Origin of the sequence: Amycolatopsis sp. WAC 01376, assembly GCF_003947415.1 — a bacterium.
Classification (GTDB): Bacteria; Actinomycetota; Actinomycetes; order Mycobacteriales; family Pseudonocardiaceae; genus Amycolatopsis.
Map to the genome: position 1 here is coordinate 115344 of NZ_QHKL01000013.1, position 45254 is coordinate 160597.

Annotated in this window: 40 protein-coding genes and 1 pseudogene (1 of these 41 only partly in view); 24 read left to right on the forward strand and 17 right to left on the reverse strand. The window is 68.9% G+C overall.

Features of this window, described 5'->3' with window-relative positions; translation table 11 throughout:
- A protein-coding gene (locus DMH03_RS40435; RefSeq protein WP_125797285.1) for an alpha/beta fold hydrolase crosses the window boundary here: on the reverse strand, nucleotides 1–667 show its 5' portion. It extends 203 nt beyond the left edge of the window; 667 of the gene's 870 nt are visible here — the first part of the coding sequence; its start codon is at nucleotides 665–667; its stop codon lies off the left edge, out of view.
- Nucleotides 668–787: 120 nt separating this feature from the next.
- Here DMH03_RS40435 and DMH03_RS40440 point away from each other — a divergent pair, with 120 nt between their 5' ends.
- Nucleotides 788–3871: an AfsR/SARP family transcriptional regulator gene (locus DMH03_RS40440; RefSeq protein ID WP_199749212.1), complete on the forward strand. Its 3084-nt coding sequence runs from the start codon at nucleotides 788–790 to the stop codon at nucleotides 3869–3871.
- A 1-nt stretch (nucleotide 3872) separates the two neighbouring features.
- Here DMH03_RS40440 and DMH03_RS40445 read toward each other — a convergent pair whose 3' ends face one another.
- The 3 genes from DMH03_RS40445 to DMH03_RS40455 are packed head-to-tail and all read right to left on the reverse strand — an operon-like array spanning nucleotide 3873 to nucleotide 8323.
- Nucleotides 3873–4169 (reverse strand): hypothetical protein, encoded by a 297-nt coding sequence (locus DMH03_RS40445; RefSeq protein WP_125786352.1) that lies wholly within the window; start codon nucleotides 4167–4169, stop codon nucleotides 3873–3875.
- Nucleotides 4162–7560: a TM0106 family RecB-like putative nuclease gene (locus DMH03_RS40450; protein ID WP_125797287.1), complete on the reverse strand. Its 3399-nt coding sequence runs from the start codon at nucleotides 7558–7560 to the stop codon at nucleotides 4162–4164. Before DMH03_RS40450 ends, DMH03_RS40445 begins: the two co-directional genes overlap by 8 nt.
- Before the next feature lie 52 nt (nucleotides 7561–7612).
- Nucleotides 7613–8323, reverse strand: a complete 711-nt coding sequence (locus tag DMH03_RS40455) for a GntR family transcriptional regulator (protein ID WP_125797288.1) — start codon at nucleotides 8321–8323, stop codon at nucleotides 7613–7615.
- Nucleotides 8324–8444: 121 nt separating this feature from the next.
- On the opposite strand from DMH03_RS40455, the gene DMH03_RS40460 reads away from it, so the two are divergent.
- The 3 genes from DMH03_RS40460 to DMH03_RS40470 all read left to right on the forward strand — a co-directional run bounded on the left by DMH03_RS40460 (nucleotide 8445) and on the right by DMH03_RS40470 (nucleotide 11705).
- The gene (locus tag DMH03_RS40460) at nucleotides 8445–9359 is read left to right on the forward strand and encodes a glycoside hydrolase family 16 protein (protein WP_125797289.1); all 915 of its coding nucleotides are present in this window, start codon (nucleotides 8445–8447) and stop codon (nucleotides 9357–9359) included.
- Between the two features lie 9 nt (nucleotides 9360–9368).
- Complete coding sequence (locus DMH03_RS40465; RefSeq protein WP_125797290.1) at nucleotides 9369–10232, forward strand: sigma-70 family RNA polymerase sigma factor; 864 nt, start codon at nucleotides 9369–9371, stop codon at nucleotides 10230–10232.
- A gap of 123 nt (nucleotides 10233–10355) precedes the next feature.
- Nucleotides 10356–11705, forward strand: a complete 1350-nt coding sequence (locus tag DMH03_RS40470; protein ID WP_125797291.1) for a deoxyguanosinetriphosphate triphosphohydrolase family protein — start codon at nucleotides 10356–10358, stop codon at nucleotides 11703–11705.
- A 55-nt stretch (nucleotides 11706–11760) separates the two neighbouring features.
- Here the strand turns inward: DMH03_RS40470 and DMH03_RS40475 are convergent, their stop codons facing one another.
- Together DMH03_RS40475 and DMH03_RS42765 are read right to left on the reverse strand one after the other, a co-directional pair.
- On the reverse strand, nucleotides 11761–13005 hold the full coding sequence (locus DMH03_RS40475) for an HNH endonuclease signature motif containing protein (protein ID WP_125797292.1): 1245 nt from the start codon (nucleotides 13003–13005) through the stop codon (nucleotides 11761–11763).
- A gap of 309 nt (nucleotides 13006–13314) precedes the next feature.
- The gene (locus DMH03_RS42765; RefSeq protein ID WP_233611875.1) at nucleotides 13315–13506 is read right to left on the reverse strand and encodes a hypothetical protein; all 192 of its coding nucleotides are present in this window, start codon (nucleotides 13504–13506) and stop codon (nucleotides 13315–13317) included.
- A 131-nt stretch (nucleotides 13507–13637) separates the two neighbouring features.
- On the opposite strand from DMH03_RS42765, the gene DMH03_RS40485 reads away from it, so the two are divergent.
- Both DMH03_RS40485 and DMH03_RS40490 read left to right on the forward strand, forming a co-directional pair.
- Entirely contained in the window at nucleotides 13638–14414 is a 777-nt protein-coding gene (locus tag DMH03_RS40485; RefSeq protein ID WP_125797293.1) for a cyclase family protein, read from the forward strand.
- Complete coding sequence (locus tag DMH03_RS40490) at nucleotides 14411–16021, forward strand: thiamine pyrophosphate-binding protein (RefSeq protein WP_125797294.1); 1611 nt, start codon at nucleotides 14411–14413, stop codon at nucleotides 16019–16021. The genes DMH03_RS40485 and DMH03_RS40490 overlap by 4 nt, the downstream gene beginning before the upstream one ends.
- A 6-nt stretch (nucleotides 16022–16027) precedes the next feature.
- Here DMH03_RS40490 and DMH03_RS40495 read toward each other — a convergent pair whose 3' ends face one another.
- From DMH03_RS40495 to DMH03_RS40505, 3 genes are read right to left on the reverse strand one after another with little or no spacing between them, the layout of a single operon-like run.
- Nucleotides 16028–17290 carry a class I SAM-dependent methyltransferase gene (locus tag DMH03_RS40495; protein WP_125797295.1) on the reverse strand — a complete coding sequence of 421 codons (1263 nt, stop codon included), beginning with the start codon at nucleotides 17288–17290 and terminating at the stop codon, nucleotides 16028–16030.
- Between the two features lie 27 nt (nucleotides 17291–17317).
- The gene (locus DMH03_RS40500; protein WP_125797296.1) at nucleotides 17318–18703 is read right to left on the reverse strand and encodes an FAD-binding oxidoreductase; all 1386 of its coding nucleotides are present in this window, start codon (nucleotides 18701–18703) and stop codon (nucleotides 17318–17320) included.
- 57 nt (nucleotides 18704–18760) lie between these two features.
- Nucleotides 18761–19963 (reverse strand): SGNH/GDSL hydrolase family protein, encoded by a 1203-nt coding sequence (locus DMH03_RS40505; protein ID WP_125797297.1) that lies wholly within the window; start codon nucleotides 19961–19963, stop codon nucleotides 18761–18763.
- A gap of 114 nt (nucleotides 19964–20077) precedes the next feature.
- Between DMH03_RS40505 and DMH03_RS40510 the strand changes: the two genes are divergently transcribed.
- The 4 genes from DMH03_RS40510 to DMH03_RS40525 all read left to right on the forward strand — a co-directional run bounded on the left by DMH03_RS40510 (nucleotide 20078) and on the right by DMH03_RS40525 (nucleotide 25297).
- Nucleotides 20078–20449, forward strand: coding sequence for an MmcQ/YjbR family DNA-binding protein (locus DMH03_RS40510; RefSeq protein WP_125797298.1), 372 nt, complete (start codon nucleotides 20078–20080; stop codon nucleotides 20447–20449).
- A gap of 119 nt (nucleotides 20450–20568) precedes the next feature.
- On the forward strand, nucleotides 20569–21735 hold the full coding sequence (locus tag DMH03_RS40515) for a sensor histidine kinase (RefSeq protein WP_125797299.1): 1167 nt from the start codon (nucleotides 20569–20571) through the stop codon (nucleotides 21733–21735).
- Nucleotides 21732–22394 (forward strand): response regulator transcription factor, encoded by a 663-nt coding sequence (locus DMH03_RS40520; protein ID WP_125797300.1) that lies wholly within the window; start codon nucleotides 21732–21734, stop codon nucleotides 22392–22394. The genes DMH03_RS40515 and DMH03_RS40520 overlap by 4 nt, the downstream gene beginning before the upstream one ends.
- A complete protein-coding gene (locus DMH03_RS40525) occupies nucleotides 22394–25297 on the forward strand; it encodes a BTAD domain-containing putative transcriptional regulator (protein ID WP_125797301.1) in 2904 nt (967 codons plus the stop codon). The genes DMH03_RS40520 and DMH03_RS40525 overlap by 1 nt, the downstream gene beginning before the upstream one ends.
- Here the strand turns inward: DMH03_RS40525 and DMH03_RS40530 are convergent.
- The gene (locus tag DMH03_RS40530) at nucleotides 25269–25709 is read right to left on the reverse strand and encodes a hypothetical protein (protein ID WP_125797302.1); all 441 of its coding nucleotides are present in this window, start codon (nucleotides 25707–25709) and stop codon (nucleotides 25269–25271) included. The two genes, DMH03_RS40525 and DMH03_RS40530, sit on opposite strands and share 29 nt — an antisense overlap.
- A gap of 328 nt (nucleotides 25710–26037) precedes the next feature.
- Nucleotides 26038–26775, reverse strand: a complete 738-nt coding sequence (locus DMH03_RS40535; RefSeq protein WP_158633163.1) for a carbonic anhydrase family protein — start codon at nucleotides 26773–26775, stop codon at nucleotides 26038–26040.
- Nucleotides 26776–27018: 243 nt separating this feature from the next.
- Between DMH03_RS40535 and DMH03_RS40540 the strand changes: the two genes are divergently transcribed.
- The 5 genes from DMH03_RS40540 to DMH03_RS40560 all read left to right on the forward strand — a co-directional run bounded on the left by DMH03_RS40540 (nucleotide 27019) and on the right by DMH03_RS40560 (nucleotide 30439).
- A complete protein-coding gene (locus tag DMH03_RS40540; protein ID WP_125797304.1) occupies nucleotides 27019–27546 on the forward strand; it encodes a hypothetical protein in 528 nt (175 codons plus the stop codon).
- A 70-nt stretch (nucleotides 27547–27616) separates the two neighbouring features.
- Nucleotides 27617–28357: a DUF748 domain-containing protein gene (locus tag DMH03_RS40545; protein WP_233611877.1), complete on the forward strand. Its 741-nt coding sequence runs from the start codon at nucleotides 27617–27619 to the stop codon at nucleotides 28355–28357.
- Nucleotides 28358–28429: 72 nt separating this feature from the next.
- Nucleotides 28430–29269 carry a class I SAM-dependent methyltransferase gene (locus DMH03_RS40550; protein WP_125797305.1) on the forward strand — a complete coding sequence of 280 codons (840 nt, stop codon included), beginning with the start codon at nucleotides 28430–28432 and terminating at the stop codon, nucleotides 29267–29269.
- Between the two features lie 6 nt (nucleotides 29270–29275).
- Entirely contained in the window at nucleotides 29276–29887 is a 612-nt protein-coding gene (locus tag DMH03_RS40555) for a TetR/AcrR family transcriptional regulator (RefSeq protein WP_125797306.1), read from the forward strand.
- Between the two features lie 90 nt (nucleotides 29888–29977).
- A complete protein-coding gene (locus DMH03_RS40560; protein WP_125797307.1) occupies nucleotides 29978–30439 on the forward strand; it encodes an ATP-binding protein in 462 nt (153 codons plus the stop codon).
- A 1-nt stretch (nucleotide 30440) separates the two neighbouring features.
- On the opposite strand, the gene DMH03_RS40565 is transcribed toward DMH03_RS40560, so the two are convergent.
- Both DMH03_RS40565 and DMH03_RS40570 read right to left on the reverse strand, forming a co-directional pair.
- Complete coding sequence (locus DMH03_RS40565) at nucleotides 30441–31796, reverse strand: MFS transporter (protein WP_125797308.1); 1356 nt, start codon at nucleotides 31794–31796, stop codon at nucleotides 30441–30443.
- Between the two features lie 89 nt (nucleotides 31797–31885).
- Complete coding sequence (locus DMH03_RS40570; protein WP_125797309.1) at nucleotides 31886–32488, reverse strand: TetR/AcrR family transcriptional regulator; 603 nt, start codon at nucleotides 32486–32488, stop codon at nucleotides 31886–31888.
- A gap of 88 nt (nucleotides 32489–32576) precedes the next feature.
- Here DMH03_RS40570 and DMH03_RS40575 point away from each other — a divergent pair, with 88 nt between their 5' ends.
- Entirely contained in the window at nucleotides 32577–33626 is a 1050-nt protein-coding gene (locus tag DMH03_RS40575; RefSeq protein WP_125797310.1) for an NAD(P)-dependent alcohol dehydrogenase, read from the forward strand.
- A gap of 574 nt (nucleotides 33627–34200) precedes the next feature.
- On the opposite strand, the gene DMH03_RS40580 is transcribed toward DMH03_RS40575, so the two are convergent.
- Both DMH03_RS40580 and DMH03_RS40585 read right to left on the reverse strand, forming a co-directional pair.
- Nucleotides 34201–35088, reverse strand: coding sequence for a CPBP family intramembrane glutamic endopeptidase (locus DMH03_RS40580; protein ID WP_233611881.1), 888 nt, complete (start codon nucleotides 35086–35088; stop codon nucleotides 34201–34203).
- A 56-nt stretch (nucleotides 35089–35144) separates the two neighbouring features.
- Nucleotides 35145–35717 carry a TetR/AcrR family transcriptional regulator gene (locus tag DMH03_RS40585; protein WP_125797312.1) on the reverse strand — a complete coding sequence of 191 codons (573 nt, stop codon included), beginning with the start codon at nucleotides 35715–35717 and terminating at the stop codon, nucleotides 35145–35147.
- A gap of 75 nt (nucleotides 35718–35792) precedes the next feature.
- Here DMH03_RS40585 and DMH03_RS40590 point away from each other — a divergent pair, with 75 nt between their 5' ends.
- The gene (locus DMH03_RS40590; protein ID WP_233611879.1) at nucleotides 35793–37532 is read left to right on the forward strand and encodes an ABC transporter ATP-binding protein; all 1740 of its coding nucleotides are present in this window, start codon (nucleotides 35793–35795) and stop codon (nucleotides 37530–37532) included.
- A gap of 5 nt (nucleotides 37533–37537) precedes the next feature.
- On the opposite strand, the gene DMH03_RS40595 is transcribed toward DMH03_RS40590, so the two are convergent.
- Nucleotides 37538–38296 carry a sigma-70 family RNA polymerase sigma factor gene (locus DMH03_RS40595; RefSeq protein WP_125797313.1) on the reverse strand — a complete coding sequence of 253 codons (759 nt, stop codon included), beginning with the start codon at nucleotides 38294–38296 and terminating at the stop codon, nucleotides 37538–37540.
- A gap of 121 nt (nucleotides 38297–38417) precedes the next feature.
- Here DMH03_RS40595 and DMH03_RS40600 point away from each other — a divergent pair, with 121 nt between their 5' ends.
- The 5 genes from DMH03_RS40600 (at nucleotide 38418) to DMH03_RS40620 (ending at nucleotide 43328) form a co-directional block, all read left to right on the forward strand.
- Nucleotides 38418–39098 carry a GNAT family N-acetyltransferase gene (locus DMH03_RS40600; protein ID WP_125797314.1) on the forward strand — a complete coding sequence of 227 codons (681 nt, stop codon included), beginning with the start codon at nucleotides 38418–38420 and terminating at the stop codon, nucleotides 39096–39098.
- 70 nt (nucleotides 39099–39168) lie between these two features.
- Nucleotides 39169–40200: an L-threonine 3-dehydrogenase gene (gene tdh, locus DMH03_RS40605; protein WP_125786379.1), complete on the forward strand. Its 1032-nt coding sequence runs from the start codon at nucleotides 39169–39171 to the stop codon at nucleotides 40198–40200.
- The gene (locus tag DMH03_RS40610) at nucleotides 40200–41381 is read left to right on the forward strand and encodes a glycine C-acetyltransferase (RefSeq protein WP_125797327.1); all 1182 of its coding nucleotides are present in this window, start codon (nucleotides 40200–40202) and stop codon (nucleotides 41379–41381) included. The genes tdh and DMH03_RS40610 overlap by 1 nt, the downstream gene beginning before the upstream one ends.
- Nucleotides 41378–42292 carry a LysR family transcriptional regulator gene (locus DMH03_RS40615; RefSeq protein ID WP_125797315.1) on the forward strand — a complete coding sequence of 305 codons (915 nt, stop codon included), beginning with the start codon at nucleotides 41378–41380 and terminating at the stop codon, nucleotides 42290–42292. Before DMH03_RS40610 ends, DMH03_RS40615 begins: the two co-directional genes overlap by 4 nt.
- 40 nt (nucleotides 42293–42332) lie before the next feature.
- Nucleotides 42333–43328, forward strand: coding sequence for a TerC/Alx family metal homeostasis membrane protein (locus tag DMH03_RS40620; RefSeq protein ID WP_125797316.1), 996 nt, complete (start codon nucleotides 42333–42335; stop codon nucleotides 43326–43328).
- Here DMH03_RS40620 and DMH03_RS40625 read toward each other — a convergent pair.
- Entirely contained in the window at nucleotides 43325–43888 is a 564-nt protein-coding gene (locus DMH03_RS40625; protein WP_125797317.1) for a TetR/AcrR family transcriptional regulator, read from the reverse strand. The two genes, DMH03_RS40620 and DMH03_RS40625, sit on opposite strands and share 4 nt — an antisense overlap.
- Before the next feature lie 81 nt (nucleotides 43889–43969).
- On the opposite strand from DMH03_RS40625, the gene DMH03_RS40630 reads away from it, so the two are divergent.
- Together DMH03_RS40630 and DMH03_RS40635 are read left to right on the forward strand one after the other, a co-directional pair.
- Nucleotides 43970–45022, forward strand: a complete 1053-nt coding sequence (locus tag DMH03_RS40630; RefSeq protein WP_125797318.1) for an NAD(P)/FAD-dependent oxidoreductase — start codon at nucleotides 43970–43972, stop codon at nucleotides 45020–45022.
- Between the two features lie 47 nt (nucleotides 45023–45069).
- Nucleotides 45070–45254 (forward strand): annotated as a pseudogene (locus DMH03_RS40635) (HNH endonuclease); the annotation flags it as partial.

Below are 45254 nucleotides of genomic sequence, written 5' to 3' on the forward strand. Positions count from 1 at the left end.
CGGCCTTGTCGTGCTCGACGTCGATGCCCGCCGACGCGCGGTAGTCGGCGACGATCGAGGTCACCGCGTTCCGCGAGGCCGTGAGGTACGCGGCCCGGACGTCGGCCGGGATCGCGTCGCCGCGCTGTGTCCACGCGTCGAGGAAGTGACCGAAGAACGCGTCGGGCGCGGCGCCGATCAGCTGTTCGGGCAGGCCCGGAGGCTGCGCCATCAGATAGAGGTGGAAGCCGACCGCGGCGCCGGTGCCGTGCAGGACGTCCCACATGTCCAGCGTGGGCAGCACGTCGAGGATCGCGAGGTGGCTCACCTTGCCGGGGTGGTCGAGGCCCGCCCGCAGGGCCACCAGCGCGCCCCGGTCGTGCCCGGCGAGGGCGAACCGATCATGGCCGAACGCCTTCGCGACGGCGACGACGTCGGCCGCCATCGTGCGCTTCGAGTAGGTCTCGCCGGTGTCTTCGGGTTTGTCGCTTTCGCCGTATCCTCGCAGGTCAGGGCAGAGAACGGTGTGGTCCGCCGCCAGATCGGCCGCCACGTGCCGCCACATGAGGTGGGTCTCGGGGAAGCCGTGCAGGAGCACGATCGGGCTGCCGGTCCCGGCGACGGCGACGTCGAGTGCCACGCCGTCCGCCACGGGCACCCGCTGGTAGTCGAATCCGGTGATGCGCATGGATACCTTCCTGGTCGTTCCGTGATGACCGCCAGCGTCCCCGGCGCGAATCAGCACCCGGTCAGCGACGACCGAGCGGCCGGGGCACGATGATCACCGTCGGTGAAGAGGGAGGTGACGATGCGGTTCGGGGTGCTCGGCCCGCTCGTGGCCGAGGACGCGCGGGGTGCCGTCGGGCTCAAGGGGCCGCGGCACCGGGCGGTGCTGGCCAGGCTGCTGATCGCCCGCGGCCGCGTCGTGCCGGTGGAACGCCTGGTCGACGACCTGTGGGAGCGCCCGCCCGAGGGCGCGGTCGGCGCCGTCCAGACGTTCGTCGGTGCCCTTCGCCGCGCGCTGGAGCCGGATCGCGCGCCCCGGGAGCCCGCTCGGCTGCTCGTCACGGTCGCCCGCGGTTACGCGCTGCGTGCGGAGTCCGTCGACGCCTGGGACTTCGAGGCCGCCGTCGCCGCCGCCCGCGAACTGTTCGACGCACGGCGGGCGGCCGCGGCACTGTCGCAAGTGGACACCGCGCTCGCGTTGTGGCGCGGGACGGCGTATGCCGAGTTCGCCCACGAAGGCTGGGCGCGTGGGGAGGTTTCCCGCTTGACCGAACTCCGGCTGCTGGCCGGGGAATTGCGTGCCGAAGCACTCCTCGCGCTCGGCCGGGCCGCCGAGGCGATCCCCGAGCTGGAACCACGGGTGCGCGAATACCCGTTGCGGGAGAACGGTTCCCGGCTGCTGGCCCTGGCGCTCTACCGCGCCGGGCGGCAGGGTGACGCGCTCACGGTGTTGCGCACCGCGCGCAAGCTGCTCGCCGACGAACTCGGCATCGATCCCGGCGCCGGCCTGCGTGAACTGGAAGCCGACATCCTGGCGCAAGCACCGCGGCTGACGCCGTCCGTGGCCAAGATCGCCGAGCGGCCGCCGGTCGGCCGCGACGCGGAGCTGACCAGGCTCGAGGAAGCCGCGGCCCGGTCGCGGCTGGTGCTCGTATCGGGCGACGCCGGGGTGGGGAAGACCGCGCTCGCCGAGGCGTTCTCCGCCCGGCTCGCCGCACGCGGCTGGGCCACGGCCTGGGGGAGCAACCCGGACGACGAGGGCGTGCCGCCCGCCTACGCGTGGACCCGGATCCTGGCGACACTCGCCGACGCCGGATACGGCCCCGCGCCGACGGCGGAACCGGTGTCCGAAGACCCCGTCGCCGCGCGCTGGCGATGGCATCGGGCGGTCGCGGCCTATCTGGCCGGCGCCAAGCCGCTGCTGCTCGTCCTCGACGACCTGCACTGGGCGGGCGAGGAGACGCTCGCGTTGCTGACCGCGGTCCTGGCCGAGCCGGTGCTGGTCGTCGCGACCCATCGAGGCACCGACCCGCCCGCGCGGCTGACGGATTTCCTCGGCCGGGCCGCACGTCACGAGCCGGTGCGCGTCTACCTCGGCGGCCTGCCCGAGACCGAAATCGCCGACCTGGTCCTGGTCACGACCGGAGAGGAAGTCGACTCGCGGACCGCCGCGGTGATCCACCGGCGCAGCGGCGGCAACGCCTTCTTCGTGCGTGAACTCGCCCGTCTGCTGGCCGCCGAGGGCCCGGCCGCGCTGGACGCGGTGCCGCCGGGAGTCCGCGACGTCGTCCGGCATCGGCTAAAAGCGCTACCGGACGCGGCGTGGAGCGTGGTGCGCCGGGCCGCGGTGATCGGCACGGATGTCGACCTGGACGTACTCGAGGCACTGGCCGGGGAAACCGCGCTCGACGCGGCCGAAAGCGCTGTCCGGCAAGGATTTCTGACCGAGCCGGCGCCGCGTCGATTCCGGTTCGCGCACGCGCTCGTGCGGGACACGCTCTACCACGATCTCTCTCGTTCGCGGCGTGCCCGCGAGCACGGCGAGATCGCCGAGGCGCTGGAAGTTCTGCGCCCTGACGACGTCGATGCCTTGGCGCACCATTTCGTGCTCTCCGAGGAGCACGCGGACCGCGCCGCACACTACGCGCGGGCGGCCGCCGAACGGGCCGAAAGCCGTTTCGCGCAGGCGGAAGCGGCAAGACTTTGGGACGCCGCGCTCACCGCGTTCGATCGGTCCGGCGCCTCCGATCCGGAGAAGCGGCTGGAGCTGATCATGGGCAAGGCGCGTGCTTCGGCCGTCGCGGGCGGCCTCGGCCAGTCCCGGCGGGATCGGGCCGAAGCGCTGGAACTGGCGGAAAAGCTGGACGATTCGCTGCTGACCGCGCGGGTGATCGGCGCGTTCGACGTCCCCGCCAGCTGGACCGAGAGCGACGATCCCGCACTCGCTTCCCGGATCGCGGGCGCCGTCGAGCGGACCCTCGCCGCGTTGCCCGCCGATCGGGAGGCCGAGCGGTGCCGTCTGCTGGCCACGCTCGCCGTCGAACTGCGGAACGCGGGCGGACAGCGGGCTCGCGAGGCGGCGCGGGAAGCCGAGACGCTCGCCCGCCGGATCGGTGACCCGGCGCTGCTGGCCTTCGCGCTCAACGCCCGGTTCCTGCAGTCCTTCGACCGCGCGGGGCTGGCACCCCAGCGGGCCGGAATCGGCGAGGAACTGGTGGACCTCTCCAGGCGGCATGGGCTGGTGACGTTCGAGGTACTCGGGCATCTCGTCCTCGTACAGGCCAAGAGCGCGCTCGCGGAGTTCGCGGCCGCGGACCGGCACGCCGCTTCGGCGGACGAACTGGGGGAGAAGTACGACCTTCCGCTCGTCGGCGTGTTCACCCGGTGGTATCGCGCGATGCGGACCGCGATGACCGGTCCCCGCGGGGAAGCCGCCTACCGCGCCGCCGCGGCGGGCCTCGCCGGAACCGCGATGTCCGGAGTGGACAACGGGATCCTCGCGCTCGCCCTGTTCTGCGACCGGATCCAACGAGGCATGCCATCCGAAGCGCGCGAAGAAAGCTACGGCGCTTACGAAAGCTGGTGCCGTCCGGTGCTCCCGATCCCGGACTCGCCCCGGGACCTGCTGTACGAGGCGCGCACCTGTCTGGCCGCCGTCGTCGCGATCGAACTCGGCGACCGGACGGCGATGGAACGCCTGTACGCCGAGCTTCTCCCGGCCGAGGACGAGATCGCGGGCGCTGGGAGCGGGATGCTCACCCTCCGCCCGGTCGCGCACTACCTCGGCGAGCTGGCCACCGCCCTCGGCCTGCGAGAAGCGGCCGCCGAGCACTATCGGAAGGCGCACACCATCGCGGTGAAGGCCGGGTCACCGCACTGGGGCTGACTCACTGCTCCCGCATCGCGCGGCGGATCTCGGCCAGTTTGTCCTTGGCCGCCTTGTCGCGGTCGGCGATCTTCTTGTCCAGCGAGGCCACGTCTTCCTTGCCGCCGATGCCCGCGAGCTCGGTCGAGCCCAGCGAGGTCGTGTACCGCTGCTCGATGCGGTCGCGCACGTGATCGAACGAGGGCACCCCGGACTCGCTGTAGTCCGGGTCCGGAACCTCGACGGGCGGCACAGGGGTCTCCTCGACGATCTCGGCGTCGAGGATCTCCGGCTTCTTCTCCGGACTGTTCTCACTCATGGTCACTCCGTCCTGCGTGCCAAGGCACGGCTTCGGTCATCAACCCGAGCATGCCTGAAACCAGCCGCATCTGGTCGACCGTGCGGATGTCGGCCTCGACCAGCCGCGGCGAGCAGACCACGATCGCGAGCGCCTGCGCCCGGGACAGCGCGACGTTCAGCCGGTTGCGGGAGAGCAGGAAGTCCAGGCCACGCGGCAGATCGACGGCCGAAGACGAGGTCATCGTGGTGATCACCACCGGCGCCTCCTGCCCCTGGAACCGGTCGACCGTGCCCACCCGGACGCCCGGATACCCGGCCTGGTCGAGCGCACGCGCCACGACGCGGGCCTGCAGGTTGTACGGCGCCACGACCAGGATGTCCTCGTCGCCGAGCGGCCGGGGATCGCCGTGGTCTGTCCAGGCGCGGCCGTGGAGTTCGGAGACGAGGGCGGTGACCGCCTCGGCCTCCTCGACCGACCGTGTCGTGTTCCCGTGGTGATCGACCTCGGCGAGGTACAGGCCCGCCTCGATGCCCTCGATCGCCCGCTCGGCCGCCGAAGGATGCGAGTGCAGGCGGCCCGCGTAGGACAGCTGAGACACCGGAGAGCAGACGGCCGGATGCATCCGGCGGGTCTCGTCGAGGAAGTACCCGAGTTCGGCCGGGATGATGTCGGCCTCGCCGATCAGATGCCCGAGCGCGGACGCCTCGGCGCCCGCCGGATGCGTGCCCTGCACGACCTGCGGCAGCTGCTGCGGATCACCCAGCAGCAGGAGGTTCTTGGCGCACATCGACACCGCGAGCGCGTCGGCGAGGGCGAACTGGCCGGCCTCGTCGATGATCAGCAGGTCGAAGGGCTCTTCCCGGATCGCGGCGTTCGCGAACGTCCAGGCGGTCCCGCCGACCAGATGCCCGGTGTCGTGCTCCTCGCGCCATTTCACCAGCGCGGGATTGGTCTTCGGCTGCTCCCAGGGCGAGGCCGGATCCGGGGTCCGCTTGGCGCGTTTGGCGCACGGCAGATCCGGCGCGTTCTTCAGCGCGGCGGACAGCACGTTCTCCACGGCCTTGTGACTGGTCGAGGTGACCGCGATCGTCTTACCCGCGCGCACCAGTTTCGCGATCAGCCTGCCCGCGAGATACGTCTTGCCCGCGCCGGGCGGGCCCTGGACGGCGAGCGCGGAGCCGTCGAGTGCCTCGACGGCCTCGATCACCGTGTTCACCAGATCCGCCCCGGGCTGGGGCAGGGGCCGGTCGTCACGCAACCGCGGCGACGTGCGCCGGAGCAGATCGACGCCGGGATGAGCGGGCAGCACCGGCAGCGTGTCGACGACGAGCCTGGCGAGGTCCGCGACCGCGTCGTCCTTGGGGGAAGGCCGGACCGGGCTCCCCGGCAGCACCGCCACCGGCCGGTCCGCGGTGGTCTCGTCGGGCGGGCAGCTTTCCTCGAGGGTCAGTTCGACGGCCGTGGCCGAGACGACCTTGGCGTCCCGCGCGGCCGCCCCGTACCGCAGGCGGACGTCGTCGCCGGGCGCGAAGGGATGCGGCCGGTCCGGGTCGCAGCGGAGCATGAGCGAGCGTTTCGCCTTGCGTACCCGGCCCGAAGGCGGCACCCATTCCCCGGCCTCCAGCGAAACCGGGACGGTGCACGCGTTGTCGGTCTCCAGATCGCCGAGCGGGGCGGCCAGCTGGCGGAAGTACTCCCACCACGCGGGGTTCGTCTCGCGGCGGTGGTAGCCGACGGACGCGGCCAGCAGCGCGCGGGCGCGGTCCTCGCCGGTGAACTCGGCCGGGTCGTCGGGCAGGCCCTCCAGCAGCGGATCGACCAGCGCGGCCAGCTGCGCGGCGCGTTCCGCGCGTTTCTGGGCCGCGACGTCCTCTTCTGTCTGCCGGAGTAGAGCGTCCACATCGGACTCTTCCGGCGGCTCGGCGAGCTCGATCCCTTCCTCCACCCGGACCTTGTGGAGGAACTCGAACAACCGCAGCGTGGAAACGCAGTCGTATTCGTTGTAGTCGCTGATCCCGCGCAGCACTTCGTCCGCGTGTTCGGTCTCGCCCGAGGCGGTGAGCGTCAGGTACTCCTCGTAGGCCTCGATACTCGAAACCGCCGTCTTGACGTCGCCGTCGCGGGCTTCCGGCATGTAGAGCGGTTCGAGATACTTGATGGAGTACGACCGCTGCGAGACCCGGAGTGCCTTGCGCACCACGGAATACAGGTCCACCAGCCCGCCGCTGCGCAACAGGTGGTCGACGGCGTCCTCGCGGGTCCCGTGCACGGCGGCGAGCCGTTTGATCGCGGTGACCTCGTACGGCGCGTAGTGGTAGACGTGCGAACCGGGATGTTCCGCGAGCCGCGCGGTGGCGAAGTCGACGAACTCCTCGAAGGCCCGCTTCTCCTGCGCCCGGTTGTGCGCCCAGAACGGCGTGAACTTCGTGTCGTCGTCCGCGGTCACCGCGCCGAAGAGGTATTCGAGCCCTTCGCCGGCCAGGGCGTAGGGATCGCCTTCCATGTCGAAGAAGACGTCACCGGGCGCGGGCGGCGGCAGGGTGGCCAGCGCGTCCGGATCGATGATCTCGTAGGCGATCTGACCGGTGGCGTCCTGCCGGACCTGGATCGCGGCCTGGGCGCGCAGCGTGGTGAACGACGTCGTCGAGATGTCGCGCGGCCGATCCTCCGGGGTGGCGGTCGCGAGCGCGTCGATGGTGCCGAGACCCGCGGCGACGAGTTTCCGCCGCTGGTCACCGCGCATCCCCGCGACCAGCGAAAGGTCTCGATCGGCTTCGCGGGCGCTCGCGCAATGCGCGGCGTAGGAGCAGCCACCGCAGGCGGGCCGTTCGTCGGCCCACAACGGGACCGGCAGAGTCGTCGGCCGGTTCCGCAGCCGGGCGCGGAGCCGGTCCACCAGCGGGAGGAAGTCGTCGACGCGGAACGAGCGGGTGCTGTGATCACCGAGCAGCAGGTGCATCTGCGGACCGGAGGGCCAACCGGCGCGGCGAAGGGCGTCGGCGTACGCGGTCAGCTGGACCACCGCAGCGGGCTTCGCGTGCCTGGCCAGCTTCGTGTCGTAGACCTCGTAGCGACCTTCGTCGTCCCTCATCAGGAAGTCGGCGCGGCCGGAGAACTCGCCGTCGTGGAAGACCGCCTGGTAGATCACCGGCGCGCCCGCCCGAAGCGCCTCTTCGGTGGCTTTCGCGGCGACGACCGGATCGCGTTCGTCGATCTCGACGACGGCGCTGCGCTCGCCGCGCAGCTTGTCCAGCGTCGCGGCCTCGTGCGCGCGCCCGTGCGTGACCGCCAGCTGATCCGGCCCGGAGCCCGGTCGCGGTGCTCCTGGGAGGCCGGCGGCCAGCGCCTGGTTCAGGAGGCTGCGGTGCTCGCATTCGAGCAGGTCGGCGAGATCGGACGGGGTGTACATCGCCCGGGAGTCTCGCACGGACTCGCGGCTGGACGGCCCCGGCGCGCCGGAGTCAGCCGGAGGTGTGGTCGAACGTCAGATGCGAGGTGATCCGGTAGCGGTCGCCTCGGTAGATCGAGCGGGTGTACTCGATCACGCGGCCGCCCTCGTCGCGGGTGGTGCGCTCGAACAGCAGCGCGGGGGAGTGCTGCGGGACGCCGAGCAGCCCGGATTCGTCGGCGTCGGTGACGGTCGGCTCGATGATTTGCACGGCCGTCGCGGGGACGACCTCGTACCGCGTGCGGAGCAGTTCGTAGAACGAGCCGGACTCGAAGCCCGCGGCCGTGATGTCCGGTACGAGATCCCGCGGGACCAGGATCCGTTCGATCGCCATCGGCGCCTCTTCGACGACGCGGACGCGGGTGACGGCCACCAGCTGCCGGGCGGGGGAGACCTCGAGTCGTTTGCCGAGCCGGGCGCCCGCCGGGATGGTGGCGAAGTCGATCACCCGGCTGGTCCAATGGCCTTCGGCGGGCGGGGCGAACTGTTCGCCGCCGGTGGCGGGCACGAGATCCTGGGAGATCTTGCGCGGTGCGGTGAACGTGCCGCGGCCGTGTTCGCGGACCACGAGACCGTCGCGTTCCAGTTCGTCGATCGCGGCCCGCAGGGTGGGGCGCGAGACGCCGATTTCGGTGCTCAGCGCGCGTTCCGAAGGCAGGACCTCGCCCGGCTGCCGCCGCTCGATGAGCAGGCGGAGCCGATCCTTGACCTCTGTTCGCCGCATGACCGCAGCCTACCCAGTGGTCATCTCGAATTGGCTGGTGGACAAGTTGTCTAGACCTATTGACTTTACCACTTCACCGGGCGACGGTGGTGGAAACTGACCAGTGGTAAAGGGGACAAGGATGCCGAACCCAGGGAAGTTCCGTTCCGCCACCGTCGCCGCGTTGTCGGTCGCCGCAGTGGGACTCGCGCCGGGCACCGCGACCGCAGCGCCCGCTTGCGGGCAGCTGTTCGATGATTTCCACTACACCTCGCACACCGACGGGCTCTTGTCCCAGCACGGCTGGCAGGTGCGTTCCGGCGCCGGCGGCCCTGGCGTCGGCGGCGCGCGCTGGGCCCCGGAGGGCATCACGTTCCCGACCTCCGGCGGCGACAAGGTGCTGCAACTCGCCTCCGCCACCGACGGCACGCCCGCGGGCACGACGCAGACCGAGATCATGCAACCGAACCGGCGGTTCTTCGAAGGGACCTACGCGGCGCGGATCCGCTTCTCCGACGCGCCGGTGTCCGGCCCCGACGGCGACCGGATCAACCAGACGTTCTTCACGATCAGCCCGCTCCGCTACGACAACGACCCGATCTACAGCGAACTGGACTTCTCGGAGTACCTGCCCAACGGCGGATGGGGTGAGGCGGGGCCGGTCAACTTCCAGACCAGCTGGCACACCTACACGCCGGACCCGTGGTACGCCGAGAACAAGAGCGACAGCCAGCGCCGCAGCATCGACGGCTGGCATTCCGTCGCCGCGACCGTGTCCGACGGCCATGTGCGGTACTACATCGACGGCGTCCTGGTGGCCGACCACGACCGCGGCGGGCCGTTCGACGTGTACCCGCGGCAGAACATGTCCCTGAATTTCAACCAGTGGTTCATCGACCTCACGCAGCACAGCGGTGGCACGAGCACCTACCTCGAGCAGGTGGATTGGGTCTACTACGCGAAGAACGAGGTCCTGACGCCACAGGCGGCCGCCGATCGGGCCGCCTCGTACCGGTCGTCGGGCGTGCGGTTCGCCGACGATCTCGGAGGCTGTTAAATGTGAGCGGTGGATCAGCTGACCGAACGTTTCGAGGAGCACCGGACCAGGCTGCGGGCGGTGGCGTACCGGATGCTGGGTTCGGTCAGCGAGGCCGAAGACGCCGTCCAGGACACGTGGCTGCGGCTCGACCGCACCGACGCGAGTGAGATCGAGAACCTCGGCGGCTGGCTGACCACGGTGGTGGCGCGGGTATGCCTGAACGTGCTGCGCTCGCGCGACCACCGGCGGGAGGAACCGCTCGACGACCAGTCGTCCGAGCCGATCGACCCCTCGGTCGATCCCGCCGCCGACGCGGTGCTCGCCGACTCGGTCGGCCTCGCGATGCTGGTGGTCCTGGACACGCTGGCCCCCGCCGAACGGCTCGCGTTCGTCCTGCACGACATGTTCGCCGTACCGTTCGACGAGATCGCCCCGCTGATCGACCGCACCCCGGCCGCCGCCCGGCAACTCGCGAGCCGCGCCCGGCGCCGCGTCCAAGGCCGTTCCGTCACCACGGAACCGGACGTCGCGCGACACCGCCAAGTCGTCGACGCCTACCTGGCCGCGGCCCGCGGCGGAGACTTCGAAGCGCTCCTCGAGCTCCTGCACCCCGACGTCGTCCTCCGCGCCGACAAGGCCGCGGGCCCGTCGCGCGCGCCGATCTTCCTGCGGGGCGCCGACACGGTGGCCCGTGGTGCGGCGGCCGCTTCGGTACGGGCGGCCGTCACCCGGCTCGCGCTGGTGAACGGCGGCATCGGACTCGTGATGGCCGACGAAGGACGGCCTTCGGTGGTCCTCGCGTTCGCTTTCGTGGACGGGAAGATCAGCGAGATCGACGTCATCGCGGACCGGGATCGGTTGTCGGGACTGGATTTGGTGATTCTGGACTGACCCGGGTTGCGGTTCGGTCGCGAACGAGTACCGATGGCCAGCACTTCGGCTTGAGTCGTTAACGGTTCCTTGTCGTGGTCCGCCTTCTCTTCAAGGCTCTTCGAGCCAGGACGAGGAGGGACCATGTCGGAGGGAACTGATCGGCGCCACAAAGTGCAGGAGAAGGAGAACTATCGGGACGCGTATCAGCGCGACCGGGACCGAGTGCTCTATTCATCCGCCTTTCGGCGGCTGGCCGGAGTGACTCAGGTCGCCGCGGTCAGTGAGCAATTGGTGCTGCACAACCGGCTCACGCACAGCTTGAAGGTCGCGCAGATGGGGCGAAGACTCGTGCAGAACCTGCGCTGCCAATTGGATGATCCGGAGGCGGGATTTCCGCCGGAATCGGATTTGAACGAGGATGTCGTCGAGACAGCGGGGCTCGCGCATGACATCGGCCATCCGCCGTTCGGTCATGTCGCCGAGGAGGTCCTCGGCCAGCGCCTCGCCCAGGTCGCGGGACTCGAAGGTTTCGAAGGAAACGCGCAGTCCTTCCGCGTGGTGACGAAACTCGCGCGCCGGAAGATGGACCACACGGGCCTCAATCTGACTCGGGCCACGCTGAACGCCATCCTCAAGTACCCGCGCCTCAAACCGCGTGATTCGGCCAAGGCCGCGGCTTCGTGGACCGACCGCGGCCACGGCAACAAATGGGGTGCCTATCAGACCGAACGGAAGGACTTCGAGTGGGCGAGGCGGTCGAGTTTCGGCGAGCTGAGATCCGCGAACGCGATCCTGATGGACTGGGCCGACGACATCAGCTACGCGACGCATGATCTCGAGGACTACTTCCGGGCGGGGTTGATCCCCTTGCACAATCTCGCGATCGACAAGAAGCGCATACTGAAGCATGGCCGACGCCGGCTGAAGGACGACGTCGGCTTCAACGAATACCGCTTTCGGGAGCAGCTCGACGTGATCGTCGAAGAGTTCGGCGGGAACCTTCAATCGCAATGCTGGGACACCCGGGAGAACCGTGTCCGGATGAACATGATCACCAGCGACCATCTCACCAGGCTCGTGGAGGCGGTCCGGCTCATAGACGAACCACCCTTTGTGGAGGTCGATGAGCCGAGTCAATACCGGGTCGCCGCGCTGAAGGAACTCACGTGGTTCTACGTGATCGACAGGCCACCGCTGGCCATCCAGCAGGAGGGTCAGAAGAGGATCATCGGTTCGCTCTTCGACCGGTTGCTCATATGTCTGGAGAAGTCACCGAACAGCCCGAAGATCCCTATCCAGCTCCGCGTGATCTACCGCGACATCAAACGTGACGATGAGGCGAAAGGGACCTTCGACGACAACAAGGAGGCTCGATGCGCTCGGGCCGTCACCGACTACATCTGCCTGCTCACCGAGGCGCAAGCGGTCGACCTCGGGAAGCGGCTGGCGGGTCGGTCGCAGAGTTCGATGTTCGGCACCTGGTTCAACTGAGCGTGGGCATGCCGAGGGGCCCGTCGCCGGTGGTGGCTGGCGGGCTCCTCGGGGTTCAGCGGTGGTTGCGGCGTGGTGTTTGTAGTGGGTCCAGGTATTGCGGCGGGATGAACTCGGGTCGTCCGTTGGTCATGCGGACTTTCCAGCCGGATTGTCCGTGGATGACCATGTGGTGGTAGCGGCAGAGCAGGCAGAGGTTGTTCAGGTCGGTGTCGCCGAGTTGGCCCCAGGGCTGAATGTGGTGGGCTTCGCAGTGTTTGGGTTTGCGGTGGCAGCCGGGGAAGGCGCAGCCGTGGTCGCGGAGGTTCAGGGCCCGGCGTTGGGCGGGACTGACGGACCGGGTCACGCGGCCGATGTCGAGGGGTTCGCTCTCGGTGCCGAGCACGGCGGGGATGATTTTCGCGTCGCAGGCGAGCATGCGGGCGTGGCGTGCGGTGATCTGGGTGACTCCGTCGACGCAGGCCGCCCCGAGTCCGGAGGTCAGGGTCTCCAGGGAGATGGTGACCACCACCGTCGTCCGATCCCCGGACAGGGTCGGGGCCTTGTCGTTGGTCATGGCGTAGTGGAGGGCGTCGAACAAGGCGTCGCCGTGGCGTTCGCCGGGGGTGCGGGGGTCGCGGTTGCCGTCTTCGTCGACGGGTCTTCGTTGTCCCCAGGTTTCGAACAGGGCGTTGGCGCGGGCGCCGAATTCGGGGTCGAGGAGGCCGTTGAGCCGCCACCAGCCGTCGTCGCGTTTCCGCAGGTGCACTTCGCGCGAGGGTGGTGTGAGGTCTTCGTCTTTGGGTTCGTTGCCGTCGGGGTCCAGGTGTGCCAGGAGTTCGGCGCCGCCGTTGAGGATCTGCTGGGGGCCGGCATTCCGGGCCAGGTTAACCAGGATCTGTTCCGCGCCGGACCGGTCTTCGGCGGAAATGTCGGCGGGGATCTTCTTCAGTACCGCCAGGAGTGGGTCGAGGTGCTGGTGCCCGAGTTCCCCTTCGGCCGCAGCGGCTCCGGCGATGGGGGCGAAAGCGGGGGCGGGGGTGCCGTCCAGGTTTCGGCTTTCGTTCACCGCCAGTGCCCGCTTCACGGTGTCGTGGGCCTCTGTGGGGGTGATGCGGGCGGTTTCGGCGAACCAGCCCGCGGTCGAACCATGCCCGAACAACTCCATCGGACCGCGGGACTCTATCTCCGTCAGGAACTGCCCGACCTCCGCCAAAGCCTGTCGTGCCACCGACAAACGCTCGACCACGCCGTGCGCGAGTTCGCGCGCACCGGCACGCCACAGCTCCTGTGGCGGTTCGAGGATTCGTTGGCTGGACACCCCCCAAGAATACCAGCGTTCGAACAGGCGTACGAACGTGAAAGTTGCTACAGAATCGTGTTCGCATTCTGGCGAAGACAGAGACGGGTAACCTTGGTGTGTCAGGAGTTGTTGAGAGGTAAGGAAAAGATGTCGTGGAAGCCGTCGGGACCCATGTCCTCAAGATGGTCGTTAGTGGCAAGTCGTGTTCTGAGCTGCCCCTCACTAGTTCAGGCGTAGGATGGTTTCTCCGGTTTCGGCGTCCCGGGCATACAAGGGCCGGACCTCGACCAGGTCGAGGAACAGTGTGAGGGCTCGGGCGGCGACTCCCTAAGTAATTTCAGCGTCGCCTTCCACGAAGAAACTGCCGATGGTGCCGAGGAGGTGTCCGTCGCCGGTCACCGTACGCAGGATAATGTCCTGAGAAGTCCTCAACTTTGCGATGTGGAGGTCGAACGCCTCGCGATCGTTGGGGTCCCTGGCGATGAACGCGGCCATCCGGACCGAATCGGGATCACGCATCGTCGCTCGAGTCCGCGACGCACTGTATCGGTGACATCCGACAATCGCGTCCGGAGCCGGCAAGCCATCCCGTCATCCCCGAATCCCGCCTAAGGTGACCAGGACGCCGCAGTCACTCCCGGGAGGCACGCATGTCGTTGTTGGCCCAGCTGAACACCGCGATCACCACGGGCGCGATCGAGGTCGTCGACCTCACCGCCCCCTTGAGTGAGAGCACGCCGATCCTCCAGTTGCCGGAGCCGTTCGCGAACACGATCCCGTTCGGTCTGGAGGAGATCAGCCGGTACGACGAACGCGGGCCGCGCTGGTACTGGAACAACATCCACACCGGCGAGCACACCGGGACCCACCTCGACGTTCCCGTTCACTGGCTGTCGGGAAAGGACGGCCACGACGTCTCCCAGGTTCCCTTGCGGACGCTGGTCGCGCCGGCGGTGGTGCTCGACGCGTCGGCTCGTGCGGCCGAGGATCCGGATTTCCTGCTGTCCATCGACGACATCCGTGAGTGGGAGCGCGTGAACGGTCCGCTTCCCGATGGCGGCTGGTTGCTCTACCGCACGGGCTGGGACGCCCGTTCGCATGATCAGGAGGCCTTCCTCAACAACGACGAGAACGGCCCGCATTCGCCGGGGGTCTCGGGGGAGTGTGCCCGCTGGCTTGCGGAGGAGGCGCCGATCACCGGGTTCGGGGTGGAGACCGTTGGCACGGACGCGGGGCAGGCGCTGGCCATCGAACCCGCCTTCCCCTGCCATGAACTCCTTCTGGGCGCGGGAAAGCACGGGTTGACCCAGTTGCAGAATCTGGCGAGTCTGCCGGCCACCGGAGCTTTGCTGATCGTCAGCCCGCTTCCGATCGTCGGCGGCTCCGGCAGCCCCGCCCGGGTCTACGCGCTGGTCGAGCGGGCATGAACGTCGCGGAACTGGTCGGCCGCACCCTCTCCGAACTCGGTGTGGGTGCGGCGTTCGGGGTGGTGGGCAGTGGCAACTTCGAGGCCACCAACGGGTTGCGGGCGGGCGGAGTGCCGTTCGTCGCCGCCCGGCACGAGGGTGGCGCGGCGAGTATGGCCGACGCGTACGCGCGGATGAGCGGCCGTGTGTCGGCGCTGAGTCTCCATCAGGGCGTCGGGTTGACCAACGCGCTCACCGGGATCACCGAGGCGGCCAAGAGCCGGACCTCGATGATCGTCCTGACCGCCGACACCGCCGCGTCGTCGGTGCTGTCGAACTTCCGGATCGACCAGGACGCGCTCGGAACCGCCGTCGGTGCCGTGCCGGAACGCGTCCACGGCGCGGGGACCGCGGTCGCCGACACCGTCCGCGCGTACCGGACGGCGGTGCAGCAACGCCGGACCGTCCTGCTCAATCTGCCGCTCGACGTCCAAGCGCAGGAAGCTCCAGAAGCGACCCCGGTTCCGGAAATCCCAGGTCCCGCACCGGTCCGGCCGAGCCACGAGGCGGTCGCGAAACTGGCGGACCTCCTCGTCGAAGCACGGCGGCCGGTGTTCGTCGCCGGTCGCGGGGCCCGGGCCGGTTCCACGCCGCTGAAAGAACTCGCGGAGGTCTCCGGCGCGTTGCTGTCGACATCGGCGGTGGCGCACGGCCTCTTCCACGACGATGCCTTCTCACTGGGGATCTCGGGCGGCTTTTCGTCACCGCGAACGGCGGACCTCATCAGGAACGCCGACCTGGTGATCGGCTGGGGCTGCGCGCTGAACATGTGGACCACCCGGCACGGCACGCTCCTCGGCGCGGAGGCCCGGCTGGTCCAGGTCGACGTCGAGCAGGGCCTGCTCGGCGCCCACCGGCCGATCGACCTCGGTGTCGTCGGCGACGTCACCAGCACCGCCGTGGACGTGCACGCCGAACTGAAAAGGCGTGGACACCGAATGAGCCGCGAAGCTCCCGAAAGCACACGGTGGAACGACGTGCCGTATAACGACCTATCCGGCGACGGGAGGATCGATCCGCGCACGCTCAGCCGCCGTCTCGACGAGATCCTGCCCGCCGAACGCGTGGTCTCGATCGACTCCGGCAACTTCATGGGCTACCCGAGCGCGTATCTGTCCGTCCCCGACGAGAACGGTTTCTGCTTCACGCAGGCGTTCCAATGCGTCGGGCTGGGCATGGGGACGGCGATCGGCGCGGCGCTGGCGCGGCCGGACAGGCTACCGGTGCTCGGCGTCGGCGACGGCGGGTTCCACATGGCCATTTCCGAACTGGAAACCGCGGTACGGCTGCGGATCCCGCTCGTGGTCATCGTCTACAACGACGCCGCGTACGGCGCCGAGATCCACCACTTCGGTGACGCGGACATGACCACCGTCCGGTTCCCCGACACCGACATCGCGGCGATCGGCCGCGGTTTCGGCTGCGACGGCGTCACCGTACGGTCGGTCGAGGATCTGGGCGCGGTCACGGAATGGCTCGGCGGGCCACGGGACGCGCCGCTCGTCATCGACGCCAAGATCGCCGACGACGGCGGCTCGTGGTGGCTCGCCGAAGCCTTCCGTCACTGAGGAGGCCTACACACCCCAGTCCGGCCTCAGCGGCATGCCCGAGTCCCCGTCCGGACCGACCTTGACCCCGAGCACCTGGTGCAGTTCGATCTCCCGGCGCTCGAAGGCGAGGCGGCACGCGGCCATGTACAGCGCCCAGACGCGGCTCCGCCCTGCGCCCGCTTCGGCGACGGCCGCGTCCCAGTTCGCGTCGAGATTGGCGCACCACGCGCCGAGGGTGGTGGCGTAGTGCTCGCGGAGGTTCTCCGAATGCCGCACCTCGAGCCCGCTGTCGTGCATCGCGGTGGCGATCTCGCCGACGGACTCCAGTTCGCCGTCGGGGAAGACGTACCGGTCGATGAACCCGCGTGACCGGTGCGGGACGGAGGTGTCCGGGTTGGTGATGCAGTGGTTCAGCAGGCGCCCGTGCGGCTTCAGTTTCCCGGCGAGGAAACGGAAGTACGACGGCAGGTTGCGCGCGCCGATGTGCTCGGTGAGCCCGATCGACGACACCGCGTCGAAATCCGTTTCGGTGACGTCGCGGTAGTCGAGATGCCGCACCTCGGCGCGGTCCGCGAGGCCCTTGGTCACGATGTCCTTTTGCGCCCACTGCGCCTGTTCGCGCGAAAGGGTGACACCGAGCGCCTCGACGCCGTAGTGCTCGACGGCGTGCTCCACCATGCCGCCCCAGCCACAGCCGACGTCCAGTAGCCGCATCCCCGGTTTGAGGGCGAGTTTCCGGCACACCAGGTCGAATTTGTGCGCCTGAGCCTCTTCCAGCGAGGAGTCGGCGGACGGATACGCGGCGCAGGTGTAGGCCATCGACGGGCCCAGCACCAGTTCGTAGAACCGGTTCGAGACGTCGTAGTGGTTCGAGATCGCGTTGCTGTCGCGCGCTTTCGAGTGCCGCAGGCCGTCGAAGACGCGTTTGGCGCGGCTCGGCAGTTCCTCGGCGGGCGGGGCGACACGGCGCAGGTGCTTTGGCCCGAGTTCGCGCAGCAGCCACAACCGGTCCGCGGCGTTGAGCTGATCGACCTGTGCCACGAGCGCGCGCAGCGCCGTGTAGAGGTCACCGTCCACCTCGAGCGCGCCTGCCACGTAAGCCCGCGCGAGACCGAGGTCTCCCGGTGAGGACATCAAGTACGTCAACGCCAGCGGCGACCGCACCTGGATCGACACCGGTGCGTCCGCCGGGCCGCTCTTGCTGCCGTCGTAGGCGGTGATGGACACTTCGGCGCTCGGGCCGAGCAACCGCTCGAAGATCTTGCCGACGGTCGTCGTCTCAGCCATGTTCGTCTCTCTTCTTCCCGGCCCGGGTCACCGCCGCCGCACGCATTTCGCGTACAGGTCGAGCAGGCGGCCGTCGGGGTCGTAAGCCGTCTTCAGTTTCCGGTAGGCGTCGCCGTTGTACAGCCGCCAGAACTCGTCTTCGGTATAGAAACTGTCGGAATACAGCGACTTCCGCCCGCCGAGTCGCGTCACTTCGGCCTCGATCAGCCGATTGTGCGTATCGGGTTCCTCGCCGGGGTCCAGTGGGACCGCGGACCAGAATCCGAAGTTGACGTACAGCGTTTCGGGGTCCAGTTCGTACAGCGGCGAGTTCACGCCACCCGGCCGCTGCTTCAGCGGGCAGATCCACACCGGGCTGATCGGGATCTCGCGGCGGAAGAAGTCCAGGAACTCCGCGGCACGCGACAGCGGCACCTCGATGTCCTGGACAATTGTCTCCTCCGGAGGAAGCCCGCGCAGCTTGAGCAGCTTCGCGGCGATCCCGAACCGGCGGTCGAGCGCCACCGCCTTCCAGTAGACCGAAGACCGCAGCAGCCGCCTGCCCAGCAGCAACCGGGGGAGCCGGTGCTGCACGCCGAACGCCCGTGAACACCAGAACCAGTCCGTGTCCCAGCGCCACAGGTAGTCCCGGACGCTCAGATGGTCCGTCTCGCGGGAGCGGATCGACTTGTAGTAGATGTCGAGCCAGGTGTAGTCGCTGGTCGCGGGCGCCGTGGTGGTGAACGTGCCCAGTGTCAGGTACTGCTCGCCCGGTCCGAATACCGTTCCGTCCACGAAGTCGGCCGACCCGTTACGACAGGCTTCACCGAGTGCCGCGAAGTACTCCTCCGTGTCCTCGTATCGCACGTGGTCGAGCCGCACGTACGGTTTGACCGGCTCCAGTTCGATCTTCAGCCGCAGCGCGTAGCCGAGCGTCCCGTACGAGTTCGGGAAGCCGTGGAACAGTTCGCTGTGCTCGTTGTCCGCGTTCGCGACGACGAGCCGCCCGTCGCCGGTGAGCAACTCCATCTCCAGCACCGACTCGTGCACGAGGCCGTTGCGGAACGAGGACGACTCGATGCCGAGGCCGGTGACCGCGCCGCCGAGCGTGATCGTCTTGAGCTGCGGTACGACCAGCGGCATCAACCCGTGGGGCAGGGTCGCGTCCACGAGCTGCTCGTAGGTGACCATGCCTTCGACTTCGGCCGTGCGTGCCAGTGGATCGACGTCGAGGACATGCGTGAAGCCCGAGACGTCCAGCCCCGGCGTACTGGTCGCCGTCCGAGCCCGGAACAGGTTCGACGTCCGTTTCGCCAGCCGGATCGTTCCGTGGAGATCCGCGAGCTGTGCCCGCAGCGTTTCGGCGCGCGCGTCGTGTTCGGCGAACCGGACCAGCCGCGCCGTCGCTCGGGTACCGCTGTCGTCGCTAGTCATTCCTGATCGCCATCAGTTCATCGTGCCCCACGGAACCGCCTGGCGCAGCCCTTATTCCTACCGGAGTCCTGGCAGCGGGACGGCGTTCGCCATGGCGGTGAAGCCCTTGTCGCCGGGATGGAGGTGATCGCCGGAGTCGTACTCGGGTTTCATCCGCTGCGGGTCGGCGGGGTCGCGGATCGCCGCGTCGAAGTCGATGTAGGAGTCGAAGAGCCCGCTGGTCCGGATGAACCGGTTGACCGCCTGCCGGGTCTCTTCGAGCTGGGGCGTGTACGAACGCCAGCCCTTCCACGGCGTGATCGTCGCGCCGAGCACCCGCAGGCCGCGGTCGTGTGCCCTCGTCGCGATCTGTTTCAGCGCCGAGATGATCTTGTTCGGATCGGCCTGGTGCGGGGTCTGCTGGATGTCGTTGATGCCCTCGAACACGATCGCCGTCCGCACTCCGGACTGGCTCAGGACGTCCCTGTCGAGCCTGGCCAGCGCGTTGACCCCGTAGGTGCCGCCGTCGAGCAGCAGCCGGTTCCCGCTGATCCCGGCGTTGAGCACGCCGAGCCGCGTGCTGATCTTGTCGGCGAGCTGATCGGGCCAGCGCAGGTTCGCGCCCCAGGTCGAGTTCGCCCCGTCGGTGATCGAGTCGCCGATCGCCACGACACTGCCCCGCAAACCCGGGCCCCGGACGTCCACTCCGGACACGTAATGCCAGACCGCGGTCTTCTCCGGGAACGCGGCGGCCGACTCGTCGGCGGATTTGTCGCCGTTCCGGGTGAAGTAGGAGTTCTGCGTCGCGAGCGGGTGGTAGGTGACCGGGCCCGACGGCGTCGGGGTGTACGTGGTGACCAGGAGGTCGCCGTCCCTCGGCACGGCCAGCGCCGCGCCGTCGCTGACGATGTCGGCGCCCGGGGGCACGGTGACCTCGCGATCTCCGCCGAAGGTCAGCGTGCGCATCGTGCCGGGCACGGCCTGCGGAGTGTCCGGGCCGGCGGCGACCGCGACGGTCACCCGGCCGAACAGCACCGGGGTCCGGCCGAAGGCATTGGACAGCCGGACGCGTACTTCGTGCCCGCCCGCGCTGGTGTGCACGATGTTGCGGATGGAGAAGTTCGGGTAGCCGTTGTCGGTCCCGGCGACCCCGGCCGCGGGCGCCGCCGCCCAGCTGCCGACCCAGCCGCTGGTGGCGGTGCTCTCCACTGGGGCTGCCGCGGCACTCGGCACCAAGCCCAGCAACAGGATTCCCGCGACGGCGAGCTGCTTCACGCGCATATCGGTTTCGCCTCCACCCAGTCGGCTCCATCCATCGTGAGTGAATCACCGACAACCGGTCAACGCCCTGGACAGGACAGGTTTCTGTCGGAGGGTCCGGTTAGCCTGAACGCCATGACACCTGCCGCTCTCCGGAAGATCTGCCTCGGCTTCCCCGGTGCCCGCGAGGAGTTCCCGTTCGGCGAGGCCAACAGCGTGTTCAAGGTCGCGGGCAAGATCTTCGCGCTCGGCCCGCTCAAGGCGAAGCCACTGCGGATCAGCCTCAAATGCGAGCCCGATCTGGCGGTCCGGCTGCGCGCCGAACATCCGGCGATCGTCCCCGGCTACCACCTGAACAAGCAGCACTGGAACACCGTCGAGCTGGACGGTTCGCTGACCGACGGTTTCGTCCGGGAGCTCGTCGAAGACTCGTACGACCTCGTCGTAGCGGGCCTGCCGAAACGGGAACAGGAGAAACTGAACTGGGTGGCGCTCAGCCAGGAATGAACGGCCCGGGTTTCATCCGGATTTCATCGGTCCGTGCTTTTCGGCCTCCTACCGTGGGCGGAGACGGTTGCCGCCCGCCGCACGATGACGCGCTCACCGGGACTTCCTAGGCTGATGCCGTGCTGAGGATCTTGCGGGACCGGTTCCGGGCACGGGTGCAGGCGAGCCTCACCCGTGCCGGGCTGACCCTGCCGTGGTGGGGGGCGCTGTGCGCCAGTGCGGTGAGCTTCGTGTTCACCGCCGTCGCGCTCGTGCAGCGGGACGCGCTGCTGCCGCCCGAGCCGATCGCGCTGGCGGGCCTGATCGTGATCGCGCCGTCGGTGATCTGGACGATCACCGACTGGATCATGCCGTGGGTGCGGATGACGGCGCTGATCATCGCCGCCTCGGTACTGCTCATCGAGCCGGTGCTCCCGGATTTCGCGCCGTTGCTGCTGCTGGTCGCGGCCACCGAAGCGGGCAGTGTCCTGCGGACGACGTGGGGGATCGCCCTCGTCACCGTCGCGAGCGAGGCGGTCTTGGTCGTGGCCGGGATCTGGGGCGGGCTGATCGGCGGGCCGGTGTACATGGTCGCGATCCTGCTCGGTCTCAGCGGCGGGCTCATGGTCCGCTGGTACACGAGGGTGCTCGACGCCGAACGCGGAAACCGGGACGCCTCCCGTGACAAGGCCCTGCTCGCCGAACGCCAGCGGATCGCGCGTGAGGTGCACGACGTCGTCGGCCATTCGCTCAGCATCACGCTGCTGCATCTGACCGGAGCTCGGCACGCGTTGCAGCAGGACCGCGACGTCGACGAGGCGATCGAAGCGCTCACCGAGGCCGAGCAGGTGGGACGTGCCGCGATGGCCGACATCCGCCGCACGGTCGGCCTGCTCGCCGACTCCCCGTCGGGCAGCGCCCCGCTGCCGGGTGTGGAGGACATCGCGACGCTGGTGGAACGCACCCGCAGCGCCGGACTCGCGGTGCGCTATACACAGGAAGGCGACCTCGGCCGGGTAGGCGCCTCGGAAGGATTGGGCCTCTACCGGATCGTGCAGGAATCACTGGTCAATGTCGTCAAGCACGCCCCCGGGGCGACCGCGGAGGTCCGGCTGAACGCCGGCCGGTCCGGCGTGAAGCTCATCGTCAGCAACACCCTCGCCTCGAATGTCCGGCGCTCGGCCGAGGACGGTTCGGGACTGGCGGGGATGGCCGTCCGCGCGGCCCAGCTCGGCGCCGATCTCAGCGCCGGGCCCAGTGGCAGGCAGTGGATCGTGCAGGTCACCGTGCCGGGAGCCAAACCGTGACCGCCGCCGAGATCCAGGTGCTGCTGGTCGACGACCAGGAGCTGGTCCGGTCCGGGCTGCGGCGCATCCTGCGGCGTCGCGACGGCTTCGTCATCGCGGGGGAATGCGGCGACGGTTCGGAAGTGCCAGGGGCGCTGGCCGCGCACGAGGTCGACGTCATCGTGATGGACCTGCGGATGAAGAACGTCGGCGGCGTCGAGGCGACCAGCAGGCTGCGGCGGTCCGGCGGCCATCCGCCGGTGCTCGCGCTGACCACGTTCGACGACGACAACCTCCTGGCCGACGCGCTGCGGGCGGGCGCCGCCGGTTACGTCCTCAAGGACTCCCCGGCCGAAGACCTGATCCGGGCCGTGCGGGCGGTCGCCGCGGGTGACGCGTGGCTCGACCCCGGGGTCACCGGCCGGGTGCTCGCCGCGTACCGGCAGGCCGCCGGGAACGGCAGCGGCGGACGTTCGCCGGAACTGCTGACACCGAGGGAGCAGGACGTGCTCCGGGCGATCGGCCGCGGCCTGACCAACGCGGAGATCGCCGCGGCACTCGTCATCTCGGAGGTGACCGTGAAAAGCCATATCGGCCGGATCTTCACCAAACTCCAGCTGCGTGACCGGGCGGCGGCGATCGTGTACGCGTTCGACCACGGGATCGTGGTGCCGGGCTGATGCGCAACGATGGGGGGATCATGCCGGACTCGCGACTTCGCTTCGAACTACTCGGCCCGTTGCGGGCCTGGCACGGGGAGACCCGGCTGGACCTGGGGCCGGTCCGGCAGCAGGCCGTGCTGGCCGCGCTGCTGCTGCGCCCGGACGTGACCGTCAGCCACTACGAACTCACCGACGGGCTCTGGGAAAAGCCGCCGGAGTCCAATGTGCTGCCGGTGTACGTCCGGCGGCTGCGGCAATGCCTGGACACCTCCGGGCAGAAGCCGAGGGACTCGGTGATCGTGTCCGATCGCGGCGGTTACCGGTTCGCCAGTGGCGGGGTGCGCCTCGACGTGGTGCGGTTGGAGGAGATCGCCGTCGTGGCGGCCGCCGCCGAGGAGGCCGACGACCTCGTCACCGCGGTGGACACCTTCGCTGACGCGCTCCGGCTGTTCCACGGCGAGCCGCTGACGGGGCTGCCGGGCGCGTTCGTCCAGGGCGAGCGGCGACGGCTGGAGGAACGCAGGCTTCTGCTGCTGCGCCGGAAACTGCGGGCCCAGCTGAAACTCGGGCGGTTCGACGAGGTGATCGGCGAGCTGTCGGCGCTGGTGTCGGCCGATCCGCCGAGCGAGCCGCTGGCCGCGTTGCTGATGCGGGCGCTCTACGGCGGCGGGCGGCAGGCGGAGGCGCTGGAGGTGTTCACCGACGTCCGCGAGCGGCTGATCGAGCAGCTCGGCGTCGAGCCGGGTGAGGAACTGCGGCAGGTGCAGGAAGCGGTGCTGCGCGGGGACGAGACGCTCCTCGGTGTCACGCCGCGCCGTGAGCCGTCCCGCCGGATCCGCAACGAACTGCCCGCCACCAACGGCGAACTCGTCGGCAGGGACCGGGAACTCGCGCTGCTCGTCGAGGACGGCGATCCGGAGTCGGTCTCGGTGGACGCCGTCGACGGCGTTCCCGGCGCGGGCAAGACCACGCTCGCGGTGCGCGCGGCACACCGGCTTCGTGAGTCCTATCCGGACGGTGCCTTGTTCGTGGATCTCCACGGCTACACCGAAGGCCGCGAGCCGGTGAAGCCGGAGCGTGTGTTGCGGCGGTTGCTGCGCGCGGTCGGTGTCGAAGACGGCGCCATGCCGGACGATCTCGACGAACTGGCCGCGTCGTGGCGGGCGGCGACCTCGCAGCTGAGGTTGCTGCTGGTGCTCGACAACGCCGAATCCGCCGGGCAGGTGCGGCCGCTGCTGCCGTCCGGTCCGGGTAGCCGCGTGCTGGTGACCAGCCGACGCCGTCTGTCCGGTTTGGACGCCGACCGGCGGGTTTCCCTTGGCGCGCTGGGCCTCGAAGCGGCGGAGAAGCTGCTCGGCCGGATCGTGGGGGCGCCGAGAGCCGAGGGCGAACGGTTCGCCGTACGCGCGCTCGCCGGACTGTGCGGGCGGCTGCCGCTGGCGTTGCGGATCGCGGGTGCCCGGCTGCAGAACCGTCCTATGTGGACGTTCAAGGATCTGGTGGACCGGATGTCGGACGACGAGCGCAGGCTCGGCGAGCTGACCGCCGAGGACCGCAGCGTCGAAGTGGCATTGCGCCTGTCCTACGAACAGCTTCGGCCTGCCGAACAGAACGCGTTCACGGTGCTCGGCCTGTCACCGACTCCCGAATTCGACCGGCTTTCGGTCGCCGCCCTGCTGGACTCCTCGCCCGCCGAAGCCGAGCGGCAGCTGGAAAGTCTGGTCGACGCCAGCCTCGTGCAGGAACCGGCGAGTGGTCGTTACCGGCTGCACGACCTGGTGGCGGTCTACGCGCGGCGGCTGGCCGGCGAGATGCCCGAAGACGCCGCCGACGCGGCGCGGAAACGGGTGTACGGCCTGTATCTCAGCGCCGCTCGCCGGGCGAGTGAATGGGGTGTCGCGCGGTTCCCGCTGGAATCCGGGGGAGCGTTCACTGGGCAACGGGACGCTTCCGCCTGGCTCGACGCCGTCGGCGATCTGCCGGAGGTGGTCACCCAAGCGGCGGAGGCGGGACTGGACGGCCTCGCGTGCTCGATCGCCGAGGGGCTGGTCGACTATCTCGCGCGCCAGCAGCGGTACCACGAATGCCGGACGGCCCTGCAGATCGCGCTGCCGCTGGCGGAACAGGCCGAAGACGAACGGCTGGTGTCGTCGCTGCGGTTCTGCCTCGGCTACGCCTACGCCTCGCAGGGGCAGCTGGACCGGGCGCGCGGCTGCTTCGACGACGCGCTGCGGGCGGGCCAGGCCTCGGGCGACCGCGGGGTGGAGGCTCGGGCGCTGGGCGGGCTCGCCATGGCGGATCTGATCGCCGGCAGGCACGATCTCGCCATCCCCGGCACGCGGCGGGTGATGATCCTCGCCGACGAGGTGGGGGACCGCTGGCTGGCCGAACGGTCGCTGTCCGCGCTCGGCTATCTCGCCTATCTGCAAGGCGAGCACGAAGAAGCGCTGGCCCACCTCGGCCGTGCCCGTGAGCTGAGCGAGGAGATCGGCAGCGCGGGGATGCTGGCGAGGGTGCTGTGCCATATCGGCACCGTCCAGCTCGAAATCGGCAGGTTCGCCGAAGCCGCGCTGGACTTCCGGCGGTCCGTCGAACTCGCCGAGGAGACCACGGACGGCCTGCTGATCGCGACCGCCCTCGCCCGCCTGGGTGCCGCGGAACTGGAACTGGGGAATCTCGACGCGGCGTTCGAACTCCAGCGGCGGGCGCTGACCGCGGTCACCGAGGAGACCATCGCCGGGATGGAGTCCGAGATCCGCAACCGGCTCGGCCGCACCCATCTCGCCGCGGGCGATCCCGTGGCGGCGAAGGAGCATTTCGAGTGGGTGCTCACCACCATCGGATCCGACGGCGATTCCCTGCAACGTTCCCTCGCGCTGGAAGGTCTGGACCTCACCAGACAGTCGGTACGCCGGCGTTGATGATCGTGAAGCGGTGCCCCGTCATGCTCGTCCGCCAGCGCGCGAAGTAGGCGTCGGCGGCGTCGGTCAGATGCACCCCGGCGCGGACCTCGTGGACGACGCAGGCCCAGTCGGCGGCGTCGCACAGCACCAGTTCCCGCGGTGCCCCGCGTTTCCGGAGCACGGACGAACAAAGGGCGCCGCGCTTGCCGACGTTGCCGTCGTCGAGGCAGCGGCGGAGGTCCTCGACGGCCTGGGCGGCGGTTTCGAACAACGTCCACCGGTACTTGGGCGACGGGCGGCCGTCGGCCCACGGCATGAAGAACGCCGCCCAGCTCCAGCCTGGTCCGACGACCTCGTCCCGCTCCCCGGGACTCGGCGCGTCTTCCCGGGGCAGCACCATGTTGTACGGGGTCCGGCTCGCCGGGCTCATGCACGTCTCCTCATGGACAACCGGCCCGCGAGCGCGGATCCGTGTCCGGAACCGTAGGGCGGAGCCATGAAATCCCGATGAAACGCCGCCGCGCTTCCTTACCTCACGCATGTCGTCCGGCTGGACACGCGTGTCGTCCGTCCAATCACGCGTGTCGTCCGTCCAGTCACGATGGCGAAACCGAGATACGGCAGAAAGTCCCTTACCCACTGGATCTCCGCCGGAAGATCGTGCGCTGAATCCTGGCCGTACGCTGGTGCGAGGGGGCCTTTCCCCGCGTGGCATGCAGGGAAAGGCTCCCTCGCCACTCCGAGTCGGCGCGTGAGCACTAGATCTGTGGCACCACGGTCAGCCGTCGTCCGTTGAGCGGCTGGGGGGCGCGGGCGTTGCCGTCGCCGAACAGGCCCTGGAACCGCGCGATCGTCGACGGCGAGACGGTCTGCTCGGACATCAGGAACCACTGCACGCCTTCGGAGAACGGTGCGGTGGTGAGCGAGCCTTCGTACCGCAGCGTGCTTCGGTTGCGGGGCAGGAGCGTGTCGAGGTCGAAGTCCGGCAGGGCGACCGTTTCCCCGCATTCCGGTGCGAGCGTCGCCAGCACGCGATCCACCGGCGACCCGGCGCCCGCGCGCAAGGGAACACCGATCACCAGCAGTTTCCCGGCGGCGCTGCGGTGTACGAAATGCATTTCCAGCGGATCGGCGCGGCCTTGGAAACGGTGTTCCGACGGCGTGTGGAAATGGAACTGTTCGAGTTCGTAGCGGACCCCGGCGAGTGTGACGTGCCCGGTGTCCGGCCTGACCACGGCTTCTTCGGTTTCTTCGTGATTCCTCGTACCGCATCCGTTGGTGTCCGAGGCGTCCTTCCGGATGTATTCGAGGTCGAGATCCGAATGGCCGTAGGAGATGTTCAGCCTCGGCTGGGCGGGATCGAGCCTGATCGCGCCGGGGGAGATGTCGACCGGGCTCTGCGATGGCTGCCGCGATTGGGCGGTGCCGCCCGCGGTGAGCAGGAATCCAGCGAGGACGAGGGGAACGACGAATGCGGTAAGGCGCCTGCGCGTCACGCTCTGAACCTTTCGAGGACCCGGACGAACTATGATCATCCGGACAAAGTCGACCGCACCCGATGGGGTGGCGCGGACGAGAAGAACACATCTTTTTCCTGTGCCGGAGAATGCGCAAGCCCCCTGAATGGGCCAATTTCCGACATATTCTCTCCTTTCGTGCGAAACGCAGTGTGATCCGTGTCGGTGTTCCGCGAAAGATTCACTGAGCGCAGCCGGGCGGGTACCCCTAGTATTCGAAAAGTGTCGATCTTGTCTGTGCTCATGGCCCTGGTGACCCTTTTTCCCGTCGTGGACCCGGTTTCGCGAACAGGTGCCTGCGAAGGAACGGAAGGGGTGACCATCGCGGTCGGCATGGCGGCCGAAGTGCTCGTGCGATGCGTGCCCGGCTCACCCGGCGACGCACGGACCGCGCTCGAGCGGTCCGGGCTCGCGGTGCGACTGGGGAGCGGAACCGGGCCGTACGAGGATTCTCGCTACGTCTGTGTCGTCGAAGGCGTCCCCGGCGGCGATTCCTGCACCGGTCATCGGGAAGGGGCGCCGTTCTGGAAGGTGTGGCGGGTCGGGCTGGACCCGGTCGCCTGGCGCGAATCCCGGACCCAGGGCGGGCCCGGTGCGGTGCCGGTCTGCCCGGGCGGGCTCGTCGGATTCGGTTTCGGGACCAGGACTTCGCAGCTGCCCGTGGCGCCGGATCGGGTCGTGACCACGCCTGGCTGGCTTCCGCCTCGATGTGACCAGCGTCGCTCGCCCATACCCAAGGGGGGTATGTAAGGTGATGGTGAGAGCGGCGCCCGAGCCTGCTCCACGATCGCGGGTGGCACCCGCACTAAGGACGCGCACGATGAACACGCACGACGCCCACGGCATGCACGACCACGAACCCGCCGGGCTCGCGTCGACGAAAGGCGGCTACACCCTCGCGCCTGCCACCACGATGCTCGTTGCGGGAATGACCCGCCCGTTCACCTTCCGGGTCCTCGGTCCCGACGGGGCGCCGGTGACGGCCTACGACGTCGAACACGAGAAGCGCATGCATCTCATCGTCGTCCGCCGCGACACCGCGGGCTTCCAGCACGTCCACCCGGAACTGGGCGAGGACGGCACCTGGACCGTGCCGCTGACCGTCGGTGAGGCGGGGGTTTACCGCGTCTTCGCCGACTTCAAGCCCAGCGGTGGGGCCGCGACGACCTTGGGTGCCGACCTCTTCGCCGCCGGGGATTTCCGTCCCGTCGAGTACGCGCCCTCGCGGGTCGCGGAGGTCGACGGATACCGGGTCGAACTCGACGGCGAACTCACGCCGGGCAAGCCGTCGAAGGTGACGCTCACCGTCACCGAAAACGGCCGTGAAGTCACCGATTTGCAGCCGTATCTCGGTGCTTACGGGCATTTGGTCGCCTTGCGCGGCGGCGACCTCGCGTACCTGCACGTCCACCCGGACGGCGAACCCGGTGACGGGCACACCGCGGCCGGGCCCGCGGTCACGTTCTTCGCGGGAGTCCCGACCGGCGGCACTTACCGGCTCTTCCTCGACTTCCAGCACGGGGACAAGGTCCGCACCGCCGAGTTCACCGTCGTCGCTTGACACCCTGGCCGGTCCTCCTTCACTATGAACACATGTTCATGAACTCGTGTTCATAACGGAGGAGGTTCCGGGATGTCCGGCATCGTCAACACCGCTCAGGCGGAAGCGTGGAACGGCTACGAGGGACGGCACTGGGCCGAGCACGACGAACGCTACGACGCGGTGAACAGCGGGTTCAACGAATTCCTGTTCGACGCGGCCGGGATCGGCGAGCATGACCGGGTGCTCGACATCGGCTGCGGCAACGGGCAGGTCACCCGGCTCGCCGCCGTCCGTGCCCCGCTCGGCGGCGCGACCGGGATCGATCTGTCCGCGCCGATGCTCGCCACGGCGCGGGCCCGTGCGGAGGCAGAAGGTGTCGCGAACGTCGTGTTCGACCAGGGGGACGTCCAGGTCTTCCCGTTCGGTGAAGACGTTTTCGACGTCGCGCTCAGCCGGTTCGCGGTGATGTTCTTCGCCGATCCGGTCGTCGCCTTCACCAACGTGCGCCGCGCGCTGCGGCCCGGCGGCAGGCTCGCGTTCCTGTGCATGACCGAACTCGCCGGAACCGATCTGGGTGCCGTTTTCGGCGCGCTGGCACCGTTTCTGCCGACCCCGACCGGCGAAGACGGAACCGGCCCGACGTCCTTCGCCGATCCGGCGCGGGTCCGCTCGGTGCTGGGCGACGCCGGATTCCTCGACGTCGTCTGCACGCGTGTCGAGGCCGATCAGGTCTGGGGGAGCGACGTGCCCGACGCGGCCGGTTTCATGGCCGGCTGGGGGCCGGTCAAGTATCACCTCGACCAGGCCGGAGCCGAAGCGGCGGCCGGTGCGCGGGAAGCTCTTTCGGGCGCGCTCAGGCCTTTCGACGGACCGGGCGGTGTGCGGCTGCGCGGCGCGGCGTGGCTGGTCACGGCTTCCGCGCGCGGCTGAGCCCCGATGTCACCGAGGAAAGCGGCGGCCCTGCGCCACACCGAAGACGGCCGGAGCCTGCGCGAGCACCTGATCGCCACGGCCGCGGACCTGATTTCCGCCAACGGCACCGCGGAACTCACGGTCCGCGCCATCGCGCGTGCGGCCGGGGTCGCCGACGGCGTGCTGTACAACCATTTCTCCGACAAGGAAGAGTTGCTGGCCAACGCGCTGGCCGAACACGTGCGAAGGGTCGAAGCCGGGCTCGGCGAGCTGCCCGCGCCCGGTTCGGGTACGGTCGAGGCCAATCTCCGGGCCCAGCTGTCCTACGGTTTGGCTTTGCACAAGGAGATCCTGCCCGCGTTCGCCGGGCTGCTCGCCCGCCCCGCCGTGCTCGCGCGGTACGGAGAACTGGGCGAGGGCACCGAGTCCTGGCGGGACCGCCTCGCGGAATACCTGTGCGCGGAAAAGGAACTCGGCAGACTGGCCGGTGATGTCCAAGCGGCGGCGGCGATGCTGGTCGGGGTCTGCCACGAAACAGTGCTCGCCGGCCTGCTCCCGCATGGGCCGACAGTGACCACCTCGCCGGGTACGGAAGCAGTGGTCACGACGGTGCTGGAGGGTATCGCGGCCCGATGATCCCCGTCACGGGTTGATCCTCGCCCGTTTTGGGTAACCCGATTGTGCGACTTCAGCAGGGAGGCCGCGTGCAACGGGAGGGGTGGCTCCATGATCAGCGTCGCGGAGCATCCGGTGCCGGGGACCTGGGTGCTCGACCTGCGGGCCACCACGCCTCGGGCCTTGCCCGACATGCGAGCCTGGGTCGTCAGATGCCTTCCCGATCTCGGCGAGGGGCATCGTGACGACGTCCTGCTGGCGGCGACCGAACTCGTCGCCAACGCCTACGTGCACGGAGGTGGCGCACGCCACATCCAGCTGTGGCGCGGCGTGACACCGTGCGCTGTCCGTATCGAGGTCGCGGACGTCAGCGTCGAACAACCCAGGGCGCGTTGTTCGCAGATCGAGGATCCCCGCGGGCGAGGGCTGCTCGTCGTCGACGGGGTGGCGGTGCAATGGGGCGTCCGGCGTGAGCCGGTCCGCGGCGGAAAGATCGTCTGGGCACATATCCGTTGCGACGGCGGCTGCCCGGAAGCGCTTCCACGCGTGCGCGGGAAGCGCTCCCGGAGCTGACTCAGGCCGCGCGGCGTGCGGTGAACAGGCCGAGAGTGGAGATGGCGGCGAAGCCGAACAACAGCCATCTCGCCGACGTGAGCACCGAAGGACCGCCGAGGTTGACCAGGAGACCGGCGACCGCCGCGCCGAACGCGGTCGACATCGTCAGGATCGTGGCGATCCCGGCAGCGGCCTTCCCGCCTTCGCCGTCCGGTGCGGAGGTCATCGCGGCGACGGACAGATGGGGCATCGCGATGCCGATTCCCATGCCACCGAAGAAGAGCACCGGCAGCCACGCGAGAACGACGGGCAGCGACGGCTGTTCTGTCTGCAGCAGACCCAGCACGACGAATCCGGCGGCGAGACAGGCCGGTCCGGCGAGCACGAGCCGCCGAGTCTCACGAGCCGAAGCGCTGACGAGCTGGCTCACCGACCAGCCCAAGGACAGCGCGGCGGCGAAGAACCCCGCTGCCGCGGGCGGAAGTCCGCCCAGTCGCTGGCCGAAGAGCGGCAAGAACGTCTCCACCGAGACACCGGACGCCAGCACCATGATGGTCAGGTAGATCCACCGCAGCCGCGATCCCCGCCGGTACACCGAACCGGGCAGCACGCTCGCCACCGCGCGCTTCTCCGTCGCCAGGAACGCGGCCACGAGAACGAGACCCAGCGCGATGAAGGCCGCCATCGCGAGCGTGCCGGACAGGATCCCGGCCATGCTCACCGCTCCGGTCGCGCCGACGATCAAGGACAGCGACACGACCGGAACCGGCGGCGCCTGCGCCGGACGTCCACCGCGGGGAAGCGCCCGCGGCACGAAGACCGCCAGTGCGGCCGCCACCACGGCCAGTACCACGAACGCGGACCGCCACGAGCCGAACTGTGCCGAGAACCCGCCGAGCGCCGGGCCCGCGAAGTTGCCGACCCCGAACATCGCGGAGATCAGGGCGCTTCCCCGGCTCCACAGCCGGGGCGGCAGTGCCGAATGGATCAGGGCGAAACCCAGTCCGGTCAGCAGACCGGCGCCGAGCCCCTGTATCCCGCGGCCGACGAGGAGGACCGGCATCGACGGGCTCACCGCGCACAACACCGAGCCCGCGGCGAAGACGCCGAAGCCGATCAAATAGGAACCCTTGCCGCCGAAGCGGAAAAGGGTCTGACCCACCACCATGGTCGCGACGACCTCGGCGACCAGGAACGCCGTCATGGTCCAGGCGTACAGCGGCCGTCCGCCGATGTCCTGGACCGCCGTCGGCAGCAGGCTCGCCGCCACATAAATGGTGATCGCGCCGACGAGCACGCCACCCGCCAGTACCACCGAAGTGCTCGTATGTCGGCCCAGTTCCCGCCAGGAACCGACGTCTTGCCCGATGCTCACGCGTTTCTCCTCGTTGTCGAAAGGATTGCGCTTCGCATCCTGTCGGCGCGGGGAGCCCCGGTAATCGGACAAATCGGACGTGAATCACGTCACATTTTCGTGCGGCCCTCGATGGCGGCACGGGCCGCCTCGACCGACTTCCGGACGACGACTTCCGTGGAATAGCCCTGTTTCGTGAAGACCCCGTCCAGGTAGAACGTGCCGTAGCCGTGTGCCTGGGTGAACAACTGCTCCATCAGTTCCAGCCCGTCCTGTGGCCGATCGGCGACGGTGAGGCAGAGCATGACGAACTGGTCGGTCAGGCGGCGGGTCTGCTCGTGCAGGTCTGCGTGCTCCGGGCCTTGCAGCCCGTCGGCGTAGATGACGTTCATCCCGGCCCGGCGTTCGATCAGGTACTCCGTGTACGCGCCGGCGGCCGCGGCGAGCGCGGCGACGGGCTCGCTCTCGGCTTCGACGGCGTCGTGCACCTTGTCGGCCAGCTGGCAGGCGACGCTCGTCGCGGTCGCGGCCATCAGGCTTTCCTTGGTCGGGAAATGCCGGTACGGCGCGCCGGGGCTGACCTTCGCGCGCCTGGCGACCTCGGCGACGGAGAACGCGCCCGGTCCCTGTTCGGCGATCAAGTCGAGCGAGACCCGCACGAGTTCGGCGCGGAGGTCGCCGTGATGGTACTTGCCGCCCATGTCGTGGATCACACCGTCCCGGTCGCGGAATATGTAAGAGGCCTCTTACGCTAGTTGTAAGTGACCTCTTACATGGTCTCACTGTTTCTCGGAGGGTTTCATGACGACGACCACGCACGCCATCGCCGCGCCGTCCCCGGGCGCCGCACTGTCGCCGACGACCATCGAGCGTCGCGACCTGCGTCCGGACGACGTGCTGATCGACATCGCGTACGCGGGGATCTGCCACAGCGACATCCACCAGGTGAAGGAGGACTGGGGCAGCGCGATCTTCCCGATGGTGCCCGGCCACGAGATCGCCGGCGTCGTCGCCGCGGTCGGCTCCGGCGTCACGAAGTACCAGGTCGGAGACCGCGTCGGGGTCGGCTGCATGGTCGACTCCTGTGGCGAGTGCGAGTACTGCCTCGCGGGCACCGAGCAGTTCTGCCTCAAGGGCAACATCCAGACGTACAACGGAGTCGGCTTCGACGGCGAGAACACCTACGGCGGTTACAGCCGCCAGATCGTCGTGAAGGACGGCTTCGTCTGCCGGATCCCGGAAGGCATCAGCCTCGACGTCGCCGCCCCGCTGCTGTGCGCGGGCATCACCACCTACTCCCCGCTGAACCGCTGGGGTGCCGGACCGGGCAAGAAGGTCGCCGTCGTCGGCCTCGGCGGGCTCGGCCACATGGCGGTCAAGATCGCGGTCGCCATGGGCGCCGACGTCACCGTGCTCAGCCAGAGCCTGAAGAAGCAGGAAGACGGCCTGAAGCTGGGCGCGAAGGACTACTTCGCGACCGGTGACGCGTCGACGTTCCAGACGCTGCGCGGCCGCTTCGACCTGATCCTCAACACCGTTTCGGCGACGCTGCCCGTCGACTCCTACCTCGGCATGCTGCGGGTCGGCGGAGCCATGGTCAACGTCGGCGCGCCCGGCGAACCGCTGTCCTACAACGCCTTCTCGCTGCTCGGCGGCAACAAGGTGCTCGCCGGTTCGATGATCGGCGGCATCGCCGAGACCCAGGAGATGCTCGACTTCTGCGCCGAGCACGGCATCGGCGCCGAGATCGAGACGATCTCGGCCGACCAGGTGAACGTGGCCTACGACCGGGTCGAGAACAGCGACGTCCGCTACCGGTTCGTCATCGACGCGGCGACCATCGGCGCCTGACTTCCTCTGTCCGTGAGTGATTCGGGTCGAGGAGCAGGTCAGTAGTCGCCAGCCTGTGCCGGTGCTGACGATGTAGGGATCGGGACGTTCAGTGTCCCGATCCCTACATCGTCGCGAGTTCGCCTCGGACACGACCTTTCGTCGAACGCACGCGAATCAGTCGAGTGGGGAGACATAGACACTCAGCGGTCCGTGAGGGCCTCCTTCGCTACCCTGGCGGTCAGGGCCCCGGCAAAGTCGGTTGCCGCTGGTCGGTATGGCTCTTGGCGCTTCGAGCCGGGCATCGCCGACTGTCCGGCGGGGGCGGGCGGCCCCTGAATGTCCATAAGGGACACCCCTTGGCGGCTGAATGCCCGATTGATGCACCTATGTGCAGTTCTGCGGGAGGGTCGTGAGTGGCAATGAGCGTTCTAACGCTCATTGCCACTCACGACCCGGCCACAAAGCCGCACAAAGCACCCAAATCGGGCACTGCGCTCTCTCTTCGTGTCCTCTATGGACAGTCAAGAGCGCGCCGGCTCCATCACGTCGCGTTTGCCTTACCTCTCAATAACACCCACTACCTCGCGCCGCGTCACATCAGTAGCAGGGGCACGGTGTTCATCGCGGTGTGCGCGGCGATCGGTGCCCACAGGTTGCGGTAGCGCGACCACAGGTAGCCGGTGAACAGGCCGAAGAACCCTTGGAAGGCCACGATCGCGCCCAGCGTCAGCGGCAGTGATCCCTGCCCGTGCGTCGGCAGGTGCAGCCACGCGAACAGCAGCGACGTCAGCAGAATTCCCGGCCACCGCCCGAAAAGCGCCTCCAGCCGGGTCTGCAGCATGCCCCGGAAGAAGACCTCTTCGAGCACGTTCGCGGTGAAGAAGGTCAGCGTCGCGACCACCGCCAGGTACACCGGATCCGGGTAGTCCTCCGCGGTCGGCAGCGGCGGTGCGAACGGGCCGAGGACGTAGAGCCAGCCGAACACGAGTACCGCGGGAATCGGCGCGAGCCATTGCCACGTCTGCCGGGGGCGCCACGTGAGCCGGAACGGATCCGGTTTCCCTTGCGGGCGCAGGGTTCGCAGGAGAATCAGCGGCAGCACCAGGAATACGAGCGGCTTGGCGAGCCCCCAGATGTCGCGGACCAGGACCTGCTGTCCCGTAATGGACACGAGGAACAACGCCAGTGGCCACACAAGGGCGATGATCGCCAAGGCACCTGCTTGACGGCGCAGGGCGCGGCGGTCGTCCACCTCGGCGGGCAACGACGGTACGCGGAGCGGGATCGCGCGGACCAGCAGGATCCCCGCCAGCGCGGGAATCACCGCGCCCCAAAGGGAAAGCCGTTTGTCCGAGTCCGCGGACGGCTGGATCGTGCCGTTCCCGGTCGCCAGCAACAGTGCGGGTGCCGCGAGGAAGACCAGGAGACCGCCGATGAGGGCGATCCTGGCGGCTTCCGGGCGCGCACCGGTTTTTTCCATCACCGGGCAAGGATCTTCGAAGCGGGCGCGACCGCGCGTCATCACTTCGGAGGATTTCAGCCGGCCGCGATGACCTTTTCCAGGCTGCGCAGGCACAAGCTGAGCGCTTCGTGCTTCGGTGTCTTCTTCTCCTGCACCGCTTCCCATCCCGTGTAGAGCAGGGCCCACAACAGTTGCAGCAGCCATTCCTTCGACATCGCCGGGTCGATCGTGCCCTCGGCGTGCCCACGCTCGATCAGCCTCAGCAGCGACCGGTCGTCTTCGCTCTCGTCCTGCCATTCGGGGCGGGTCACCAGATCCGGCATGGTGAAGAGCAACTGGAAGACGTCGCCGAACTCGAAGTACTCCTGGCACAACCTCGCCAGCGCGGCCGGGGCCGGGCCTTCGTCGAGCCGTGCCCGCCGCGTGCCTTGGGAGACCTTGTCGAGAGCGTCGTGGCTGATGGCGTCGATGAGGTCGGAGCGCTCCGCGAAATACCGGTGCACCGTGGTGCGCCCGACGTTCGCGGCCGCCGCGATGTCGGCCAGCGTGGCGCTCGGTTGCTTCGTCAGTTTCTCGATGGCCGCGTCCAGGATCGCGCGCCGGGTCCTCGCCCGGACACCCGTCTCGGTGACCACACCCTCACTCATGGCCGGTACCGTACCTCGCTCGCCAATATGGAACTCGCTTGACGATTTTAGAACACGCATGTTCCATTGAGAACCATGGATACTCCACGATTGAAAGTGCTGTGGTCGTTCGCGCGGCCGCACAAGGGGGCACTCGCGATCGGCCTGGTACTCGCCCTGCTCGGCTCCGCGACCGGTCTCGCGACGCCCATGGTCACGAAATGGGTGCTCGACTCGCTGGGCTCGTCGGCGACGCTGGCCGGGCCCGTGCTGGCGCTGCTCGGCCTGATGCTGGTCGGCTCGGTGATCTGGCTGACGCAATGGATCCTGCTCGGCACGGTCGGCGAGCGGGTGGTGCTGCAGGCCAGGGAATCGATGGTGCGGCGGTTCTTCCGCGCGACGATCCCGGCGATCACGAAACGGCCGACGGGGGAACTGGTCACCCGCGTCACCTCGGACACCGTGCTGCTGCGCGAGGCGGCGTCGTCCAGCGTGATCGGGCTGATCAACGGCGTCGTGATGCTCATCGGCACCTTGGTGCTGATGAGCGTGCTCGACCCGGTGCTGCTCGCGACGACGGTGGCCGCCGTGCTCGTGGTGATCGCGCTGTTCGCGTGGCTCATGCCCGCCATCGCGAAGGAACAGGAGAAGGCGCAGGACCGGGTGGGCCGTCTCGGCGGCGTTCTCGAGGGTGCGCTGCGGGCGATCCGCACGGTGAAGGCCAGCCGTGCCGAAGACCGGCAGTCCGAGCGGGTCCTGGTCGACGCCGAAGCCGCTACCGTGCACGGCATCCGCGCGGTGCGGCGGGAGGCCGTCGCCTGGGTGGTGGCGTGGACCGGCATCCAGGGCGCGATCCTGGTGATCCTCGGCCTCGGCGCCTGGCGCGTCGGCGCGGGCCTGCTCGAAGTGTCGAGCCTCATCGCGTTCCTGCTGTACGCCTTCGCGTTGATGGAGCCGATCACCGAACTGAGCCAGAACATGACCACGTTGCAGGCGGGCATCGCGGCGGCGGGGCGCATCCGGGAGATGGACGCGCTGGAGATCGAAGAGGACACGGCGGCCAAGGCGCCGGAGACCGCGGACGGGCAGGACGGCCCGGTACTGGAGCTGCGCGGGGTGACCGTGAGCTACGGCGGCGATCCGGCACTGCGGGACGTGTCGCTGAAGATCCCGAGGCGCGGGCACACCGCGATCGTCGGGCCGTCAGGGGCGGGCAAGACCACGATGCTGTCGCTGATCATGCGGTTCGTGCTGCCGCAGTCGGGTTCAGTGCTGCTGGACGGGCGTGAGTACGCGGACCTGCCGTACGCGGACGTGCGGGCACGGCTGGCCTACGTCGAGCAGGAGACGCCGATCGTGCCGGGGACGATCAGGGAGAACGTCCTCTGCACCCATCCGGACGCGACCGAGGAGGAGGTGCGGCGGGCACTCGGCGAAGTCCGGCTGAGCGACAAGATCGCCGCACTCGACGACGGCCTCGACACCCCGCTTTCGTCGACGTCGGTGTCCGGAGGGGAACGTCAGCGGATCGCGCTGGCCAGGGCGATCCTGCGCACGCCGGACGTGGTTCTGCTGGACGAGGCGACCGCGCAGGTCGACGGCCGGACCGAGAGCGCGATCCACGACTGCATCCGCCGGCTGGCGCGCGACGGGGCCGTGGTCACCGTGGCGCACCGGCTGTCCACGGTGATCGACGCGGACACCATCGTGGTGATGGAGGACGGCCGCGTGCGGGCCAGCGGCAGCCACGAACAGTTGCTCGCCACCGACACGCTGTATCGCGAACTGGTGGAGGCGCTGCGGATCGCGGGGGAGGGCGCGCCGGTCCCCGGCTGATCCGCTCAGGCGGAGACGGCGCGGACTCCCGGCGGCATCTCGCGGTTGATCTCGTCGAGCCGGGTGGCGACGGTCCGGCAGGGTTCGCAGTCCACCAGATGCGCGGCGATCAGATCCGCCCGGCGGCCCGGCACGCCGCCGCGGAGCCACGCGCCCATGCGGCGCCGTGCTTCCCGGCAGCACGGCGTGCCCGCATCGGGGACCTGCGCCTGGAGGAAGGCTTGGCGTAGTCCTTCGCGGGCCCGCAACGCCAGGACGGAGGCACCGTTGGGCGACACGCCCAGCAGCGGGGCCACCACCTTCGGCGAGTCTCCTTCGGCCTCGGTCCGCCACAACACGGTCCGCCAGCGGCCGGGGAGCGCGCAATAGGCGCGCCACGCCAACCGGGCGTTCGAGCGGCTGATGAGCAGTTCCTCCGCGTCCACGGCCCCGGCGGCCTGTTCGACCGCCGGGGTCGTGCCGTACAACTCGACCCGTTTGTGGTGATGGCTCCACTTGGCCGCGAGATTCCGGATGGTGACCGCGAGATAGGGGCGGAGGTTCTCTCGCGGGCCGCCGCCCGCGCGAATGACGCTCAGGACACGCACGAAGGCCTCGGCGACGAGGTCGTCCCGTTCGGCGGGTTCGGCGACCCAGCCCGCCGCGATCCGGCGGAGCGGCTCGGCGTGCCGCCGGAACAGCGCTTCGCCGGCGGCGATGTCGCCGGCACGGAAGGCGTCGAGCAGTGTGGCGTCCACTGCGTCCTGCCCGGCGTCGTCCCTCATCACGGCCACCGTAACCCGGACGCGGGCCGATCGCGACGACCACGATGTCATCGATCCCGGCCTGCCGTGTCCGGGATGTGGGAGCGGGAATGAACGGCGGCCCGCCGATGTCGGATCCGGTATGGCCATCCCTTTCGACGACCCGGCCTGGGAGTCGCTGACCGGGCCGCACGCCCACTTCGCCGAAGGCTTCGGCCAGGTCCTGCGCTACCAGGTCGACGTCGCCCCGTTCTTCGCCCTGCCACCCGAACCGGACGAGGGCGTGTGGGCCGACGTCGCCGCGTTGGCGGGTCCGGGGGCGACGGTCACCGTCCACACCGCACTGCCTGTCCCGGACGGCTGGGAGATCCTCGGCAGGATCGCCGGGGTCCGGCTGGTCGACGTCGCGCTCGAAGCCGCCGAAGACCCCGAAGCCGTCCTGCTGGGGCCGGACGACGTCCCGGAGATGCTGGACCTCGTCGAGCGGACCAAACCCGGGCCGTTCCGGAAACGGACCATCGAATTGGGGACATATCTGGGAATCCGGCGTGGCGGCGAACTGATCGCGATGGCGGGGGAGCGGCTGCGCCCACCCGGCTGGACCGAGATCAGCGCCGTCTGCACCGACCCGGCGTATCGCGGCCAAGGACTGGCGACCCGGCTCGTCCGCGCGGTCGCGGCCGGGATCCGGGCCCGCGGCGAGCGCCCGATGATGCACGCGGCGGCGACGAACACCCCGGCCATCCGCCTGTACCGGTCGATCGGCTTCGAAGTCGTACCGCGGCCGGACTTCGTTTCCGTCCGGGTGCCGGGCTCCTTGTGAAGTTGCTCTAACGAGGGATTTCAGAAACTCGCGATGGACTGAACAGCACGGCCGGGCCAGACTTCGCGCCATGAAGGCATTGGTCAAAGCCGACCGAGCACCCGGGCTGGAACTCACCGACGTGCCGGACCCCGCCGTCGGCCCCGGCGACGTCGCCGTCCGCGTGCTGCGCGCCGGGATCTGCGGTACCGATCTGCACATCGACTCCTGGGACGACTGGGCGGCGCGCACCATCGCCGCGCCGCTGGTCATCGGGCACGAGTTCGTCGGCGAGGTGGTCGAGATCGGCCGGTCGGTGACGACGGTGAAGGTGGGCGACCTGGTCAGCGGCGAAGGCCACCTGGTCTGCGGAAGCTGCCGCAACTGCAAGGCCGGGCGGCGTCACCTGTGCGCCAGGACCAAGGGCCTCGGCGTGCACACCGATGGTGCCTTCGCGCAGTACGCCGTCCTGCCGGAGATGAACGCCTGGGTGCACCGCACCAAGGTCGACCTCGACATCGCCGCGATCTTCGACCCGCTCGGCAACGCCGTGCACACCGCGCTGTCGTTCCCGGTCATCGGCGAGGACGTGCTGGTCACCGGCGCCGGCCCGATCGGCATCATGGCCGCCGCCATCGCGCGCCACGCGGGCGCGCGCAACGTCGTCGTCACCGACGTCAGCGAGCACCGCCTGGAACTGGCCCGCAAGGTCGGCGTCGACCTCGCGCTGGACGTCTCCACCTCGACCATCGCCGACGCGCAGGAGCGGCTCGGCATGGCCGAGGGCTTCGACGTCGGCATGGAGATGAGCGGGCGGCCCGAGGCGCTGCGCGACATGATCGCGAACATGTCCCACGGCGGCCGCGTCGCGCTGCTCGGCCTGCCCGCCTCCGACGTGTCGGTCGACATCGCCGCCGTCGTGCTGAAGATGATCCAGATCAAGGGGATCTACGGGCGCGAAATGTTCGAGACGTGGTACTCGATGTCCGTGCTGCTGCAGGCAGGGCTGGACATCTCACCGGTGGTCACCCACCGGTTCGGCTACACCGAGTACGAGAAGGCGTTCGCGACGGCCAGGGAAGGCCGTTGCGGCAAGGTCATTCTGGATTGGACGGAGAACTGATGTACGGCGCGATGCGCGACGACCTCAAGGCCGGACTCGCCGAGATCCGGGAAGCCGGGCTGTACAAGGGCGAGCGGGTGATCCAGGGGCCGCAACGGGCTTCGGTCAGTGTCGCCGGCGGCGACGTCCTCAACTTCTGCGCCAACAACTACCTCGGCCTCGCCGACCACCCCAAGCTGGTCAAGGCCGCGCAAGAGGCGCTGGACCGGTGGGGCTTCGGCATGGCGTCGGTGCGGTTCATCTGCGGGACGCAGCAGCCGCACAAGGACCTCGAGGCGAAGCTTTCGGAGTTCCTCGGCACCGAGGACACGATCCTCTACAGCTCCTGTTTCGACGCCAACGCCGGGCTCTTCGAGACGTTGCTGACCGATCAGGACGTCATCATCTCCGACGAGCTCAACCACGCGTCGATCATCGACGGCGTCCGGCTCTGCAAGGCGAAGCGGATGCGCTACCGCAACCGCGACGTCGCGGACCTGGAAGCCCGGCTGAAGGAGGCGTCCGGCGCTCGGTACCGGATGATCGCCACCGACGGCGTGTTCTCGATGGACGGCTACCTCGCCCCGCTCGACGAGATCTGCGAGCTGGCCGAACGCTACGACGCCCTGGTGATGGTGGACGACTCGCACGCCGTCGGCTTCACCGGTCCGACCGGCCGCGGCACGCCCGAGCTGTTCGGCGTCCAGGACAAGGTCGACGTGCTGACCGGCACCCTCGGCAAGGCCCTCGGCGGCGCGAGCGGCGGCTACACCTCGGGCCGCGCGGAGATCGTCGAGATGCTGCGGCAGCGTTCGCGCCCGTACCTGTTCTCGAACTCGCTCGCGCCGTCGATCACCGCGGCCGCGCTCGCCACGCTGGAGCTGCTGGACTCCTCCAGCGAACTGCTGGGCAAGCTGCGCGCCAACACCGAGCTGTTCCGGCGCCGGATGACCGAGGCCGGTTTCGACCTGCTCCCCGGCGAGCACCCCATCATCCCGGTGATGATCGGCGACGCGGCCAAGGCCGGGAAGATGGCGGATCTGCTGCTCGACCAGGGCATCTACGTGATCGGGTTCTCGTACCCGGTGGTCCCGCACGGCAAGGCCCGGATCCGGACGCAGATGTCGGCGGCGCATTCGACGGAAGACGTGAACCGTGCCGTCGACGCGTTCGTGACAGCAAGGTCCATGATGGACGAATGATCGATCCGCGACGGCTGCGGGTACTGCGCGCCCTCGCCGACCACGGCACCGTGACGGCGGCGGGCCAGGCGCTGCACCTGACGCCGTCCGCGGTCTCCCAGCAGCTGGCCGCCCTCGAAGCCGAGTGCGGCCAGCAGCTGCTTCGCCGCCGAGGGCGCCGGGTTTCGCTGACGCCCGCCGGTGAACTGATGGTGGTGCACGCCAATGCCGTCGCCGCCGAACTGGAACGGGCGCGGGCCACGCTGGCCGCGCTCGATTCCGGTGTCCAGGGCATGGTGCGGCTGGCGAGTTTCGCCTCCGCGATCACGATGGTCGTCGCGCCGGCGATCGCCGCGTTGCGTGCCGGTTCGCCAGGGGTCTCCATCCAGGTGCAGGACGTCGAGGGGCATGCGAGCATCCCGCTGCTGCTCGACGGCGAGATCGACCTGGCGATCACCGAGGAGTACCGGCTCTCGCCACGAACGGATGAAAGCAGGCTCACCCGGTTCCCGTTGTACGTGGAGCCGTTCGACGCCGTGCTGCCCACCGCGCACCGGCTCGCCGAAGCGTCCGAAGTGGACATCGACGAACTCGCCGACGACGACTGGATCGCGCCGAAGCCCGGCAATCCCTGCCGAGACGTGCTGATGATCGCGTGCGCCAATCCGGAGATCCGGCACGTCTCCGACGATTTCCACGCGATCACCACCTTGGTCGCCGCGGGCGAGGGTGTGGCTTTGGTGCCGCGCAACGCTTTCACCGCTGTTCCCGGCGCGGTCGCCGTCCCGCTGCGCGGCGAGCCGCCACTGCGCCGCGTGTTCGCCGCGGTCCGGCGGGGAAGCGCGGACCACCCGCTGCTCAAGACCGCGCTCTCCGCGCTGCTGGACGCGGCGCCCGGTCATGCGCATGCGGACCGGACGAGCCGCACTTAAGATCCTCCTCACCTGCCGTCGAAGGAAAGACAGGGTGCGGATGCTCCAGATCGATGGCCTCACCTGGATCGTCACGATCGGGCTGGTGCTCGGGCTCCTGGCACTCGACCTCGTCCTCGCGGCCGTGCGGCCGCACAAGGTCGGCTTCGGCGAGGCGGTGGCCTGGTCGGTCGGCTACATCCTGGTCGCGGTGGCGTTCGGCGTCTGGCTGACACTCGCGCACGGCGGCGACTTCGGACAGCAGTACTTCGCGGGTTACATCGTCGAGAAAAGCCTGTCGGTCGACAACCTGTTCGTCTTCGTGATCATCATGACGACCTTCGCGGTACCCGAGGAACATCAGCACAAGGTGCTCACCTTCGGTATCGTCGTCGCGCTGATCATGCGCGCGATCTTCATCGCACTCGGTGCCACGCTGCTTTCGTTGTTCTCCTTCATGTTCCTGCTGTTCGGGCTGCTGCTGATCTACACCGGCATCCAGCTCTTCCGGCATCGCGACGAAGATCCGGACGTCGAGAACAACGTGGTGGTGCGGACCGCGCGCCGCCTGCTGCCGCTGTCGAATGAATACGACGGCGGCAAGCTGTTCACCCGCGTCGAGGGGAAGCGGGTGGGCACGCCGCTGGTGGTGGTGCTGCTCGCGATCGGCGGGATCGACCTGCTGTTCGCGCTCGACTCGATCCCCGCGGTCTTCGGGGTCACCGACGAGCCGTATCTGGTCTTCGTGGCCAACGCCTTCGCCCTGCTGGGCCTGCGTGCGCTGTACTTCCTGGTCAAGGGCCTGCTCGATCGGCTGGTGTACCTGTCCGCCGGGCTCGCGATCATCCTCGGGTTCATCGGGATCAAGCTGATCCTGCACTGGGCCCACGTGGACATCGACGACAGCGTCCCGGAGATCTCGACGCCCGTGAGCCTCGCGGTGATCATCGGCATCCTCGTCGTGGTGACGGTGGCGAGTCTGCTCAAGACCCGCAAGGATCCGTCCGCCAAGGCACATCCGGGCTCGCTGCGCGGCTCCCGACCCGAAGAGGACTAGCGCCAGCCGTCCGTGAGCAGGTCGAAGATCCGCTCGACGTCCTTCCGCGGATCCCGCCTGCCCCGGGTGAGCGCCGGAATGTCCAGTACGAATCGCGCGAGCGCGTGGCAGGCGATGTCGTCGGTGTCCACGCCGACGTCCTCGGCGATGGCGGCGCCGAGGGCCTTGGCGTGCCGGGTCCACATGCGCTCGCCGTACTCCTGGAGCGCGGGGGTGCCGCTCACCAGCGCGGTGAACCCGGCGTACTGGGGATGTGCCGTGAGCGGCAGCCATGTGGCGAGCACGTACTCGCGCAGCGCCTCGACGACGCCCTGGTCTTCCGGCCGTTGCCGCACGGCGGCGATCAGGTTCGCTTCCCGGTCTTCGGACTCGTCGAAGACCAGCGCTTCCTTGCCGGGGAAGTGTTTGAACAACGTCGTGGTCGACACGTCGGCCGCCTCGGCGATGTCGCGGATGCTCACCTCGTCGTAGCCCCGCTCCAGGAACAACTTCAGTGCGGCGTCCGCCAGCGCCTGGCGGGTGGCCGCCTTCTTGCGTTCACGCCGTCCCGGTGTCTCCATGAACGCACTGTACCGCATGAGTTGTCACAGTCACTAAGTTGACTCGTTGCACTTTTTCACTCGTTCTGCTTTTCTGGGGCCATGACGATCAGCATCATCGGAGCGGGTCCCGGCGGCCTGACCTGTGCTCGAATCCTTCAGAAACACGGCATTCCCGTGACGGTCTACGACCGAGACCCGCATCCCCAGGCCCGTAATCAGGGCGGCACCCTCGACCTGCACGCCGACGACGGGCAGCTGGCCCTGCGAGAAGCCGGCCTGCTCGCCGAGTTCTTCGCACTCGCCCGTCCCGAGGGGCAAGAGATGCGCAAACTGGATCCCCTTGGGCGTCTCTTGGAGCACCATGTGCCTGCCGAAGGGGAGATGTTCAAACCGGAGATCGACCGCGGTCAGCTCCGTGGTCTGCTCCTTGACTCGCTGGAGCCGGACACTGTCCACTGGGGACGGACGCTGGATCGGGTCGAGGCCCCCGGGCGCCTGCGGTTCATCGACGGAACGACCGTCGAGACGGATTTGGTCATCGGCGCCGACGGCGCCTGGTCGCGGGTCCGCCCGGCGGTTTCGGCCGCTGTGCCCGAGTACGCCGGGATCACCTTCCTGGAGGCCTGGTTCGACGACGTCGAGAACGCGCACCCCGAACTCGCCGAACTCGTCGGCCAGGGCAGCGCGATGGCCGCCGACGGCGATCGGTGCCTGTTCGCCCAGCGCAATAGCGGCGACCACATCCGGGTCTACATCATCCAACGCCTGCCCGCGGACTGGATCGGGTCGAACTCGGAGGTTCGCGGCCGGCTGCTCGATGCGTTTTCCGGCTGGTCGCCCTCGATGTTGCGGATGATCACCGACAACGACGGCCCGTACGTCGATCGCCCGTTGTACGTCCTGCCCGTCCCGCACACGTGGGAGCACATGCCGTGGGTGACCCTGCTCGGCGACGCCGCCCACCTGATGCCGCCGCTCGGCGTCGGCGTCAACCTGGCCATGCTCGACGCGTGCGACCTCGCTCTCGCGCTGGCAGGCTCCGCCAGTATCGGCGAGGCTGTTCGGGCTTATGAGGCAACAATGTTGCCGCGATCGGCGGAAATCGCGCGACAGCTGGAAAACGGTGCCGCGGGGTTGCTCGATCTCGATTGATCTCTCTGTGATCCGAAACTGTCGGTGGCCGGTTGTAGGTTCTGTGTGTGGATACTTCTAACGCCATTGTGGCGCTACTCAAGGAAATGACCGAGTCGGATGTGCTGAAGGAGGTCAACGGTTCGCTGGATTCGTTGGGGGATAAGGATGTTGTGGATGTCGCGGTGGCGGCGTCGGAGGGGATCGCGCGGTTGGAGGCGGTCCGGTTCCGCGCTATCGCACAGTTGGGTCG

What these genes read in the sequence shown, in the direction of transcription:
- DMH03_RS40630 (WP_125797318.1), top strand. Translation starts at nt 43,970, where the DNA reads ATGACGATCAGCATCATCGGAGCGGGTCCCGGCGGCCTGACCTGTGCT.
- DMH03_RS40545 (WP_233611877.1), top strand. Translation starts at nt 27,617, where the DNA reads ATGAACACGCACGACGCCCACGGCATGCACGACCACGAACCCGCCGGG.
- DMH03_RS40585 (WP_125797312.1), bottom strand. Translation starts at nt 35,717, where the DNA reads ATGAGTGAGGGTGTGGTCACCGAGACGGGTGTCCGGGCGAGGACCCGG.
- DMH03_RS40525 (WP_125797301.1), top strand. Translation starts at nt 22,394, where the DNA reads ATGCGCAACGATGGGGGGATCATGCCGGACTCGCGACTTCGCTTCGAA.
- DMH03_RS40450 (WP_125797287.1), bottom strand. Translation starts at nt 7,560, where the DNA reads ATGTACACCCCGTCCGATCTCGCCGACCTGCTCGAATGCGAGCACCGC.
- DMH03_RS40580 (WP_233611881.1), bottom strand. Translation starts at nt 35,088, where the DNA reads ATGGAAAAAACCGGTGCGCGCCCGGAAGCCGCCAGGATCGCCCTCATC.
- DMH03_RS40500 (WP_125797296.1), bottom strand. Translation starts at nt 18,703, where the DNA reads ATGACTAGCGACGACAGCGGTACCCGAGCGACGGCGCGGCTGGTCCGG.
- DMH03_RS40555 (WP_125797306.1), top strand. Translation starts at nt 29,276, where the DNA reads ATGTCACCGAGGAAAGCGGCGGCCCTGCGCCACACCGAAGACGGCCGG.
- DMH03_RS40590 (WP_233611879.1), top strand. Translation starts at nt 35,793, where the DNA reads ATGGATACTCCACGATTGAAAGTGCTGTGGTCGTTCGCGCGGCCGCAC.
- DMH03_RS40600 (WP_125797314.1), top strand. Translation starts at nt 38,418, where the DNA reads ATGGCCATCCCTTTCGACGACCCGGCCTGGGAGTCGCTGACCGGGCCG.
- DMH03_RS40440 (WP_199749212.1), top strand. Translation starts at nt 788, where the DNA reads ATGCGGTTCGGGGTGCTCGGCCCGCTCGTGGCCGAGGACGCGCGGGGT.
- DMH03_RS40530 (WP_125797302.1), bottom strand. Translation starts at nt 25,709, where the DNA reads ATGAGCCCGGCGAGCCGGACCCCGTACAACATGGTGCTGCCCCGGGAA.
- DMH03_RS40505 (WP_125797297.1), bottom strand. Translation starts at nt 19,963, where the DNA reads ATGCGCGTGAAGCAGCTCGCCGTCGCGGGAATCCTGTTGCTGGGCTTG.
- tdh (WP_125786379.1), top strand. Translation starts at nt 39,169, where the DNA reads ATGAAGGCATTGGTCAAAGCCGACCGAGCACCCGGGCTGGAACTCACC.
- DMH03_RS40445 (WP_125786352.1), bottom strand. Translation starts at nt 4,169, where the DNA reads ATGAGTGAGAACAGTCCGGAGAAGAAGCCGGAGATCCTCGACGCCGAG.
- DMH03_RS40595 (WP_125797313.1), bottom strand. Translation starts at nt 38,296, where the DNA reads ATGAGGGACGACGCCGGGCAGGACGCAGTGGACGCCACACTGCTCGAC.
- DMH03_RS40485 (WP_125797293.1), top strand. Translation starts at nt 13,638, where the DNA reads ATGTCGTTGTTGGCCCAGCTGAACACCGCGATCACCACGGGCGCGATC.
- DMH03_RS40620 (WP_125797316.1), top strand. Translation starts at nt 42,333, where the DNA reads ATGCTCCAGATCGATGGCCTCACCTGGATCGTCACGATCGGGCTGGTG.
- DMH03_RS42765 (WP_233611875.1), bottom strand. Translation starts at nt 13,506, where the DNA reads ATGCGTGATCCCGATTCGGTCCGGATGGCCGCGTTCATCGCCAGGGAC.
- DMH03_RS40560 (WP_125797307.1), top strand. Translation starts at nt 29,978, where the DNA reads ATGATCAGCGTCGCGGAGCATCCGGTGCCGGGGACCTGGGTGCTCGAC.
- DMH03_RS40550 (WP_125797305.1), top strand. Translation starts at nt 28,430, where the DNA reads ATGTCCGGCATCGTCAACACCGCTCAGGCGGAAGCGTGGAACGGCTAC.
- DMH03_RS40510 (WP_125797298.1), top strand. Translation starts at nt 20,078, where the DNA reads ATGACACCTGCCGCTCTCCGGAAGATCTGCCTCGGCTTCCCCGGTGCC.
- DMH03_RS40470 (WP_125797291.1), top strand. Translation starts at nt 10,356, where the DNA reads ATGTCGGAGGGAACTGATCGGCGCCACAAAGTGCAGGAGAAGGAGAAC.
- DMH03_RS40575 (WP_125797310.1), top strand. Translation starts at nt 32,577, where the DNA reads ATGACGACGACCACGCACGCCATCGCCGCGCCGTCCCCGGGCGCCGCA.
- DMH03_RS40625 (WP_125797317.1), bottom strand. Translation starts at nt 43,888, where the DNA reads ATGGAGACACCGGGACGGCGTGAACGCAAGAAGGCGGCCACCCGCCAG.
- DMH03_RS40495 (WP_125797295.1), bottom strand. Translation starts at nt 17,290, where the DNA reads ATGGCTGAGACGACGACCGTCGGCAAGATCTTCGAGCGGTTGCTCGGC.
- DMH03_RS40460 (WP_125797289.1), top strand. Translation starts at nt 8,445, where the DNA reads ATGCCGAACCCAGGGAAGTTCCGTTCCGCCACCGTCGCCGCGTTGTCG.
- DMH03_RS40610 (WP_125797327.1), top strand. Translation starts at nt 40,200, where the DNA reads ATGTACGGCGCGATGCGCGACGACCTCAAGGCCGGACTCGCCGAGATC.
- DMH03_RS40615 (WP_125797315.1), top strand. Translation starts at nt 41,378, where the DNA reads ATGATCGATCCGCGACGGCTGCGGGTACTGCGCGCCCTCGCCGACCAC.
- DMH03_RS40455 (WP_125797288.1), bottom strand. Translation starts at nt 8,323, where the DNA reads ATGCGGCGAACAGAGGTCAAGGATCGGCTCCGCCTGCTCATCGAGCGG.
- DMH03_RS40490 (WP_125797294.1), top strand. Translation starts at nt 14,411, where the DNA reads ATGAACGTCGCGGAACTGGTCGGCCGCACCCTCTCCGAACTCGGTGTG.